Origin of the sequence: Lysinibacillus sp. FSL K6-0102, from assembly GCF_038003545.1 — a bacterium.
GTDB lineage: Bacteria > Bacillota > Bacilli > Bacillales_A > Planococcaceae > Lysinibacillus > Lysinibacillus capsici.
The window spans coordinates 115,344-173,014 of record NZ_JBBOPH010000001.1; the positions used below are offsets into that span (position 1 = coordinate 115,344).

General features: G+C 39.5%; 47 protein-coding genes, 11 tRNA genes and 6 rRNA genes (1 of these 64 only partly in view). 46 read left to right on the forward strand and 18 right to left on the reverse strand.

Going from position 1 to position 57,671, the window contains the following annotated elements; genetic code table 11:
• The 17 genes from NYE73_RS00565 to rrf (NYE73_RS00645) all read left to right on the forward strand — a co-directional run.
• Positions 1-343, forward strand: a 16S ribosomal RNA gene (locus tag NYE73_RS00565) (it extends 1,209 nt beyond the left edge of the window).
• A gap of 182 nt (positions 344-525) precedes the next feature.
• Positions 526-3,453 (forward strand): 23S ribosomal RNA (locus NYE73_RS00570).
• Between the two features lie 116 nt (positions 3,454-3,569).
• Positions 3,570-3,685: ribosomal RNA gene (gene rrf, locus NYE73_RS00575) — 5S ribosomal RNA — on the forward strand.
• Positions 3,686-3,695: 10 nt separating this feature from the next.
• A tRNA-Val gene (locus NYE73_RS00580) sits at positions 3,696-3,771 on the forward strand.
• A gap of 3 nt (positions 3,772-3,774) precedes the next feature.
• A tRNA-Thr gene (locus tag NYE73_RS00585) sits at positions 3,775-3,850 on the forward strand.
• A 7-nt stretch (positions 3,851-3,857) separates the two neighbouring features.
• A tRNA-Lys gene (locus NYE73_RS00590) sits at positions 3,858-3,933 on the forward strand.
• Positions 3,934-3,950: 17 nt separating this feature from the next.
• A tRNA-Leu gene (locus NYE73_RS00595) sits at positions 3,951-4,035 on the forward strand.
• 37 nt (positions 4,036-4,072) lie between these two features.
• A tRNA-Gly gene (locus NYE73_RS00600) sits at positions 4,073-4,147 on the forward strand.
• 5 nt (positions 4,148-4,152) lie between these two features.
• Positions 4,153-4,241, forward strand: a tRNA-Leu gene (locus tag NYE73_RS00605).
• An 8-nt stretch (positions 4,242-4,249) separates the two neighbouring features.
• Positions 4,250-4,326: transfer RNA gene (locus NYE73_RS00610), tRNA-Arg, on the forward strand.
• Between the two features lie 9 nt (positions 4,327-4,335).
• Positions 4,336-4,412 (forward strand) — tRNA-Pro (locus tag NYE73_RS00615).
• Positions 4,413-4,432: 20 nt separating this feature from the next.
• Positions 4,433-4,508: transfer RNA gene (locus NYE73_RS00620), tRNA-Ala, on the forward strand.
• Positions 4,509-4,650: 142 nt separating this feature from the next.
• Positions 4,651-6,202, forward strand: a 16S ribosomal RNA gene (locus tag NYE73_RS00625).
• A gap of 94 nt (positions 6,203-6,296) precedes the next feature.
• Positions 6,297-6,373: transfer RNA gene (locus tag NYE73_RS00630), tRNA-Ile, on the forward strand.
• A 12-nt stretch (positions 6,374-6,385) separates the two neighbouring features.
• A tRNA-Ala gene (locus NYE73_RS00635) sits at positions 6,386-6,461 on the forward strand.
• A 90-nt stretch (positions 6,462-6,551) separates the two neighbouring features.
• Positions 6,552-9,479: ribosomal RNA gene (locus NYE73_RS00640) — 23S ribosomal RNA — on the forward strand.
• A gap of 70 nt (positions 9,480-9,549) precedes the next feature.
• Positions 9,550-9,665 (forward strand): 5S ribosomal RNA (gene rrf, locus NYE73_RS00645).
• The 16S, 23S and 5S rRNA genes sit together here with 11 tRNA genes alongside, the layout of an rRNA operon.
• 109 nt (positions 9,666-9,774) lie before the next feature.
• Here rrf (NYE73_RS00645) and NYE73_RS00650 read toward each other — a convergent pair.
• On the reverse strand, positions 9,775-10,446 hold the full coding sequence (locus NYE73_RS00650; protein WP_054548492.1) for a LytTR family DNA-binding domain-containing protein: 672 nt from the start codon (positions 10,444-10,446) through the stop codon (positions 9,775-9,777).
• Positions 10,447-10,660: 214 nt separating this feature from the next.
• On the opposite strand from NYE73_RS00650, the gene aceA reads away from it, so the two are divergent.
• Both aceA and aceB read left to right on the forward strand, forming a co-directional pair.
• Positions 10,661-11,944: an isocitrate lyase gene (aceA, locus tag NYE73_RS00655; RefSeq protein ID WP_004233046.1), complete on the forward strand. Its 1,284-nt coding sequence runs from the start codon at positions 10,661-10,663 to the stop codon at positions 11,942-11,944.
• Between the two features lie 112 nt (positions 11,945-12,056).
• The gene (gene aceB, locus NYE73_RS00660) at positions 12,057-13,655 is read left to right on the forward strand and encodes a malate synthase A (RefSeq protein WP_048395937.1); all 1,599 of its coding nucleotides are present in this window, start codon (positions 12,057-12,059) and stop codon (positions 13,653-13,655) included.
• Positions 13,656-13,929: 274 nt separating this feature from the next.
• On the opposite strand, the gene NYE73_RS00665 is transcribed toward aceB, so the two are convergent.
• Positions 13,930-14,595, reverse strand: coding sequence for an O-methyltransferase (locus NYE73_RS00665; protein WP_259951212.1), 666 nt, complete (start codon positions 14,593-14,595; stop codon positions 13,930-13,932).
• Positions 14,596-14,724: 129 nt separating this feature from the next.
• Here NYE73_RS00665 and NYE73_RS00670 point away from each other — a divergent pair, with 129 nt between their 5' ends.
• From NYE73_RS00670 to NYE73_RS00695, 6 genes are all read left to right on the forward strand, one after another.
• A complete protein-coding gene (locus NYE73_RS00670) occupies positions 14,725-15,618 on the forward strand; it encodes a LysR family transcriptional regulator (RefSeq protein WP_257962186.1) in 894 nt (297 codons plus the stop codon).
• Positions 15,619-15,690: 72 nt separating this feature from the next.
• Entirely contained in the window at positions 15,691-16,086 is a 396-nt protein-coding gene (locus tag NYE73_RS00675) for a GntR family transcriptional regulator (RefSeq protein WP_048395924.1), read from the forward strand.
• 4 nt (positions 16,087-16,090) lie between these two features.
• Positions 16,091-17,188 carry a DUF1648 domain-containing protein gene (locus tag NYE73_RS00680; protein WP_259951213.1) on the forward strand — a complete coding sequence of 366 codons (1,098 nt, stop codon included), beginning with the start codon at positions 16,091-16,093 and terminating at the stop codon, positions 17,186-17,188.
• A gap of 73 nt (positions 17,189-17,261) precedes the next feature.
• Positions 17,262-17,933 (forward strand): response regulator transcription factor, encoded by a 672-nt coding sequence (locus tag NYE73_RS00685; RefSeq protein WP_048395929.1) that lies wholly within the window; start codon positions 17,262-17,264, stop codon positions 17,931-17,933.
• Positions 17,930-19,303 (forward strand): HAMP domain-containing sensor histidine kinase, encoded by a 1,374-nt coding sequence (locus tag NYE73_RS00690; RefSeq protein ID WP_259951214.1) that lies wholly within the window; start codon positions 17,930-17,932, stop codon positions 19,301-19,303. Before NYE73_RS00685 ends, NYE73_RS00690 begins: the two co-directional genes overlap by 4 nt.
• Positions 19,304-19,376: 73 nt before the next feature.
• Complete coding sequence (locus NYE73_RS00695) at positions 19,377-19,784, forward strand: hypothetical protein (RefSeq protein ID WP_048395933.1); 408 nt, start codon at positions 19,377-19,379, stop codon at positions 19,782-19,784.
• A gap of 44 nt (positions 19,785-19,828) precedes the next feature.
• Here NYE73_RS00695 and NYE73_RS00700 read toward each other — a convergent pair whose 3' ends face one another.
• The gene (locus tag NYE73_RS00700) at positions 19,829-21,745 is read right to left on the reverse strand and encodes an SEL1-like repeat protein (protein WP_054548487.1); all 1,917 of its coding nucleotides are present in this window, start codon (positions 21,743-21,745) and stop codon (positions 19,829-19,831) included.
• Positions 21,746-21,983: 238 nt separating this feature from the next.
• On the opposite strand from NYE73_RS00700, the gene NYE73_RS00705 reads away from it, so the two are divergent.
• The 4 genes from NYE73_RS00705 (at position 21,984) to NYE73_RS00720 (ending at position 25,827) form a co-directional block, all read left to right on the forward strand.
• Entirely contained in the window at positions 21,984-22,697 is a 714-nt protein-coding gene (locus NYE73_RS00705) for a glycosyltransferase family 2 protein (RefSeq protein WP_048395935.1), read from the forward strand.
• 84 nt (positions 22,698-22,781) lie between these two features.
• Positions 22,782-23,042, forward strand: coding sequence for a metal-sensitive transcriptional regulator (locus NYE73_RS00710; protein WP_004233098.1), 261 nt, complete (start codon positions 22,782-22,784; stop codon positions 23,040-23,042).
• Positions 23,043-23,295: 253 nt separating this feature from the next.
• Positions 23,296-24,432, forward strand: coding sequence for a transglutaminase domain-containing protein (locus NYE73_RS00715; RefSeq protein ID WP_259951215.1), 1,137 nt, complete (start codon positions 23,296-23,298; stop codon positions 24,430-24,432).
• A 90-nt stretch (positions 24,433-24,522) separates the two neighbouring features.
• Positions 24,523-25,827 carry a transglutaminase domain-containing protein gene (locus NYE73_RS00720; protein WP_254660076.1) on the forward strand — a complete coding sequence of 435 codons (1,305 nt, stop codon included), beginning with the start codon at positions 24,523-24,525 and terminating at the stop codon, positions 25,825-25,827.
• Positions 25,828-25,848: 21 nt separating this feature from the next.
• Here the strand turns inward: NYE73_RS00720 and NYE73_RS00725 are convergent, their stop codons facing one another.
• The 7 genes from NYE73_RS00725 to NYE73_RS00755 all read right to left on the reverse strand — a co-directional run bounded on the left by NYE73_RS00725 (position 25,849) and on the right by NYE73_RS00755 (position 34,010).
• On the reverse strand, positions 25,849-26,796 hold the full coding sequence (locus NYE73_RS00725) for an N-acetylglucosamine kinase (protein WP_112117036.1): 948 nt from the start codon (positions 26,794-26,796) through the stop codon (positions 25,849-25,851).
• Positions 26,793-28,307: an argininosuccinate lyase gene (argH, locus tag NYE73_RS00730; protein WP_340814978.1), complete on the reverse strand. Its 1,515-nt coding sequence runs from the start codon at positions 28,305-28,307 to the stop codon at positions 26,793-26,795. Before argH ends, NYE73_RS00725 begins: the two co-directional genes overlap by 4 nt.
• Before the next feature lie 27 nt (positions 28,308-28,334).
• A complete protein-coding gene (locus NYE73_RS00735) occupies positions 28,335-30,041 on the reverse strand; it encodes an ABC transporter permease (protein ID WP_259951216.1) in 1,707 nt (568 codons plus the stop codon).
• 12 nt (positions 30,042-30,053) lie between these two features.
• Entirely contained in the window at positions 30,054-31,124 is a 1,071-nt protein-coding gene (locus NYE73_RS00740; RefSeq protein WP_259951217.1) for an ABC transporter ATP-binding protein, read from the reverse strand.
• An 83-nt stretch (positions 31,125-31,207) separates the two neighbouring features.
• A complete protein-coding gene (locus tag NYE73_RS00745; protein ID WP_112117038.1) occupies positions 31,208-32,314 on the reverse strand; it encodes an extracellular solute-binding protein in 1,107 nt (368 codons plus the stop codon).
• Between the two features lie 199 nt (positions 32,315-32,513).
• On the reverse strand, positions 32,514-33,428 hold the full coding sequence (locus NYE73_RS00750; RefSeq protein ID WP_259951219.1) for an EamA family transporter: 915 nt from the start codon (positions 33,426-33,428) through the stop codon (positions 32,514-32,516).
• 18 nt (positions 33,429-33,446) lie between these two features.
• On the reverse strand, positions 33,447-34,010 hold the full coding sequence (locus NYE73_RS00755; protein ID WP_066038452.1) for a GNAT family N-acetyltransferase: 564 nt from the start codon (positions 34,008-34,010) through the stop codon (positions 33,447-33,449).
• Positions 34,011-34,166: 156 nt separating this feature from the next.
• Here NYE73_RS00755 and NYE73_RS00760 point away from each other — a divergent pair, with 156 nt between their 5' ends.
• From NYE73_RS00760 to NYE73_RS00780, 5 genes are all read left to right on the forward strand, one after another.
• On the forward strand, positions 34,167-35,114 hold the full coding sequence (locus NYE73_RS00760) for a carbohydrate kinase family protein (protein WP_054548551.1): 948 nt from the start codon (positions 34,167-34,169) through the stop codon (positions 35,112-35,114).
• 21 nt (positions 35,115-35,135) lie between these two features.
• Entirely contained in the window at positions 35,136-35,567 is a 432-nt protein-coding gene (locus tag NYE73_RS00765) for a protein-tyrosine phosphatase family protein (RefSeq protein ID WP_066038453.1), read from the forward strand.
• 118 nt (positions 35,568-35,685) lie between these two features.
• Positions 35,686-35,889 carry a PLDc N-terminal domain-containing protein gene (locus tag NYE73_RS00770; protein WP_081010918.1) on the forward strand — a complete coding sequence of 68 codons (204 nt, stop codon included), beginning with the start codon at positions 35,686-35,688 and terminating at the stop codon, positions 35,887-35,889.
• Positions 35,886-36,770 carry an ABC transporter ATP-binding protein gene (locus tag NYE73_RS00775; RefSeq protein ID WP_048395781.1) on the forward strand — a complete coding sequence of 295 codons (885 nt, stop codon included), beginning with the start codon at positions 35,886-35,888 and terminating at the stop codon, positions 36,768-36,770. The genes NYE73_RS00770 and NYE73_RS00775 overlap by 4 nt, the downstream gene beginning before the upstream one ends.
• Positions 36,767-37,549 (forward strand): ABC transporter permease, encoded by a 783-nt coding sequence (locus NYE73_RS00780; RefSeq protein ID WP_103117267.1) that lies wholly within the window; start codon positions 36,767-36,769, stop codon positions 37,547-37,549. Before NYE73_RS00775 ends, NYE73_RS00780 begins: the two co-directional genes overlap by 4 nt.
• Before the next feature lie 39 nt (positions 37,550-37,588).
• Here NYE73_RS00780 and NYE73_RS00785 read toward each other — a convergent pair whose 3' ends face one another.
• A complete protein-coding gene (locus NYE73_RS00785; RefSeq protein WP_259951220.1) occupies positions 37,589-38,242 on the reverse strand; it encodes a GAP family protein in 654 nt (217 codons plus the stop codon).
• Positions 38,239-39,009, reverse strand: coding sequence for a MerR family transcriptional regulator (locus tag NYE73_RS00790; RefSeq protein ID WP_319839806.1), 771 nt, complete (start codon positions 39,007-39,009; stop codon positions 38,239-38,241). The genes NYE73_RS00785 and NYE73_RS00790 overlap by 4 nt, the downstream gene beginning before the upstream one ends.
• Before the next feature lie 175 nt (positions 39,010-39,184).
• On the opposite strand from NYE73_RS00790, the gene NYE73_RS00795 reads away from it, so the two are divergent.
• Positions 39,185-39,889 (forward strand): CBS domain-containing protein, encoded by a 705-nt coding sequence (locus tag NYE73_RS00795; RefSeq protein WP_048395772.1) that lies wholly within the window; start codon positions 39,185-39,187, stop codon positions 39,887-39,889.
• A gap of 24 nt (positions 39,890-39,913) precedes the next feature.
• Here NYE73_RS00795 and NYE73_RS00800 read toward each other — a convergent pair whose 3' ends face one another.
• Entirely contained in the window at positions 39,914-40,633 is a 720-nt protein-coding gene (locus tag NYE73_RS00800; protein ID WP_082148191.1) for a DUF421 domain-containing protein, read from the reverse strand.
• 102 nt (positions 40,634-40,735) lie between these two features.
• Between NYE73_RS00800 and NYE73_RS00805 the strand changes: the two genes are divergently transcribed.
• Positions 40,736-41,941 (forward strand): MFS transporter, encoded by a 1,206-nt coding sequence (locus tag NYE73_RS00805; RefSeq protein ID WP_048395769.1) that lies wholly within the window; start codon positions 40,736-40,738, stop codon positions 41,939-41,941.
• Positions 41,942-41,969: 28 nt separating this feature from the next.
• Here NYE73_RS00805 and NYE73_RS00810 read toward each other — a convergent pair whose 3' ends face one another.
• Positions 41,970-42,656, reverse strand: coding sequence for a histidine kinase (locus tag NYE73_RS00810; protein WP_036075307.1), 687 nt, complete (start codon positions 42,654-42,656; stop codon positions 41,970-41,972).
• A gap of 564 nt (positions 42,657-43,220) precedes the next feature.
• Between NYE73_RS00810 and NYE73_RS00815 the strand changes: the two genes are divergently transcribed.
• Genes NYE73_RS00815 through NYE73_RS00845 form a run of 7 tightly spaced genes read left to right on the forward strand, consistent with a single transcriptional unit; the run spans position 43,221 to position 48,996 of the window.
• Positions 43,221-45,632, forward strand: coding sequence for a Na+/H+ antiporter subunit A (locus NYE73_RS00815; RefSeq protein WP_048395768.1), 2,412 nt, complete (start codon positions 43,221-43,223; stop codon positions 45,630-45,632).
• A complete protein-coding gene (locus tag NYE73_RS00820) occupies positions 45,622-46,044 on the forward strand; it encodes a Na(+)/H(+) antiporter subunit B (RefSeq protein ID WP_004233141.1) in 423 nt (140 codons plus the stop codon). The genes NYE73_RS00815 and NYE73_RS00820 overlap by 11 nt, the downstream gene beginning before the upstream one ends.
• Positions 46,045-46,047: 3 nt before the next feature.
• Complete coding sequence (locus NYE73_RS00825) at positions 46,048-46,386, forward strand: Na(+)/H(+) antiporter subunit C (RefSeq protein WP_004233143.1); 339 nt, start codon at positions 46,048-46,050, stop codon at positions 46,384-46,386.
• Complete coding sequence (locus NYE73_RS00830; RefSeq protein WP_259951223.1) at positions 46,379-47,884, forward strand: Na+/H+ antiporter subunit D; 1,506 nt, start codon at positions 46,379-46,381, stop codon at positions 47,882-47,884. The genes NYE73_RS00825 and NYE73_RS00830 overlap by 8 nt, the downstream gene beginning before the upstream one ends.
• The gene (locus NYE73_RS00835; RefSeq protein ID WP_048395764.1) at positions 47,884-48,366 is read left to right on the forward strand and encodes a Na+/H+ antiporter subunit E; all 483 of its coding nucleotides are present in this window, start codon (positions 47,884-47,886) and stop codon (positions 48,364-48,366) included. Before NYE73_RS00830 ends, NYE73_RS00835 begins: the two co-directional genes overlap by 1 nt.
• The gene (locus NYE73_RS00840) at positions 48,366-48,650 is read left to right on the forward strand and encodes a Na(+)/H(+) antiporter subunit F1 (RefSeq protein WP_004233151.1); all 285 of its coding nucleotides are present in this window, start codon (positions 48,366-48,368) and stop codon (positions 48,648-48,650) included. The genes NYE73_RS00835 and NYE73_RS00840 overlap by 1 nt, the downstream gene beginning before the upstream one ends.
• Positions 48,628-48,996: a Na+/H+ antiporter subunit G gene (locus NYE73_RS00845; protein WP_048395761.1), complete on the forward strand. Its 369-nt coding sequence runs from the start codon at positions 48,628-48,630 to the stop codon at positions 48,994-48,996. The genes NYE73_RS00840 and NYE73_RS00845 overlap by 23 nt, the downstream gene beginning before the upstream one ends.
• Positions 48,997-49,225: 229 nt before the next feature.
• On the opposite strand, the gene NYE73_RS00850 is transcribed toward NYE73_RS00845, so the two are convergent.
• Together NYE73_RS00850 and NYE73_RS00855 are read right to left on the reverse strand one after the other, a co-directional pair.
• On the reverse strand, positions 49,226-49,939 hold the full coding sequence (locus NYE73_RS00850) for a DNA-binding response regulator (RefSeq protein WP_048395759.1): 714 nt from the start codon (positions 49,937-49,939) through the stop codon (positions 49,226-49,228).
• Positions 49,940-49,953: 14 nt separating this feature from the next.
• On the reverse strand, positions 49,954-52,962 hold the full coding sequence (locus tag NYE73_RS00855) for an ATP-binding protein (protein ID WP_259951224.1): 3,009 nt from the start codon (positions 52,960-52,962) through the stop codon (positions 49,954-49,956).
• 423 nt (positions 52,963-53,385) lie between these two features.
• Between NYE73_RS00855 and NYE73_RS00860 the strand changes: the two genes are divergently transcribed.
• The 3 genes from NYE73_RS00860 (at position 53,386) to NYE73_RS00870 (ending at position 55,688) form a co-directional block, all read left to right on the forward strand.
• A complete protein-coding gene (locus tag NYE73_RS00860) occupies positions 53,386-54,180 on the forward strand; it encodes a transporter substrate-binding domain-containing protein (protein WP_004233155.1) in 795 nt (264 codons plus the stop codon).
• Positions 54,181-54,313: 133 nt separating this feature from the next.
• On the forward strand, positions 54,314-54,973 hold the full coding sequence (locus NYE73_RS00865) for an amino acid ABC transporter permease (RefSeq protein ID WP_036075291.1): 660 nt from the start codon (positions 54,314-54,316) through the stop codon (positions 54,971-54,973).
• On the forward strand, positions 54,966-55,688 hold the full coding sequence (locus tag NYE73_RS00870) for an amino acid ABC transporter ATP-binding protein (RefSeq protein ID WP_054548544.1): 723 nt from the start codon (positions 54,966-54,968) through the stop codon (positions 55,686-55,688). Before NYE73_RS00865 ends, NYE73_RS00870 begins: the two co-directional genes overlap by 8 nt.
• A 51-nt stretch (positions 55,689-55,739) precedes the next feature.
• Here NYE73_RS00870 and NYE73_RS00875 read toward each other — a convergent pair whose 3' ends face one another.
• The gene (locus NYE73_RS00875) at positions 55,740-56,783 is read right to left on the reverse strand and encodes a saccharopine dehydrogenase family protein (protein ID WP_259951225.1); all 1,044 of its coding nucleotides are present in this window, start codon (positions 56,781-56,783) and stop codon (positions 55,740-55,742) included.
• On the reverse strand, positions 56,780-57,484 hold the full coding sequence (locus NYE73_RS00880; protein WP_259951226.1) for a class I SAM-dependent methyltransferase: 705 nt from the start codon (positions 57,482-57,484) through the stop codon (positions 56,780-56,782). The genes NYE73_RS00875 and NYE73_RS00880 overlap by 4 nt, the downstream gene beginning before the upstream one ends.
• Positions 57,485-57,671 lie beyond the last annotated feature (187 nt).

The following is a 57,671-nucleotide window of genomic DNA, read 5'->3' on the forward strand; positions in this document are numbered from 1 at the left end:
CATCATGCCCCTTATGACCTGGGCTACACACGTGCTACAATGGACGATACAAACGGTTGCCAACTCGCGAGAGGGAGCTAATCCGATAAAGTCGTTCTCAGTTCGGATTGTAGGCTGCAACTCGCCTACATGAAGCCGGAATCGCTAGTAATCGCGGATCAGCATGCCGCGGTGAATACGTTCCCGGGCCTTGTACACACCGCCCGTCACACCACGAGAGTTTGTAACACCCGAAGTCGGTGAGGTAACCTTTTGGAGCCAGCCGCCGAAGGTGGGATAGATGATTGGGGTGAAGTCGTAACAAGGTAGCCGTATCGGAAGGTGCGGCTGGATCACCTCCTTTCTAAGGATTATTTCGGAATACAAACCTTGGGTTTGTAAGATTACGTTTTGCGTTCAGTTTTGAAGGTTCATTCTATCTGAATGAAACACTTCAAAACTTGTTCTTTGAAAACTGGATAAAACGACATTGAAATTGTAACAAACACATTTATTTTTTAAGTTTTTTTATAGGCTTAATAACTTGGTTAAGTTATTAAGGGCGCACGGCGAATGCCTTGGCACTAGGAGCCGAAGAAGGACGGCACTAACACCGATATGCTTCGGGGAGCTGTAAGTGAGCTTTGATCCGGAGATTTCCGAATGGGGGAACCCACTACGTTTAATCGCGTAGTATCTTGACGTGAATACATAGCGTCTTGAAGGCAGACCCAGGGAACTGAAACATCTAAGTACCTGGAGGAAGAGAAAGAAAAATCGATTCCCTGAGTAGCGGCGAGCGAAACGGGAAGAGCCCAAACCAAGAGGCTTGCCTCTTGGGGTTGTAGGACACTCTATACGGAGTTACAAAAGAGCGAGTTAGATGAAGCGACTTGGAAAGGTCCGCCAGAGCAGGTAAAAGCCCTGTAGTCGAAAGTTCGTTCTCTCCTGAGTGGATCCTGAGTACGGCGGAACACGTGAAATTCCGTCGGAATCCGGGAGGACCATCTCCCAAGGCTAAATACTACCTAGTGACCGATAGTGAACCAGTACCGTGAGGGAAAGGTGAAAAGCACCCCGGAAGGGGAGTGAAAGAGATCCTGAAACCGTGTGCCTACAAGTAGTTAGAGCCCGTTAATGGGTGATAGCGTGCCTTTTGTAGAATGAACCGGCGAGTTACGATTACGTGCAAGGTTAAGCTTTAGAAGGCGGAGCCGCAGCGAAAGCGAGTCTGAATAGGGCGAAATAGTACGTGGTCGTAGACCCGAAACCAGGTGATCTACCCATGTCCAGGGTGAAGGTGAGGTAACACTTACTGGAGGCCCGAACCCACGCACGTTGAAAAGTGCGGGGATGAGGTGTGGGTAGCGGAGAAATTCCAATCGAACTTGGAGATAGCTGGTTCTCTCCGAAATAGCTTTAGGGCTAGCCTCGTGATGAGAATACTGGAGGTAGAGCACTGTTTGGACTAGGGGGCCATCCCGGTTTACCGAATTCAGACAAACTCCGAATGCCAGATATTTATACACGGGAGTCAGACTGCGAGTGATAAGATCCGTAGTCAAAAGGGAAACAGCCCAGACCACCAGCTAAGGTCCCAAAGTAATCGTTAAGTGGAAAAGGATGTGGCGTTGCACAGACAACCAGGATGTTGGCTTAGAAGCAGCCATCATTTAAAGAGTGCGTAATAGCTCACTGGTCGAGTGACGCTGCGCCGAAAATGTATCGGGGCTAAACGATTCACCGAAGCTGTGGATTGACATCTACGATGTCAGTGGTAGGAGAGCGTTCTAAGTGCGTTGAAGTCAGATCGGAAGGACTGGTGGAGCGCTTAGAAGTGAGAATGCCGGTATGAGTAGCGAAAGACGGGTGAGAATCCCGTCCACCGTATGACTAAGGTTTCCTGAGGAAGGCTCGTCCGCTCAGGGTTAGTCGGGACCTAAGCCGAGGCCGATAGGCGTAGGCGATGGACAACAGGTTGATATTCCTGTACCACCTCCTCACCGTTTGAGAAATGGGGGGACGCAGTAGGATAGGGTAAGCGCGCCGTTGGTTGTGCGCGTCCAAGCAGTAAGGCGTGTGTGTAGGCAAATCCGCACACTGTAACGTTGAGCTGTGATGGCGAGTCCGTATGGACGAAGTTCCTGATTTCACACTGCCAAGAAAAGCCTCTATCGAGGTGAGAGGTGCCCGTACCGCAAACCGACACAGGTAGTCGAGGAGAGAATCCTAAGGTGTGCGAGAGAACTCTCGTTAAGGAACTCGGCAAAATGACCCCGTAACTTCGGGAGAAGGGGTGCTCTTGAGCGTGCAAGCGCATGAGAGCCGCAGTGAATAGGCCCAGGCGACTGTTTAGCAAAAACACAGGTCTCTGCAAAACCGTAAGGTGACGTATAGGGGCTGACGCCTGCCCGGTGCTGGAAGGTTAAGAGGAGTGGTTAGCGCAAGCGAAGCTGCGAATTGAAGCCCCAGTAAACGGCGGCCGTAACTATAACGGTCCTAAGGTAGCGAAATTCCTTGTCGGGTAAGTTCCGACCCGCACGAAAGGCGTAACGATCTGGGCACTGTCTCAACGAGAGACTCGGTGAAATTATAGTACCTGTGAAGATGCAGGTTACCCGCGACAGGACGGAAAGACCCCGTGGAGCTTTACTGTAGCCTGATATTGAATTTTGGTACAACTTGTACAGGATAGGTAGGAGCCAGAGATCTCGGAGCGCCAGCTTCGAAGGAGGCGTCGGTGGGATACTACCCTGGTTGTATTGAAATTCTAACCCATGCCCCTTAGCGGGGCAGGAGACAGTGTCAGGCGGACAGTTTGACTGGGGCGGTCGCCTCCTAAAAGGTAACGGAGGCGCCCAAAGGTTCCCTCAGAATGGTTGGAAATCATTCGTAGAGTGTAAAGGCACAAGGGAGCTTGACTGCGAGACCTACAAGTCGAGCAGGGTCGAAAGACGGGCTTAGTGATCCGGTGGTTCCGCATGGAAGGGCCATCGCTCAACGGATAAAAGCTACCCCGGGGATAACAGGCTTATCTCCCCCAAGAGTCCACATCGACGGGGAGGTTTGGCACCTCGATGTCGGCTCATCGCATCCTGGGGCTGTAGTCGGTCCCAAGGGTTGGGCTGTTCGCCCATTAAAGCGGTACGCGAGCTGGGTTCAGAACGTCGTGAGACAGTTCGGTCCCTATCCGTCGTGGGCGTAGGAAATTTGAGAGGAGCTGTCCTTAGTACGAGAGGACCGGGATGGACACACCGCTGGTGTACCAGTTGTCTTGCCAAAGGCATCGCTGGGTAGCTATGTGTGGACGGGATAAGTGCTGAAAGCATCTAAGCATGAAGCCCCCCTCAAGATGAGATTTCCCATTACGCAAGTAAGTAAGATCCCTCAAAGACGATGAGGTAGATAGGTTCGAGGTGGAAGTGTGGTGACACATGGAGCTGACGAATACTAATCGATCGAGGACTTAACCAAAAAAGTTTGAAACATTCAATGCGCCGTTTATCCAGTTTTGAAAGAACAAGTAAGCTTTTAAAAAAAGCTTGCATTTATACTGAAATATGGTATAATAAATCTTGTCTTTTAATAAGTCTAGTGATGATGGCAAAGAGGTCACACCCGTTCCCATACCGAACACGGAAGTTAAGCTCTTTAGCGCCGATGGTAGTTGGGGGCTTCCCCCTGTGAGAGTAGGACGTCGCTAGGCATAATACCCAGGAGGATTAGCTCAGCTGGGAGAGCATCTGCCTTACAAGCAGAGGGTCGGCGGTTCGAGCCCGTCATCCTCCACCATATGCCGGTTTAGCTCAGCAGGTAGAGCAACTGACTTGTAATCAGTAGGTCGTGGGTTCGATTCCTATAGCCGGCACCATTTTTTCGAGCCATTAGCTCAGTTGGTAGAGCATCTGACTTTTAATCAGAGGGTCGAAGGTTCGAGTCCTTCATGGCTCACCATTTATAAATAATAATAAGCGGGTGTGGCGGAATTGGCAGACGCACTAGACTTAGGATCTAGCGCCGCAAGGCGTGGGGGTTCGACTCCCTTCACCCGCACCATTATTTTCATTGCCAGATAAAAAAAGCTTATGCACATGCGGAAGTAGTTCAGTGGTAGAACACCACCTTGCCAAGGTGGGGGTCGCGAGTTCGAACCTCGTCTTCCGCTCCAAATGTGCCGGGGTGGCGGAACTGGCAGACGCACAGGACTTAAAATCCTGCGGTAGGTGACTACCGTACCGGTTCGATTCCGGTCCTCGGCACCATTTTAAATGCGCCCGTAGCTCAATTGGATAGAGCGTCTGACTACGGATCAGAAGGTTATGGGTTCGACTCCTGTCGGGCGCGCCATAAGAACAACGGGAAGTAGCTCAGCTTGGTAGAGCACTTGGTTTGGGACCAAGGGGTCGCAGGTTCGAATCCTGTCTTCCCGACCATTTCCTAAAAATAAAAATATGGGGCCTTAGCTCAGCTGGGAGAGCGCCTGCCTTGCACGCAGGAGGTCAGCGGTTCGATCCCGCTAGGCTCCACCAATTCAATTACATGAACCTTGAAAACTGAACAAGCAAAACGTAATCAATAAAGTTTTAAGTAGCTAGTTTTGCTAGTGAACGAAACATAATTTTGGACATCAAACATGATGCCAGCAAAACAATTTGAGCTAATCAAATTTCTTTTATGGAGAGTTTGATCCTGGCTCAGGACGAACGCTGGCGGCGTGCCTAATACATGCAAGTCGAGCGAACAGAAAAGGAGCTTGCTCCTTTGACGTTAGCGGCGGACGGGTGAGTAACACGTGGGCAACCTACCCTATAGTTTGGGATAACTCCGGGAAACCGGGGCTAATACCGAATAATCTCTTTTGCTTCATGGTGAAAGACTGAAAGACGGTTTCGGCTGTCGCTATAGGATGGGCCCGCGGCGCATTAGCTAGTTGGTGAGGTAACGGCTCACCAAGGCGACGATGCGTAGCCGACCTGAGAGGGTGATCGGCCACACTGGGACTGAGACACGGCCCAGACTCCTACGGGAGGCAGCAGTAGGGAATCTTCCACAATGGGCGAAAGCCTGATGGAGCAACGCCGCGTGAGTGAAGAAGGTTTTCGGATCGTAAAACTCTGTTGTAAGGGAAGAACAAGTACAGTAGTAACTGGCTGTACCTTGACGGTACCTTATTAGAAAGCCACGGCTAACTACGTGCCAGCAGCCGCGGTAATACGTAGGTGGCAAGCGTTGTCCGGAATTATTGGGCGTAAAGCGCGCGCAGGCGGTCCTTTAAGTCTGATGTGAAAGCCCACGGCTCAACCGTGGAGGGTCATTGGAAACTGGGGGACTTGAGTGCAGAAGAGGAAAGTGGAATTCCAAGTGTAGCGGTGAAATGCGTAGAGATTTGGAGGAACACCAGTGGCGAAGGCGACTTTCTGGTCTGTAACTGACGCTGAGGCGCGAAAGCGTGGGGAGCAAACAGGATTAGATACCCTGGTAGTCCACGCCGTAAACGATGAGTGCTAAGTGTTAGGGGGTTTCCGCCCCTTAGTGCTGCAGCTAACGCATTAAGCACTCCGCCTGGGGAGTACGGTCGCAAGACTGAAACTCAAAGGAATTGACGGGGGCCCGCACAAGCGGTGGAGCATGTGGTTTAATTCGAAGCAACGCGAAGAACCTTACCAGGTCTTGACATCCCGTTGACCACTGTAGAGATATAGTTTCCCCTTCGGGGGCAACGGTGACAGGTGGTGCATGGTTGTCGTCAGCTCGTGTCGTGAGATGTTGGGTTAAGTCCCGCAACGAGCGCAACCCTTGATCTTAGTTGCCATCATTTAGTTGGGCACTCTAAGGTGACTGCCGGTGACAAACCGGAGGAAGGTGGGGATGACGTCAAATCATCATGCCCCTTATGACCTGGGCTACACACGTGCTACAATGGACGATACAAACGGTTGCCAACTCGCGAGAGGGAGCTAATCCGATAAAGTCGTTCTCAGTTCGGATTGTAGGCTGCAACTCGCCTACATGAAGCCGGAATCGCTAGTAATCGCGGATCAGCATGCCGCGGTGAATACGTTCCCGGGCCTTGTACACACCGCCCGTCACACCACGAGAGTTTGTAACACCCGAAGTCGGTGAGGTAACCTTTTGGAGCCAGCCGCCGAAGGTGGGATAGATGATTGGGGTGAAGTCGTAACAAGGTAGCCGTATCGGAAGGTGCGGCTGGATCACCTCCTTTCTAAGGATTATTTCGGAATACAAACCTTGGGTTTGTAAGATTACGTTTTGCGTTCAGTTTTGAAGGTTTATGAAATTTAATAAAACTTCCAAGAGGGCCTATAGCTCAGCTGGTTAGAGCGCACGCCTGATAAGCGTGAGGTCGATGGTTCGAGTCCATTTAGGCCCACCATATATACCTCTTGGGGCCTTAGCTCAGCTGGGAGAGCGCCTGCCTTGCACGCAGGAGGTCAGCGGTTCGATCCCGCTAGGCTCCACCATTTTTTTGTTCTTTGAAAACTGGATAAAACGACATTGAAATTGTAACAAACACATTTATTTTTTTAAGTTTTTTATAGGCTTAATAACTTGGTTAAGTTATTAAGGGCGCACGGCGAATGCCTTGGCACTAGGAGCCGAAGAAGGACGGCACTAACACCGATATGCTTCGGGGAGCTGTAAGTGAGCTTTGATCCGGAGATTTCCGAATGGGGGAACCCACTACGTTTAATCGCGTAGTATCTTGACGTGAATACATAGCGTCTTGAAGGCAGACCCAGGGAACTGAAACATCTAAGTACCTGGAGGAAGAGAAAGAAAAATCGATTCCCTGAGTAGCGGCGAGCGAAACGGGAAGAGCCCAAACCAAGAGGCTTGCCTCTTGGGGTTGTAGGACACTCTATACGGAGTTACAAAAGAGCGAGTTAGATGAAGCGACTTGGAAAGGTCCGCCAGAGCAGGTAAAAGCCCTGTAGTCGAAAGTTCGTTCTCTCCTGAGTGGATCCTGAGTACGGCGGAACACGTGAAATTCCGTCGGAATCCGGGAGGACCATCTCCCAAGGCTAAATACTACCTAGTGACCGATAGTGAACCAGTACCGTGAGGGAAAGGTGAAAAGCACCCCGGAAGGGGAGTGAAAGAGATCCTGAAACCGTGTGCCTACAAGTAGTTAGAGCCCGTTAATGGGTGATAGCGTGCCTTTTGTAGAATGAACCGGCGAGTTACGATTACGTGCAAGGTTAAGCTTTAGAAGGCGGAGCCGCAGCGAAAGCGAGTCTGAATAGGGCGAAATAGTACGTGGTCGTAGACCCGAAACCAGGTGATCTACCCATGTCCAGGGTGAAGGTGAGGTAACACTTACTGGAGGCCCGAACCCACGCACGTTGAAAAGTGCGGGGATGAGGTGTGGGTAGCGGAGAAATTCCAATCGAACTTGGAGATAGCTGGTTCTCTCCGAAATAGCTTTAGGGCTAGCCTCGTGATGAGAATACTGGAGGTAGAGCACTGTTTGGACTAGGGGGCCATCCCGGTTTACCGAATTCAGACAAACTCCGAATGCCAGATATTTATACACGGGAGTCAGACTGCGAGTGATAAGATCCGTAGTCAAAAGGGAAACAGCCCAGACCACCAGCTAAGGTCCCAAAGTAATCGTTAAGTGGAAAAGGATGTGGCGTTGCACAGACAACCAGGATGTTGGCTTAGAAGCAGCCATCATTTAAAGAGTGCGTAATAGCTCACTGGTCGAGTGACGCTGCGCCGAAAATGTATCGGGGCTAAACGATTCACCGAAGCTGTGGATTGACATCTACGATGTCAGTGGTAGGAGAGCGTTCTAAGTGCGTTGAAGTCAGATCGGAAGGACTGGTGGAGCGCTTAGAAGTGAGAATGCCGGTATGAGTAGCGAAAGACGGGTGAGAATCCCGTCCACCGTATGACTAAGGTTTCCTGAGGAAGGCTCGTCCGCTCAGGGTTAGTCGGGACCTAAGCCGAGGCCGATAGGCGTAGGCGATGGACAACAGGTTGATATTCCTGTACCACCTCCTCACCGTTTGAGAAATGGGGGGACGCAGTAGGATAGGGTAAGCGCGCCGTTGGTTGTGCGCGTCCAAGCAGTAAGGCGTGTGTGTAGGCAAATCCGCACACTGTAACGTTGAGCTGTGATGGCGAGTCCGTATGGACGAAGTTCCTGATTTCACACTGCCAAGAAAAGCCTCTATCGAGGTGAGAGGTGCCCGTACCGCAAACCGACACAGGTAGTCGAGGAGAGAATCCTAAGGTGTGCGAGAGAACTCTCGTTAAGGAACTCGGCAAAATGACCCCGTAACTTCGGGAGAAGGGGTGCTCTTGAGCGTGCAAGCGCATGAGAGCCGCAGTGAATAGGCCCAGGCGACTGTTTAGCAAAAACACAGGTCTCTGCAAAACCGTAAGGTGACGTATAGGGGCTGACGCCTGCCCGGTGCTGGAAGGTTAAGAGGAGTGGTTAGCGCAAGCGAAGCTGCGAATTGAAGCCCCAGTAAACGGCGGCCGTAACTATAACGGTCCTAAGGTAGCGAAATTCCTTGTCGGGTAAGTTCCGACCCGCACGAAAGGCGTAACGATCTGGGCACTGTCTCAACGAGAGACTCGGTGAAATTATAGTACCTGTGAAGATGCAGGTTACCCGCGACAGGACGGAAAGACCCCGTGGAGCTTTACTGTAGCCTGATATTGAATTTTGGTACAACTTGTACAGGATAGGTAGGAGCCAGAGATCTCGGAGCGCCAGCTTCGAAGGAGGCGTCGGTGGGATACTACCCTGGTTGTATTGAAATTCTAACCCATGCCCCTTAGCGGGGCAGGAGACAGTGTCAGGCGGACAGTTTGACTGGGGCGGTCGCCTCCTAAAAGGTAACGGAGGCGCCCAAAGGTTCCCTCAGAATGGTTGGAAATCATTCGTAGAGTGTAAAGGCACAAGGGAGCTTGACTGCGAGACCTACAAGTCGAGCAGGGTCGAAAGACGGGCTTAGTGATCCGGTGGTTCCGCATGGAAGGGCCATCGCTCAACGGATAAAAGCTACCCCGGGGATAACAGGCTTATCTCCCCCAAGAGTCCACATCGACGGGGAGGTTTGGCACCTCGATGTCGGCTCATCGCATCCTGGGGCTGTAGTCGGTCCCAAGGGTTGGGCTGTTCGCCCATTAAAGCGGTACGCGAGCTGGGTTCAGAACGTCGTGAGACAGTTCGGTCCCTATCCGTCGTGGGCGTAGGAAATTTGAGAGGAGCTGTCCTTAGTACGAGAGGACCGGGATGGACACACCGCTGGTGTACCAGTTGTCTTGCCAAAGGCATCGCTGGGTAGCTATGTGTGGACGGGATAAGTGCTGAAAGCATCTAAGCATGAAGCCCCCCTCAAGATGAGATTTCCCATTACGCAAGTAAGTAAGATCCCTCAAAGACGATGAGGTAGATAGGTTCGAGGTGGAAGTGTGGTGACACATGGAGCTGACGAATACTAATCGATCGAGGACTTAACCAAAAAAGTTTAAAACATTCAATGCACCGTTTATCCAGTTTTGAAAGAACAAATCTTTCAATTAAATACAAAGTCTAGTGATGATGGCAAAGAGGTCACACCCGTTCCCATACCGAACACGGAAGTTAAGCTCTTTAGCGCCGATGGTAGTTGGGGGCTTCCCCCTGTGAGAGTAGGACGTCGCTAGGCAAAAGAAAGATCAGAGAATAAATTCTCTGATCTTTTTTGCTTTTTTGTTGTCTCAAATTAAGAAGATAGTTTAAAGTAGGCTGTCCCCGGAAAAAGACAGCCGTATATACTAAAACTCAAGAGCACTCCGAAGATCATTTAAATAAGATTGACTTACTGGTAACTCACTTCCATCAATTAAAGTGACAATAAAATTTGACGTTAAATCACGTGCCATTTTTTTTATGAAATGTATATTTACGATGTAAGATCTATGGATACGAATAAAATATGATGGTAATCGTAATTGAAGTTCTTTAAGTGTAATACTTGTTTTATACTGATCCCCCTCTACATAAAACCATGTTTTTTTCTGTAGGCTTTCAATATGAGATATTTTATTAATTGCTACAGGATTCCATTCCTCCTCTTGCTTTCCAGTTAAAAATTGAAATGGTTCTGCTCTTTTTGCTGTAAATGATGACGGTAGGATAATGACGAGAGCAGCAGGCTTATTTTGAATGTATATGGGATAACCAATGCCATAATATGGCGTATCGAAAAGAGAATTATCTAAAATAGCATCTGTTTTTTTTTGAGTCTGTAACACTTGGTCGGCAATACTCCCAGGTAATACTTGTTGACCTATCTCTAAATGAATACTTTGGTGACCAGAGTGAAAATAAACATAAGCATTTTCAACAGCAATAGCAATGGATGAATCAGCAGGTATCCAGTCTTTCAACATAAAAATATATTGTTGTGAAATATCTTTTACGAAAGAATTTAACTCATTGTTCATTGTGAATATCCCCCTTGTTTGTAAACAGTCTTCCAAATTTCATCGTCAAAAAAGGTAGTTTTATCCTTAAAATTTGATCTTTTATCGAAAAATAATGAAAATTCAAATAGTCTGTTATATATTAATTTACAACAAATAAACCTGTTATGGAACAGATAATTAAAAGTTTTTTAACAGAGTATATTGTACACAAAGGGGAAGGTGGAATTTCAATATGTCAACTCGTCAAGAAAGAATCGAAGCTTTAGAAAAACAATGGGCTGAAAACCCACGTTGGGCTGGTATTGAACGCACATATTCAGCTGAAGAAGTTGTTAAATTACAGGGGACAGTAGTAATTGAACAAACACTAGCACAAAAAGGTGCTACTCGACTTTGGAATTCATTACATGAGGAACCGTTTATCAATGCATTGGGGGCATTAACGGGGAATCAGGCAGTACAACAAGTAAAAGCTGGATTAAAGGCTATCTATCTATCAGGCTGGCAAGTAGCTGCTGATGCAAACCTGTCTGGTCAAATGTATCCTGACCAATCATTATATCCAGCTAACTCTGTACCAGCAGTAGTAAAACGAATTAATCAAGCGCTTCAACGTGCAGATCAAATTGATCATGCTGAAGGACGTGTTGATCAATTTGATTGGTTCGCGCCAATCGTAGCAGACGCAGAAGCAGGTTTTGGTGGGCCTCTAAACGTATTCGAGCTTGTAAAAGGTATGATTGAAGCAGGAGCAGCGGGTGTTCACTTAGAAGATCAATTAGCATCTGAAAAGAAATGTGGACACCTTGGAGGTAAAGTATTACTTCCAACACAAAATGCTGTTCGTAACTTAGTAGCTGCACGTTTAGCAACAGATGTAATGGGTGTAGATACAATTTTAATTGCACGTACAGATGCTGATGCTGCTGATATGGTTACATCAGATATTGATCCACGTGATGCAGAGTTCATCACTGGTGAACGCACACCTGAAGGCTTCTTCCGTACAAAAGCTGGAATCAAACAAGCAATTGCTCGTGGTTTAGCTTACGCTCCATATGCAGATTTAATTTGGTGTGAAACTTCTAAACCATCACTTGAAGAAGCTAGAGAATTTGCTGAAGCTATTCATGCTGAGTTCCCAGGTAAAATGCTTGCATACAACTGCTCACCTTCATTCAACTGGAAGGCAAATCTTTCAGAAGAAGAAATTGCAGAGTATCAACGTGAACTTGGTAAGTTGGGTTACAAATTCCAATTCGTTACTTTAGCAGGTTTCCATGCACTTAACCACTCTATGTTTGAGCTTGCTCATGACTATAAAGATAATGGTATGGCTGCATATTCTAAGCTACAACAAGCAGAATTTGCTTCTGAGTCTAAAGGCTATACAGCTACACGTCACCAACGCGAAGTAGGTACTGGATACTTTGATGAAATCTCTCAAGTTATCTCTGGTGGTACTTCTTCTACAACAGCAATGGCAGGTTCTACTGAAACGGAACAGTTTGTATAAGTCGTAATTTAAATACGTGTTTTCCTAAATTCATAATCATAGAATAGTCTCCTCCGCTCCTCCTAAAGCGGGGGATGACGAAACTAAAATGGCAAAGGTGGGTAAACAGCTAATGGAACAAGCAACGACAGGTAAGCTTAAAATTGTTGGAGAACAAAATGAGCAAACTAATGAAATTTTGACACCTGAAGCTCTTGAATTTGTTCTTGCTCTGCACGAAAAATTTGATGCTCGTCGCAAGGAGCTGTTGGAGGCTCGACAAGAACGCCAAAAACGACTTGATGCGGGAGAGAAGCTGGATTTCCTACCAGAGACAAAGCATATTCGGGAAGGTGATTGGGTAATCGCACCACTTCCAAACGACTTACAAGATCGCCGTGTTGAAATTACAGGGCCAGTTGATCGGAAAATGGTTATTAATGCGTTAAATTCTGGAGCAAAAATGTTCATGGCATGCTTTGAAGACGCATCTTCTCCGACATGGGAAAATATGATTGGCGGTCAAATTAATATGCGTGATGCTATTAATAAGACGATTGAGTTTACACAAGAATCCAATGGTAAAACATATAAATTAAATGATGAGACAGCAGTGCTGTTAGTTCGTCCACGAGGTCTACACTTGCTTGAGAAGCATGTCCTGGTGGATGGAGAGCCGATTTCTGGCAGTTTCTTTGATTTCGGTTTATATCTATTCCACAATGCCAAAAACGCACTTGCACAAGGTACAGGGCCATATTTCTATCTACCAAAACTTGAAAGTCATTTAGAGGCTCGACTATGGAATGATGTCTTTGTGTTTGCTCAAGATTATATTGGTATTCCACAGGGGACAATAAAAGCTACTGTATTAATCGAAACGATTTTAGCTGCGTTTGAGATGGATGAAATTTTATATGAGCTACGTGAACATTCAGCTGGTTTGAATTGCGGTCGTTGGGATTATATTTTCAGCTATATTAAGCGTCTACGCAATCAAGCTGATGTTATTTTGCCAGACCGTGGGCAAGTAACGATGACAGTACCTTTTATGAAAGCCTATACATCTTTATGTATTCAAACATGTCACAAGCGAAATGCACCAGCAATGGGCGGAATGGCAGCTCAAATTCCAGTTAAAAATGACGATGAGGCGAATGCAGTGGCATTTGCAAAGGTGGCAGAAGATAAACGTCGTGAGGCAACAGAGGGGCACGACGGTACATGGGTAGCACATCCTGGTATGGTTGCAACAGCGATGGAGCAATTTGATGCAATTATGACAACGCCTAACCAAATTCATAAAAAGCGTGAGGATGTACAAGTATCTGCCGAAGATTTAGTAGCTGTACCAGAAGGAACAATAACAATTGAAGGTCTACGTATTAACTGTAGTGTTGGTGTACAATATATTGCTTCATGGCTTCGAGGTAACGGAGCTGCACCAATTAATAACTTGATGGAGGATGCTGCAACAGCAGAAATCTCTCGTACACAAGTATGGCAATGGATCCGTCATCCGAAAGGAATCTTAGATGATGGACGTGGTATTACACTAGCATTTGTTTTAGAAATATTGGAAGAAGAACTTGTGAAAATTAAAGAGGCTGTTGGGGAACAAGCTTATAACAGTGGTCGCTATGAAGAAGCTGCTGAACTGTTTAAATCCTTAATTGAACAAGATGAATTTGCGGAATTCTTGACACTTCCAGGGTATGAAAAATTAGCGTAAAATACAAGTCTACTATCCAACATATCAAACTTTCCTAATAACTATCTAAGGATTGCACTCGAGTACAATCCAGCCTATTCCACTAACATAACGTGACGGGGTCTGTTCCCCCGTTTAAAGAGATGAGCACGATTGAATTAAAAGGGGTCTATAAATAAAAGTTAAGAGATTTTAAGGGATAAAGATGTCTTACTAGCTTAGATGGGGAGCAGTAAGGCATCTTTTATATAGTACATCCGCGTAACTGCTTTTTTAGTTACGCGGTTTTTCTATGCTAATTTACTACGGCTAGTACAAAGCCATCATACCCTTTGACACCCACTGTTTGTATAGCCGTTGCTTCAATTCTTGGGTTTGCTTTTACTAAATCTATAAATTCTTGTACGCCTCTAACACGTTCATCCTCACTATTTTCATTAGTTACCTCACCATTACGTACAACATTATCTGCAATGATAAGAGCGCCAGATTTTGCTAATTTTAAAGCCCACTTCAAGTAAGCGGGGTTATTAGGTTTATCAGCATCAATAAAGATAAAGTCAAATAATAGTCCAGCGTTTTTTAAGTTTGGTAATGTATCTAGGGCATTTCCTACAATGACCTCGACCTTTGGTCCATACCCTGCATTCGCTATATTTTGCTTGGCAACTTTGGCGTACTCTTCATTAATTTCTAATGTCACAATTTTTCCTGCCTGAGGAAGAGCTTGGGCTAAACAAATACTGCTATAGCCTCCAAGTGTGCCGATCTCTAAAATATTTACCGCACTTTTCATTTTTGCGAGTAAATATAACAGTCTCCCTTGAGTAGGAGATACATCAATCTCTGGAATACCTGCAGCTTTATTAGCCTGTAGTGCAGTATTAAGATGTTCGTTTTCTGGAAGGAGCTTAGTCATGAAATAGTCATCTACGTATTGCCAAACATTTAATTCTGTCATTATACAGTCCTCATTTCATTATGCTTTAAAGTGCAAGCTTGCCAATAAAGTGTATGATAGAATGAATCATAATAAAAATATATTATTATTATTAATACATAACTAAAGATTATGAATTGAGGTTAAATCATGAATAGTCATGGCTTAAAATTGTTTTATCAAGTTGCGATTACAGGCAGTTTTACAAAAGCTGCAGAAATGCTATGCATAAGTCAACCTGCAGTTTCAAGTCAAATCAAACGTTTTGAACATGAAATTGGAGTCCAGCTATTTCAACAACAGGGACGTGGTGTAGTACTTACTGAATTCGGTGTGACACTAGCAGAAAAAGCTCAAAATCTTATTGCTCTTGAGCAACATATTGAAACATTTATAGAAGATTATCGACTTGCAAGAACTGGGAATTTACACATTGTTGCAACTTTCTTACCTGCTAATTTTTTAATTCCTAAATGGGCGGCTACTTTCAAGGCTGCTAATGAACAGGCGAATTTAATGATTACAACAACCAACACAAAGGATGCCTTTGAACAGTTAATAAACTATAAAGCGGATATGGCTATTTACGGTGGGGGAATGTCTGAAAGACCTAAGGAAATAGAGTGGGAGGAATTATATGAGGATGAATTATGGTTTGTTGTATCGCCAAATCATCGCTATGCACATCAGTCTATTACATTAGTTGAAATGTTTCAGGAGCCTTTTATTATGAGAGAAGTAGGTAGTTCGATGAGGGAGCATCTTTTCTCATTATGTCAAACATACCAAGTGAGACCACCAAATATCGCACTCCAATTTAATGGTATTCATGAAACCATTCGCTCAGTCATGGCGGGCTATGGTGCAAATTTTATTTCTTCTCTTGCGGTTAGAGAGTATGTAGAGAGTGGGCAATTGGCGAGAGTTTATGTGAAGGATATACATGCCATTAAACATAAAATTGCAATTTGTACAAGGAATAATGAGAAGCAGAATTTACTTGTGCAAAGATTTATTGAAACCATAAAAAATTCCCCCATTTAAACATTTGAATCTCATGCAAGGTGGAGAGAAATTTGTTATATTAGTTGTATAACAAATGTGGAGCTGATAAACATGTTTATTCAAATAGAATTTCAATCAGACGTACCTATTTATGAGCAGGTAACACGTCAAATTATTGAAGGAATTGCTAGAGGAGAAATGAAGCCAGGTGATACTTTGCCATCTGTGCGGAGTTTAGCTGCCGATTTAGGTGTTAATATGCATACTGTTAATAAGAGTTATCATGAATTAGAGGCGAAAGGGATTATTACCATTCGGCCAAAATCTGGAGCTATTATAAGTTCAGCAGAGGAGAGAGCTTTATCACCTGAGCAACTACGACAAATCGAAAAGAATTTAAAACCTGTTGTGGCAGAAGGAATGGTGCTCGGTGCAACAGCTGAACAAATTGAGCACATGATGAAAAAAGTATTTGCTGATTTGCAAATTCCAGCAGAGGGAGTGTAGCAAAATGCTACTTGGCGTTTTTATAACCATTTACATCATGACATTAGCTTTGCAAATAGTCGTTCCCTATATTGTAAGAGAGACTATCGTTTTTGGAGTCACAGTGCCTGATCAAATTATTAAGCATCCCATCTTAGCTCAGTTGAAAAAACAGTATGTGCGGTTCGTAGGGGGAACAGGGATAGTTTTTCTAATCATCATGATTATAAGTTACAATCAATTTGCTCCTTCTGAAGCTATTCAAAGTATTGTTTTATTAAGCTGTTTGTTTAGTATGCTTACAGTAAGTATGGCGTTGTATTGGATAAATCATCAAAAGGTATCGAAGTTGAAAAAACAAGAGCAGTGGGGTGCAAATATTAAACAAGTACGGGCAGTGGATTTAACTGCAAGAAGTCGTGATGAAATGCTTCCTTGGTCTTTTTTTGCTGTACCATTAGGAATATCCGTATTTTTGATCATTTACACATACCTTCATTACGATCGCATGCCAAATGATATAGCAGTACATTGGGGGCCGAGTGGTGAAGCGGATGCATGGAGAAACAAGACCTATTTTACGGCTATTTCACTGCCACTGGTAATGCTAATGATGCAATGTATGATGTGGGGAATTACCGACTCCATTAAACGTTCTGCAATTAAATTAGCTGTAAATCGCAAAGAGGAATCGTTGGAGGATCAGCTAAAAACACGAAAATACATGAGTTGGCAAATACTACTGATAAGTTCTGCATTAACAGCTTTATTAACAATTTTACAATTAAGCAACATCTATCCTTCTATGACAGTAGGCTATAAGCTATTACCAGTATTTATTTTGTTCTTAGTTGTTTTGCTGGGTTCATTACTGATATATGTGGTGAAAAAGTATAAACATAAAGTACGCTATGAAGCAAATATAGATTCCAAGGTAATGGACGTGGATGAGGATCGTTATTGGAAGGGCGGCTTAATTTATATGAATCGACAAGACCCATCCGTTTTTGTGGAGAAACGCTTCGGGGTAGGATGGACCATGAACCTTGCCAATCCTAGAGGCTATATTGTGATTGGTTTACCTTTTCTCTTATTGCTGTTGATTTCTATATTTTCGTTATAAAATTATAGTAATTTGTGATGAAAAAATTCGTTCTATATGATCGGATTTTTTCTTATTAACTGGAGGTGGGCAGATGAAGATCCTTGTTGTCGATGATGACGTTCATATTTTACAGCTAGTCAATATTTATCTTACAAAGGAAGGCTACCAAGTGCTACTTGCTGAAAATGCAAAGCAGGCACTAGCCTTACTCGAAGGGAATCTGCCTGATTTAGCTGTTGTCGATGTGATGATGCCAGGAATGGATGGTTTTACACTAACAGAGTATTTAACTCAAGATTATGATATTCCTGTTTTATTATTAACAGCAAAAGGTGAGCTAGAGGATAAAGAACGTGGCTTTTTAGCAGGATCTGACGATTATGTTGTAAAGCCCTTTGAACCAAAGGAATTATTATTTCGTATAGCTGCAATTTTGAGGAGATTTGATAAAAAAAATCAAGTAACCATTCAAGTAGGTAAACTAGTAATTGACCGACGAAGCTTTGAGGTTGTAATAGGGGAAAATACACTTATATTACCTTTAAAGGAATTTGAATTACTGGCTTTGTTAGCATCACGCCCCCATCAAGTATTTACTCGCAGCTATATTATGGAACAAGTATGGGGCTATGACTATGATGGAGATGAGCAAACGTTAAATACGCATGTGAAGCGGATTCGTGAAAGATTAAACCGATATGACACGGCTGTTGAAATTACAACAGTAAGAGGTGTTGGCTATAAGCTAGAGGAAACAACATGAAAACGTTATATAGTAAATTTGTTGTAACAACAATGCTAGTAATGATCGGAAGCTTATGTATGGGCTTTTTGGTAACGAATACCTATTACCATCAAGTTGTAAAAGAAAAAAATGATGCGAAAAACGTTAGCATAGCACAGGATATTGTGCATTATATTGAGACAGACGAACCAGAAGATTTAAATAGCTATCTGACAACCTTGGGTGAAATCGGCTATCAAATATATGTGACAACTGGTGAGGAGGGGCATTTTTTTGGCGGTCCATATCGTGATAAAACATTGTCAACATCTGTTGTGGAGCATGTTTTAAATGGGGAAACCTATCATGGTATGCGAGATTTTCCTAAAGAAACCTTTGTAACAGGATTTTTTGCTAACGAACTGAATAATACAATTGGTGTGCCATTTACCTATGAAAGCAAGTCCTATGCACTATTCATAAGACCAGATATTCGTTTATTGTTTTCTGAGGTGCATACAATACTCGCAGGATTAATGTTGGTTATGACAGTACTGAGTCTTCTTGCCATGCTACTATTTGCTAAAGCATTAATTCGCCCCATTACGAAGTTAACAGCAGCCACTCAACAGCTAGCACATGAAAAATTTGATACAGTTCTAGATATTGATCGTGCAGATGAAATTGGTCAATTAGCATCAAGCTTTAATAGGATGACCGAGAGATTACAGGAAAATGATCGTACACGGAAGGAATTTATTAGTAATGTATCACATGATTTTCAGTCGCCTTTATTAAATATTCAAGGGTATGTAGATTTACTGAAAAATCCTTCCCTTACTGAACAGGAAAGACAGGAATATGCAGCAATCATAGAGCTAGAAACAAAACGCCTATCTACATTAACGAAACAGTTATTATTATTAACTTCCCTTGATCAATCGACAAGAATTGTAAAACGTGAGTCTTATCGTTTAGATGAGCAGTTGAAGGAAACCGTACGAAAGTATCGCTGGCAAATGGAAGAGTCACAGCTTCAAATATCATATAAGCTTGAGCAAATTATTTTTGATGGCGATGCAGGGCTTTTACAAAATGTATGGGATAATTTACTGACAAATGCCATTAAATATAATGTAGAGGGTGGGCAAATACATCTACATTTACAAAAAAAATCTGCCTCACTTGAAATTCTTGTTGAGGACAGTGGGATAGGAATGACTGAGGATCAATTAGCCAAAGCATATGACCGTTTTTATCGCGCCGATGCGTCTAGAACCAAGCAAGGGACAGGGCTAGGTTTAGCGATTGTCAAACAAATTGTTGAGCTACATGGAGGGACCGTACAGATGCAAAGTACGATGCATGCGGGCACAAAGGTTTATATCCATCTACCAATTTTGTCATAAGGAGTTCATATAAAGTTCATGTTCACACGATAAACTGCTACTTAGTTGAAACACAACTAGGGGGAGTTATCGTATGGAACAAAAGTGGAGCATACGTCTTATTCGATTAGCGGCAATCTTTGCTTTAATCGGCACATATTTAGGTTCACATATGTCGGGATCAGGTAGCTATGAATATAGACCGATACATGCACATATTTTACTGGTCGGCTGGCTTAGTATGTTTGCCTGGGGTATTTTTTATAGAGCCTTCAAAGTGAAATCACAAAAATTAGTAACCATTCATGGTTGGACAGCTATTGTGGGTGTTCTGGGCTTAACGTTAGGCATGTGGTTTTACAATATAAATCCATTTAATTTTGGTAGCACTTTTACATTAGTCTTCTTTATTGTAGGAGGAACTACACTATTAATTAGCTTTGCTTTATTTATTGTTGTAACATTTATGATTCAACAACAAAAGGATAATAGCAGTCTTTAATAAAACCTACCGTGTCATTCGTGATGCGGTAGGTTTTAAAATATTTATTTAATTTCTTCAAGTGACTTTTTCAGCCATCTTGTCGCCTCTTGATAGTCTTGTGCAACACCATGCCCTTTTTTGTATAGCATACCAAGCTGGAATTGGGCTTTTTGATGTCCTTGATTAGCAGATAGTCGATAAAGCTGGGCTGCCTTTGCAAAGTCCTTTGGTACGCCCTGTCCATGAATGTGCATTTGGGCTAATTGGTATTGTGCTTTCATATGTCCTTGTGACGCAGCCTGTTCAATCCATTTAGCTGCCTCTGTGTAATCCTGCTCTACCCCTTTACCTTTATCAAATATATTGCCTAGTTGATACTGCGCACCTGCATGGCCTTGAATGGCTGCTAGGCGATAACATCTGCGCGCCTCTTCAAGATTTAAGGCTACCCCTAATCCCTGTTCATATAGTAGACCTAATTGATATTCAGCTTGAATATGTGATTGATCAGTTGCTGCTCGCCACCATATCACGGCCTCCTTATAATTTATAGGAACACCATTTCCAGATGTCAGTAATAGGCCAAGCTCATACTGAGCATCTGCATAGCCTTTTTCTGCCGCTGACCTAAAATATGACATTGCTTTGGCTGGATCTTGAAGCTGATATACATATAGACGTCCTAGCTCGAAGCCAGCGCTGATATGGCCATTGTCAGCAGCTAGCAGTAGCCACTTTTCTGCTGACACAAGATTCTGTTCTTTTTCATACAGCAGGCCAAGACAGTATTGAGCATTTAAATGTCCTTTATGTGCCGCTAGCTTGAACCATTTTAAAGCTTCTATATGATCTTCTATCATTCCTTGCCCAGTATTATAGAGCATGGCCAGTTGAAACTCTGCGTTCACATGGTCCTGTAAAGCAGCCATATGAAACCATTTTGCCGCTTCTTCTTGGTTTTGGGGAATACCACGCCCTTTTAGATGCATATAGCCGAGATTGTATTGAGCACTTGCATCTCCAGTTAAGGCAGCCATTTTGAAATAAGCAACGGCTTTATCATAGCTTTGCTCCACACCCGTGCCATTATGATAAAGGAAGCCTAGATTGTTTTGGGCACTTGTATTACCTTGATTGGCTGCTAAGGTATACCACTTGGCAGCTTCGTTAAAATTTTGAGATAGGCCTAAGCCTTGATTATAGAGTACACCTAAATTGTATTGAGCGTCAGCATTCTCTAAATCAGCAGCTATTTGGTAATGTCGTGCAGCCTCTAGATAATCCTGTATAACACCTTGGCCTAGATGATAAAGTACACCGAGGCTATAGTGAGCATTTGCGTCATTTTGTGCGGCAGCTCGTTCATACCACATTTTTGCAAGCCGATAGTCCCTTTCTACCCCTCGACCATGATTGTAAAGAGCACCTAAGTTATATTGAGCACTTGCATCTCCGTTCTGGGCAGCTACTTCAAACCATTTGACAGCATGTTCGTAAGCCTCTTGAGACTGCTCATGCTGAAGTATATTTTTATCAAATATTGAAGGAAGTTCTGTGACATGAGAAGACATGTGGTTCGATTTGAAACTACGATCATAGCGCTTCATAAACCATTCAACAATATCGCTAAGATAATCTAAAACAATTTTAGCTGCTTTGGCTTCTACAATGTCATTACTAGTATGGCTTGTCATTTTATGAATTAGATTCATCAATAAATAAATCCGACGAGGATGAATTTGCGCCACAAAACTTCGATTATTTAATAGCATTCGGACATTTTTGAGTTTAGGTTCGGTATGCATTTCCAATCGGTAAATCTCATATAAAATTTCCTCTAATACAAGAAGTGACTTCTGTAAGGATTCTGCTGGGGTTGAAATGGCGAGCAAACTAGCATCCTGTAAATTTTTAGCTAATATTGTGAAGGACAGCTGTCTTAATTTTTGACATTGTTCTTCAAGATTTTCATAATGCATGACGAAAGTACTCACCTCTTTCAGTTAATTACCTCGGCGTCGTTGCAAGCAATTTCTTATTCAACCTTTTTACAAAGCGCCTCTTCATCTCTTTGTTCATATATCGGAGAAAAATCGATATTATTGATATGTTTTAATGGGATTCATCAGTTGAATTGTTGCTGTTACATGATACTATTTGATATAAGGGAGATTCGTAGCTACGGAGAACCTGTCAGCCTTTAGGTGGGGGATCGAAATGAAAAATATTGCAGCTATTATACCAGCATATAATCCACAACAATCACTCATTACCTATGTACATCAATTGTTAGCAACGACTATTACACAAATCATCATTGTCAATGATGGGAGTGATCAAAAATATAAAGATATTTTTGAAAACCTAGATAAAATTGAACGCTGCCAAGTACTACAGCATGATTGCAATATTGGTAAGGGTGGCGCACTTAAGACCGCCTTTGCATATATACGAGAACAACAAGCGAGGTGCCATGGTATCCTTACAGTTGGGGCCCATGGGCAACATACTTTACAAGATGTGAAGCTTGTTTTAACGATGACAAAGGTGTTTTCTGAAGGGATTGTGCTAGGTGTACGTAACTTTCGTTCAACTGATAGTACATTTCTTTCTTACTGGGGAAATCGTGCAACAAGCTTATTTTTCGAGATACTATATCATAAGAAATTAATGGATACACAAACAGGTTTACGTTATATTTCCATCAATGAGTTGCCTTGGTTAATGAAAGTAAAAGGTGAACGCTATGATTATGATACAAACATGTTAGTTGCTGCACTTAAAAGAAAGTGTCCAGTTTTCGAAGTTGAAATTGGGCAATTACGTATAAAGAAGAATTCAATAATTCAGTACGATGAAATAACAAACGCTGGTACCATTATTACGAGAATGCTCATAAATTATCTAAAGCCAAGGAATAGTAATGGCTAGGTTTAAATTTAAAACAATGAGCTAGGATAAAGAATAACGATCACTCATTAGAGCGTAGCGAGTATAAGAGAAGGAGCAATGTATATGGAATATTCAGATCAAGTGAAAAATCGTGTGAAACGGATGGAAGGACAGCTACGTGGCATTTTGAAAATGATGGAGGAGGAAAAAGACTGTAAGGCAGTCATTACACAATTATCAGCAGTACGCTCTGCTGTAGACCGTACAGTTGGGGTTATTGTTAGTACAAACCTATTGGAATGTGTACAGAATGCTGAAGGGGATGGCGAAAAAATGAACGAAGCCATTCAGGAAGCAGTTAATTTAGTGGTGAAAAGTAGATAATTTTCTAAACTCCTGAACAATTACAGAATCTAAATCGAAATAAAACTCACTATTAATTAGGTGAGTTTTATTATTTTGCAAAAAAATAGTTATATTCGCTAATTATATTTTATTATTAGGTATTTTATATTATATAAAATTTAATATATTTTTAGTTAAAAGTCTTAGTTAGTGAACTTGTATGATAGCTTAGTAGGTACATTCTTTGCTATGCTAAATAGTGAAGAAAGAATCAAAGGGAAGGTGATGAGTGATGAAAAAATTATTGTTATGTGGTGCGGCTTTATTGATATTAGGTCCAACTGCAGTCTATGCAAAACAAACAGAAAATACCTCCCAAATTTATCCAATGGTAGCTAACTCAACAGTAGCAAATTGGGATCAATTAACAGAAGAACTTGCAAAGCAAATACAAAACTTTGAGACCGATATAAAAATTACGTATACAGGCAAAATAGGCGACCTCAAAAAAGAAATGATGGACGCACTTGAAAAAGCTAAGCAACAAGCCGTTTATGCAAGTGGACATATAGAAAGTACCATGGTTTCCGCAGATTCTCTAGGGAATGTAACGTATAAAATGAAGTACCTGACAAGTCAAACTCAAGAAGTAGCTGTACAAAAAAAGATTAATCTAATATTGAAAAATATTATCAAACCTTCTATGACAGATTTCCAAAAAGTAAAAGCTATTAACGATTATATTGTATCCAATACTATGTACGGGACTAAAACTAAGGCAAGTCCACATAGTGCTTATGCTTTGTTTTTTGAAGGACAAGCTGTATGTCAGGGTTATGCATTGGCAGCACATGCTATGTTAGAGCAGTCTGGGATAGAGACAAAATATGTTGTAGGTTTTGTAAATGGGAATGAGGCACATGCTTGGAATTTAGTAAAGGTTGATGGGAAATGGTATCATTTGGATACAACATGGAACGATCCTTTGCCAAATCGCGTTGGTGCGGCGTCCTATGACTATTTTTTAGTGTCGGACAATCAAATTAGCAAAGATCACACTTGGATTAAAGGAAATTATCCTACTGCTACAAGCACTAAATACAGTTATATGCTTAATGTTCATTTCGCACATCAGTTAAATAATATTGTTTATTTTAGTAATACTGCAGATAACGATAAACTGTATAAGCTTGATATGACTAGTGGTAGCAAGTCAAAGGTATTAGATAAACGTGCGTTGTATATTACAGGGACTAATCAAAACCTATATTATAGTGATTACAGTAACGGTGGGTATTTGACAAAGCTAGATTTAAAAACGTTAAAAGCTGAGGTGCTAGTGAAGCAGCCAGTAACAAATTTAAAGGTTAGTGACAATTATTTACTGTATAATGTCCAGACAAAAGAACATAAACTTAAAATTAATTAAGTCAACAAACAAATATTAACAGGCACAAATGGACCCTTAAGTGAGTTCTTTGTGCTTTTTTTGTATATAATGTAAAGAAGACGGTTGGAGGTGAGGAGTTTGTGGAAGAAATTAGCTATAATTGCCATTATTATTATTTTTATTGATCCTATTTATACGGCTGGTAAGGCTGTTGTTCAGCAGGTGGTCGATTGGACAAATAATGATGAAATAGAAACTATGCTACTTTCAACTAAAGAGAAGATTGTAGATGTTACTGCAAGACTTTCAGATAATGCCTTAATTGAAACAGCCCTACCTATAGAAGATGTCCATGAAGCGGAGGTAGCCCCTACAGCTCCACCTATTCAGAAACCTGAAACAAAGTTAGTCGTGACAAATGCCAAGGAACTGGCTGATGCGATGTATGCGTATTATAATAGCTTTTCACCAAAGTTTGAAATTCAATATAAAGGGAATACACAGCGAATTGAACAAATTGTAGAAGAGGCCTATAACAATGCTATCAAACGCGATGACTATGTTTACGGCCATGTAAGTAAACATTCAATTCGATATGAATATGGGCGAAATAAAGCAACTATTTTTGGAGAACAGAGCTATTTAATGACGCCAGAGCAGGCGGCATATGTAGAGATGAATGTTCAAGAAATTATTGCTAAGATTACTAAAAAATCTATGACGGATGTAGAAAAGGTACGAGCTGTCAATGACTATATTGTTGCCAATACTTCCTATACAGAACAAACGAATTCTAGCCCACACAGTGCTTATACCGTTCTTGCCGAGCACGGGGGAGTATGTCAGGGCTATGCTTTACTTGCCCACTCTATGCTTCAAAAATTGGGTATTGAAACAAAATATATCGTAGGCTATGTAGGTCAAGAGGGACATGCGTGGAATCTAGTCAAGCTGGATGGACAATGGTATCATCTCGATACGACATGGAATGATCCAGTACCAGATCGTAAGGGCGCAATACGCTACCAATACTTTTTAGTAGATGACCGTACAATGGCGAAGGATCACACGTGGATTGCTGAAGACTATCCAAAAGCAACAAGCACACTGTATAGTTATTATCATGATATAGACTTCCCAGCGCAGGTTGGAGACCAATTGTTTTATAGTAATATTGCAGATGACAATAAGTTATATGTACTAGATATGAAAACTGGTAAAACGAAGCGTGTCACAAATTCACGGGCACAATATATCGTTTATTCGGATGGTTGGCTCTACTTTAGTAATTATTCCCGAGGGGCGTATTTAACAAAGATTCGTCCAGATGGTAGTGGAGAAGAGGTACTAAATAGGGAGGATTCGAAGGATTTATTTATAAAGGATGGGTATCTCTATTTTACGACGAATGAATTGAAGAGACTGGCACTTTAAAAGCAAGAAAAGGGCAATGACTTATAAACAGTCATATGCCCTTTTTGTTCGTTCAATTAAATAGGTAATAGGCTGATGCTGACAAAGGATAATGTCCACTTGAGGATACATGAAGGTTATTTCCTCTGTAAAGATCTTTAAAATGAGTGGATTATGCTTAATGGCACCACCATTGCAATATAGATTAAATGGTGTATTCTGATAGTTAATTTTTTTCAATACAGCGTTTGCTAGAATAGCTAGTTCGTGGGCTGCTTGTTGAGATATTTCGATGGCACAAGCATCTTTTTGCTCGACTGCCTTTGCCACAAAGGAACCCATCTTGGCCAGTTGTGCATTGGTATAGGAAGGGCGGAAGAGCCATTCAGCGAGCTCTGTAACATCTTGTATACCTAAAGATTGATAGACGGCTTCCTTTAAGATTGTTGGTTTCCCTCGACCATCCTCCATTTTAAATATAGCTCTTACGACTTCCTGCCCTAACCAATACCCACTTCCCTCATCGCCAGCCCGATGTCCCCAACCCCCTACACGTACAATTCGTTGCCCATCAAAGGCATAGGCAATAGCTCCTGTTCCAGCGATGAGTAGTGCACCTGCCTGTCCAGCAGTCACACCTAATAGTGTGGCCTCCGCATCATTTTCAATAATCAGTGTATCGATTTGTAGCTGTGTAGTCTGAAGAGCATTTTGAACAATGGCCACGACGATTGCATGATCCTTCGGAGAATCAATGCCAGCTAAAGCAAAGGTAGCTACAGCAATTTGAGAATTAGGATACTTTTGCAAAAATGTTTCAACATTTGCTAAAAGCTCTTGTAAGATTGCTGTAGCTGATTCAACACCAATGGCTTGATAATTAGAGCCTTTAGCGGATATAGAATATTCAATGTCACCAGATTCAGCATGAACAACAGCACATGCTGTTTTTGTCGCCCCACCATCAATAATTAATAACCATTGCTTCATTGATTCCATTCCTCTAGAAAGGCTGTTAGTTCTTTTTCTGCTTCAATAATGGAACTTTCCTTTAAGCGAATCCATTCATAAAAATCATGGGCATTCAGTTTGGAGCGTTCAAGGGCAGCTTTCATAGTGGCTGGAGCGGGTCCACCTAGTAATGTTCGTACACCAACAAAAGATTCTGGTTTTAATGTCTTATAGAAATCCTCTTCTGAAATAGTTAATTCCTTGCCCGTGATCAATTTCGATTGTGTATTTGCAAGTCCCCATGTAAGACTAGCTAATGATTCCTCTCCATGAGCAAGTAGAACCTTAATACATTTACTAACAATACTATGTGCTTGACGGAAGGAAATGCCCTCTGAACGGACTAATGTATCAGCGAGCTCAGTGACATTCGCAAAGCTATTTTCAGCACGATTTTTTAACTTCTTCTTATTGACATCCATTGTAACAACAAGCGAACCAAACAACTTATAAATACCAATTAAGCGGTCAATGGCACGCCATAAATAAGGCTGCATATCATCCTCAGTGTCTACGATATCGCCAAAAGGTGTATTATGTACCATCTGTAATACTGTACTTGCATCTCCTACAACCGCAGATAGTAATGAGCGTGTATGTTCTATAGAAACAGGATTACGCTTTTGAGGCATAATAGAGCTTATTTGCACATATGGACTTGCGAGTGTAAACGCATTAAACTCCTGAGTAGCCCATAATAAAAAATCTTGAGAAGTACGGCCAAGATTGAGTGCTGCAAGCTGTACAATACTTGCAGCCTCAGCTATATAATCTGCTCCTGCAACCGCATCCCATGCATTTTCGATAATATCATCAAAGGCTAGTAGATCACGCATACGTTCTCTACTAATATTAAAGCCTGTCGTTGTTAAGGCAGCGGCTCCCATACTGCTACGATTGACGGTTTTATAGACATGCTGCATTCGTTCAAAATCACGCTCTAGCTGATCGATCACGGCCTTTAAATAATGGGCGAAGGTTGTAGGCTGGGCCTGCTGTGTATGTGTGTAGCCAATCATAATGGTATCGATATGTTCCTCTGCAGCAGCGATAAAATCATCACGTAATGTTAGTAACTCGCGCATTAATAGTAATAATTTTTTTCTTAATGTCATTCGATAGATGGCAATACCCATATCATTTCGGCTTCTGCCAATGTGAAGATTTCCAGCAACATCTCCAGCAAGCTCTATTAATTTATTTTCAATGCGGAAAAATAAATCCTCATATTGGGGACTGTAATCCTCTAAACGATAATAATTTAAGTCAATTTTTTTTAGAGCTATCCCAATTTGCTTTGCTTCATCTTTTTTTACAAGTCCTTGTTCTTCTAACATTTTTAAATGAGCAATATTGATTTGTAGCATAATTGTTAAAAAATTTTTCTTTGCCTCATCATAAGCTGGCTGTAAAACGATTTTTCGATAGATGTTAGAAGGGAATATCATCCCATCTTCCAGCTGTGTTTTATTGCGAAAATCTTCAAACATTGTCATGGCCCCCTAATAGATTGGCAGCTAAATGGCTGTACCAGCACTGCCTTTTGATAGTTTTTCAGAAATAATAAGGACAACTAAAATTAAACAAATTTGTAAGACACCATAAGCACAGGCGGTCCCAAATTTAAATGCATATAATTTTTGGAATATCGCTACAGACAATGGAATAGTGGATGTACTGTAAATTAGAATGGATGCAACAAATTCACCAAAGCTTTGCACGAGGGCTAAGAGTGTCCCTGCTAAAATCCCGGTGAATGTTAAAGGCACGACAATACGTCTAAATGTATACCACCAGTTGGCTCCTAAGCCACGTGATGCCTCTTCAATCGATTGATCTAGCTGTACAAGAGAGGCGGATGTTGATCGAAAAACAAGTGGTAAATGTCGAATAAAGTAGGCTAATGGCAAAATCCAAAATGTCCCGATCAATACTTGATTAAAACTAAAGATACTTTCTGTACTAAAAGCAGCAATTAAATTAACAGCAACAACTGTTCCTGGCAAAGCCCAAGGTACCATTATCAAAATATCGAGCAAGGTTTTCCCTTTAAAATTTAAGCGCACCATAGCATAAGCAGCCGCGACACCAAAGATGATATTGCCCAGTGTTGCAATGACACCCATTTGAATGGAGTTCCAAATAGGCCGCCATGTGCGCTCATCGGTAAAAAGGGCAATATAATGATCAATTGTATAGTCGGTCGGGAGAATTTGCGTTTTCCAAGCGCCATCCACAGAAAAAGAGATCAATATCAGCACTAAAATAGGCAGTATCAATATTAATGTGCCAACAAAAGAAGCAATTGTTGCTATAATTTTTACCTTTTTTGAGGATACCTCTGAACGATGAACACTAATTCCCTTACTTAGATTTTGATAATTTCTGCGATTTTGATACCAGCGCATAATGATTAAAAAAGTGATAGATACAAAAGATAATATCATCGACTGTGTTGCAGCCATCTCAAGATTCCCATTTGTACGTGATAAATAAATTTGCATCGTCATAGTACGCTCTACACCAAACATCAAAGGTGCAGTATAAGAAGCCATAGAAATCATAAACACCAATAAGGATGAGGCAACAATAGAAGGTGTGAGCATTGGTAAAATAACCTTTGTCCATACGCGAATACGCCCTGCACCCAGACTAGTAGCTGCCTCTTCAAGAGCAGGATCAAGCCCCTTAATGGCAGCAGAGGCAGTCAAATAGAAGTACGTATACATTGTGAATGTATGAACAACGATGACACCCCATATTCCCTTCAAGGCAAAAGGAACGTGATCCAACCCAAATAGATGCTGAAAAATTCGTGGGAAAATCCCGCTATCACCATATAAAAATGAAAAGGACAAAACACCTACTAGAGGAGGAAGTGCCATTGGAACCAAAACTAAAACAGACAATATCCGTCTCCCAGGGAAATTATAGCGTTCTAGTAAAAAGGCCACTGTTACCCCAACAAGTGCACAGCAAATAACACTGATAAATGAAATATAAATACTGGTCCACAAGGCCTCTAAATTTGCCGGACTAGCTATATCAAAAAATTTCTTATAGTGCAAGAATGCTTCATCGCCAGCAAAGCTTTGGATGAAAGTTTGATAGAAGGGGTAAACCACATAGGCGAATAACACTAAAAATAATGGCGATATTAAAACATAGACAAACCAATTAGCATGAAAAATTCGCGTCCACGTACTTTCAGACTGTTTCTCCATATTGGCTTCCTCCTATTCCCCTAAAAAGTATAGTGAATCTTGTGCTATATGGATTGTAATATCTTCACCGATCTTTTTGATTTGGTCATAAGAATTAATAAGCATTACTTTAAGTGAGAACGCAGTAAAATCTACAATGTAATTAACGCTAATGCCTGTGAATTCAACAAATGTAATTTTTCCTGTTAATGTGTTTTCACCAGTACCAAGTTGAATCGATTCTGGACGAATAGAAATAAATACTTTGTCTCCAATCATATGCGTTAAGGAGGGAGAGCTTTGTTGCTTTCGCCCAGTTAAATTATGTCCATTCACTGTTCGTACTTGTACATTTTCCCCATCAATAGCTTGGATTGAGCATTCAATTAAATTAGTTTCACCAATAAAATTTGCCACAAAACGATCCTTGGGTTGATGATAAATTTCCTGAGGAGTACCAATTTGTTTGATATAGCCATTTTCCATGACCATAATTCGATCCGACATAGACATGGCCTCCATTTGATCGTGAGTAACGTATATCGTTGTGACTCCAAGCTCAGATTGGATTCGTTTGATTTCAATACGTGTTTCCTCACGCAATTTTGCATCTAGATTGGATAGAGGTTCATCAAGCAATAAAATATCTGGCTCTATCACGAGTGCTCTAGCTAAAGCAACACGTTGCTGCTGTCCACCAGATAGCTCATTTATTTTTCTGTTGCCGTAAGCAGCAAGATGCACTTGGCCTCTAATTCGATCAACCTTGTGCTGAATCTCAGCTTTTGAAAATTTTCGAACTTGTAAACCAAATGCAATATTCTCATCAACTGTCATATGGGGGAAAAGGGCATAATTTTGAAATACCATGCCGATATTGCGCTTATTGGGCTGAAGTCGAGTGACATCTCGCTCATCAAAAAGAATTTTGCCTTTAGTAGGGTAATAAAAGCCTGCAAGCATCCTTAAAGTGGTTGTTTTGCCACAGCCGCTAGGACCGAGAAAGGTAAAAAATTCACCAGCTTTTATTTCAAGATTTAAGTCTTTCACGCCATACACTTGACCAAATTGCTTCGAGACATTTTCAATTCTGACACTTCTCAATCATTAGCTCCTCTCTAACAAAGAATCTAGATGATACAGGAAGGTAAAAATTCGCTGTATAAGCCGAATTTTTACCCGTTCTACTATTTACCGCGCCCTTTAATATTGTTATCCCAGTATTCCATCCATTCTGCTTCTTTGTCAGACATTAGCTGCCAATCAATATCAAATGTTTTTAAATCTAATTCCTGATACCATTCTGGCATGGAGGCTTTGTCGATATCAGAACGTGTAGGAATTTGATAGTAATCATTAGCTAATTGTGTTACCATCTCTTTTTCAAATAAAAACTCTACAAATAGTTTCGCATTTTCTAGGTTTTTCGCATTGTTTACAACTGCTACACCGTCTACTAAAATAGGTGCTCCACTTTTAGGATAAATATAATCAAAAGGATAATCTGTCGTATATTTTTTTAACAAAATATCTTGTAGATTCCATAGGGAGACACTGCCTTCTTGACGTGTTAGCTTTAAATACAAGGCATTAGGGTCTTGTGTGTACTCCTTTGTATTGGCATCTAATTGTAGTAACCATTCATAGCCTTTATCTGGTGAATCTGCATCTTGCCGTACAATCATGGAAGAATAAATCGTACGCATTGTGCCTGACGCCAGTACACCTCTGATTAAAATTTGATCCTTCCATTTAGGATCTAATAAGTCATCCCAGTCCTGTGGACCAGTTTCTTTTGTTAGTAAATCACTATTAATCATAATTACTTCTGGTAACAGCATCTCGCCGAACCATCGTCCTTCAACATCTTTGTGTGTGGTATCAATAGCGTCAATAAAGCTCGGCTGCCAAGCATGTAGTAAGTCTTCATTGGCGCCAACAATGAGCGCTGATTGGGTTCCGCCCCACCAAAAATCTGCTTGAGGATTGGCTTTCTCTCCACGAAGACGTTCTAAAATTTGTTGAGCACCCATCGTTAGAAATTCTACTTCAATGTCTGGATATTTTTCATTAAACTGATCGATCACATTTTGCACCATTTCTTCGTCACGTCCAGTGTAAATTACTAGCTTGCCTGAAGGCGACGTTGCTGCTACTTCTGTTTTTTTACCATCCGATGCCTCGTCATTATTTGCTGCATCATTTGTAGAATTTTGCTGATCTTTGCCATTACAAGCAGCTAAAACGAAAAGCATTAACATAAGGAAAAAACCAAGAATATAGGCTTTTTTCATCAACTTCCCCTTTCTTAAAGTAAGTTACTTGCATATTGCAGTATAATACCGAAGGGGGACATTAATGTTAGAATTATTAAAAAATTACATTTGCATTCATCATAACGAAGTGCATAATGGTAAGCAATGGCATTTCATTAAAGTTCAAAAAAACTCCTTAAAAAGGAATCATTCCATTTTTAAGGAGTTTTTTGTCGTTTTATGAATGTGCTTCTAATAAGCTATCCTTTTGTTGACGTTGTGCAACAATGGTTGGCAGCATCATACCAGCAATCACCAGTACAATCCCGATAATTTGTACAGCAGTTAAAGGTTCATGCAAAACAATAACGGAAACAGTAACAGCCACTGGTAATTCAATGGCACTTAAAATAGAAGCAAGCGCGCCACCGATTTTAGGGATAGCAATTGAAAATAGATAAATCGGTAAAATGATACCGAAAAGACCTAGTGCTAGTCCGTATTTCCACAGGCCTTGCATGAATAGTTTACCGTTCCAAATAACCTCTGGGCTTAGGAAAATACTGATCAAAATAAGGGCTACAGAGGAAACGATTAATACCCTTGATGTGGTAGTCACGCCCTCGACGGGTCGAGAATTAAATTGAATAAAACATGCAAAAGAAACGGCTGCTGTAAAACCGAATAGCCATCCTTGAATAGGAATGTCACTTAAATCTACATTTAATACACCTGCAGCTAGAATCGTTCCTATAAATAAGATAACGATTGAAATTACTTCAGGTCTACTTGGTAATCTTTTATGGAGGGTACAATCAATCAGTAGACCAATCCATGTAAATTGGAATAACATGACTACTGCAAGAGAAGCAGGAAGATACTTTAAAGATTCTCCGTACACGATACCTGTTGTCCCTGTAAAAATTCCCGCGCATATTAAAATAAGTAAGCCCTTCTTGGACGGTCTTGGTAATTTTCTGTCAGTAAAAATAAAGATGGATATTACGAGTAAAAAGCCAATAATATATTGGCTTGATACAGCCTCCGCTGATGTAAAGCCATGCTGCATAGCTACTTTGACAATAGTCGACAAGATCCCGTAACTACTAGATGCAATAACAATCAAAAGAGGGTAAATCAAATTGTTTTTCATATATTAGTTATTCACTTCCTAAAACTGTTTAACCATATGGTGAAAAGGCTCATCAATAATTGACCAAGGCTCCGTAATAACAAAGCCTAGTCGTTCATAAAGACGGCGAGCTTCTTCTTTTTGGGTTTCAACATTTAAAGATAATTTTGTATAGCCACGCTGCTTTGTCAGCTCTTCAGCAAATTGTAATAGCAATGTTCCGATTCCTTTACCACGTGCAGCTGGTGCAACACAAACTGTATCAATGTAAGCCTCATCTTCATGGGCTTCTTGGTCAATAACAATGGATGGCGCATTTTTTGCTTCAAGCCATTTAACAAGGTTAGCGTCCATGTGAACGGCTTGTTCGCCGTGATAATAAACGAGAATCCCCAAAATCTGTTCATTTTCAGTAGCGACAAAAGTATTTAAATAAGAATGTCGATTGTCTTCTTGGTGAAAAAGAACAGTCAGCTCTTGTATAACAGCCTCCGTTGATTGCTCACCAGTTAAGCGATTAGCAATATCGCCAATGGCGTCGATAATTAAAGGCACAACGGCATGGGCATCTTGTGGTTGCGCTTGTCGAATTGTAATACTCATTTTGATAATCCCTACCTTTCTATAGGCAAGTATAACAAAGATAGGGGATGACTCAAGTTATCCATCCGCTCATAAAGAAATCCCAAAAGTAAAAACCTTTATAGAATGACAATTTTCGTGTTAATCTATAATGACTAGACTTTCAGGAGGACTATCATGACAAAGCAAGAGAAGGATTTTATATTAGTCTATGGAGATGCTTTTATTGACTATATTGCTGATGATGTAACAAACACATCATTTACTAAATATATGGGTGGCGCAACGGTCAATGTTGCAGCGGGTATTAGCCGCATTGGTGCGCCTTCCGCATTAATTACAATTACGGGGGATGACGAGGGCTCGCAATTTGTGCGAGATGGGCTTGCCCAAGAGGGTGTGAAACTGGATTATGCCGTATTTGATCCAGCAAAACGAGTAAGTGGTGTATATGTGCATCTAACAGAAGCATGTGAGCGAATTTTTAAGGATTATGTTGATGAAACACCTGATTTACAAGTTGAACCATCACAGCTAAATGAAGCAGCTTTTAAGCATGCCTCTGCTTTAACGGTGTGTTCAGGCACAATGTTCCATCCAACAGCTCTTGCTACAACACGAGCAGCAGTAGAAATGGCTAAGGACAAGGGTGCGATTATTGCAATGGATGCAAATATTCGTCCTTTACGTTGGAGCAGTGAAGAAATTTGTCGAGATACGATTACATCATTTTTCGAGGATGTCGATATTTTAAAGGTGACGGATGATGAGCTATTCTTCCTGACAGAGACAAGTAGCTTAGAAGAAGGTATCGAGCAATTAAATAGCTATTTAGTGCCTATTATTTTAATTACCGTAGGAGAAAACGGGACTTATGCAGTCCTTAATGGTGAAGTTATCCATGTACCTACTGAGAAAGTAGTGCCTGTGGATACAACAGGTGCGGGAGATGCATTTATGGCAGGTGTCCTACGTGATGTCCATTACAATGGTTTACCTACAACAAAAGAAGAACTAGTGCGTTGTACAAGCTTTGGCAACAAATTAGGAGCTTTTGCCGCAACAAAAGCAGGTGCTTTAACGGCTCTACCATATTATGAGGATATTAAGCATTTACTAAAATAAAACATGTGAGGCGTGGAGAATATGGGGAAAGACTACGATGTTTTAGTAAAGGATCAACTGTTCTTTGGCGGTGCAAAAGATGCAGAGGCTGCATTTACACAAGAATCCGTTGATGTTGTGATAGATGTTCGTGTTCAAGGGCTATCCCCTCAAGACCAGGAGACAGTTCCTTATTCTTATAAACATATGCCTATAGCAGATGAAGATAGTGAGGTAGCATCATCCATCCAACAAGTCGCGCAAGAAGTTGCTATAGCCTTTGAGACAGGGCAGAAAGTATATGTCCACTGTGGAAGTGGTGGTGGACGTGCAGGTGTTGCAGCTACTGCTATATTAATGGAGTTGGGTATGGCTGATTCATTAGAAGCAGCACAGGCAGCTGTCAAAAAAGCTCGTCCAGTGGTGACGATACGCCCTAAAATGGAAGACGCGCTGCAAAAACTTTATAAATAATTGAGAAGATGTACTAATTAAGGTACATCTTTTTTTATGATGTAAGAGATACTTTGTTCTATACATATTAGAACAAAGTTGTTATAGTTAATGTATAACAACTAATGAGGTGATCTGTATGATGGAGGAATTAGCAAAAGTTCCATGGGCAGTAATAGCACCGCTCATCATCGTTCAAATTATTTTGATGATTGTAGCACTTATTGATTTACGAAAAATTCATGCAACAAACGGCCCTAAAATTCTTTGGGTGTTTATTATTCTTTTTGCTAATCTATTTGGATCAATTGCGTACTTTATAGTGGGGAGAAAGCAGTCATGACAACTTTACTTCAAGTTATAGGTTTGACCAAGCAATTTGCAGAGCACAAAGTTGTAGATGCTATTCATTTTAACTTAGAGGAAAAAACTTCTACGGCTTTAATTGGTCCAAATGGAGCTGGCAAGACAACCACTTTATCTATGTTAACGGGGCTTTTAAGACCGACTGCTGGAAATGTAAAGATGCTAGGTAATGATTTACGTGCGAATATAGGTTTTTTACCCCAATATCCACAATTTCATCCTTGGTTAACTGCGTTAGAGTTTACAGAAATGGCTGCAAAATTGAATGGTGTAGCAGCCAAAAAGGCTAAATTAGAAGCACAAAAAACCTTAGAATTTGTAGGGTTAGGGGACGTCCAACATAAAAAAATAGCCTCTTTTTCAGGTGGAATGAAGCAGCGACTGGGTATTTCCCAAGCAATAGTGCATAAGCCTAAATTACTGCTATTAGACGAACCTGTTTCAGCTTTAGATCCAGTCGGCCGTAGAGAAGTACTTGATTTATTAAAAGGACTACAGCAAGAGACGACTATTTTATACTCAACGCATATTTTAAATGATGCTGAAGAAATGACAGATCAACTATTATTCTTGCAAAATGGAAAACTAGTAGAGCAGGGAACATTACGTGAAGTACGGCAACGTTTTGATGAGCAAAATTATGTCATTGAATTTGGCAGTGAAGAAGAGGCTAAGCTTTTTGCAAATTCCTCTAATCATGTAATAGGTTGTAATGTGTATATTGAGATCGTGAATGAAGAGCCGACGATGAAAATGTTGCTTCAACGGTTAAGTGAATGTCCTTATACAATTAGAAAGGTAGAGCGACAGACAGCATCTTTGGAAGAAATTTTCATGAAGGTGGCGAAAAAGGCATGAGAGGATTCAATGTACTTCTGCAAAAGGAATTTAGAGAAGCATGGCGGAGTTGGAAGTTTCTATGGATTCCTCTAGTGTTTGCTTTGCTTGGAATGAGTGATCCACTAACAAACTATTATATGATGGATATTTTAAATGCTGTTGGAAATGTTCCAGAGGGCTTTGAAATGTTGATGCCAGAATTAATGCCACTGGATTTAATTCAAGCTTCTATCGGGCAATTTCAAACAATTGGCTTGTTGGTGATGATGGCTTCGTTTGTAGGAGCTATAAGTAAGGAACGTGCTAATGGTATGGCAACACTACTATATGCTCGGCCTATTTCATTTGGCGCATATTTTTTGAGTAAATTTGTTGTTATGAGCACCATTTGTTTTGTTAGTATTTTAGCTGGGTTTGGTGCAAGTGTCTATTATACAACTATTCTATATGGAACGTTGGACGTGGGTGCACTGTTAGTAAGCTTTTCTACGTACTATATTTGGTTGCTATTTGTGATAGCTGTTACGTTAATGATGAGTGCCAGCTTTAAAACAGTTATTGCTACAACATGTGCATTTACAGTGATCTTTGTTGGGCAAATTATCGATATGATTATAGGAATCTTTTGGACAATATCTCCGTGGAAACTAGCAAGCTACGGAATTGCAAAATTTCGAGGAACAATAGAGATGTCAGATTACTGGTGGAGCTTAGTCATTACGCTAGCATTGACAATTATCTGCATCGGCATTGGTATCGTGATGATGAAAAGAAATGCGTCTATGACAAAAATCTGAAGAGAAAACGGTAAAAATGGATTTTTACCGTTTTTTATTTTAAATCATCCTACCATTTATAAGCAAAATCAATCCTACAAAGAACATAATCCAAGAAAGGGTCGAGCTTGTTCTTTGATCAAAAAGCGTTTGAATTTTTCTTAAAGGTTTATTCATAAATCGGCGGAATAATAGATGTAAGCATAGTAGGATGATCCCTGGTGCAATCATTACTAAATTGTATCCTGCCAATAAAGGTAACCATTCATAAAACACTATTTCATTACTCGTTAAAATACCTATTGCCGCGAAATAAGGAAGAGCGGTTGCAACTTCTAAAATAGAAGTTGTGAAACCTAAAGCTACCATAGAGCTGACATGTAAAGATTTTGGTTTAGGGGATCCATTTGCCTTTCTTTTTGGAACTAACCAACTGCCAATAAATAAAATTCCCCCTACCATGGTCATGATTAATCGAGCTGAGTAACTATCTAGCAAATTAGAAATAGGGTTGAATATGACACCTAGACCTAACATTAAAAAAATCCCAGTACTAAAGTAAAACAACCCAACAGTCATTAAATAGGTTAATAAAAGGCGGATCTGCTGTTTTTTAGCCACAAGCAATACATAGACGGATACACCAATTATAGAAGGACTAAACATGTCTAACAAAGCTAAGGTACCAATCAGTAGCAACATTTCTATGTTCATGATTGTGACTTTCCTAACGCCTGTTTTTTTGTTTCATAAACATGAAAAGCCTGCTCTATAAAATGTAGAAATTCTTCCTCTAAAGGATATAATCCTATTTGTTCAGATTTATAAGTAGATTTTCTTATCGTCCACATCTTCTCTAAAAATTCATCATTTCCGTTATATTCTACCTCGGCTTTTTCCATCATTCGTTTAATAATAAACTGCACGGAATCGGCTTCAGGGCTTTCCTTATGAAGCTGCTTTAATTGACCTAATAAACCAATCCACTCTAAAGAATTAGGATCATCTTTATTTAAATTGGGTAATTTTCTAAATAGTTCCATTTCTGTAGCTGCAAAAATCTGCTGGCGGAAGGCTTGCTTATTATCTCGTTCTTGATTTGAAAGCTTAATGTACTTTTGGATAAGGGACTCTGTCAACCCACCTTCGATAGACGAAGCATTCTTTAATCCAAGAATAGTGTTCTTCATTTGCTGTAGTTTCTTTTGCTCTTCTGCTACAAAAGCTAACTGATGGTCTAAACTTGCTTCCCAGTTCCATGAATTATTGATAAGCGTCTGAATTTCTTTCAACTTGAAGCCCAATGCCTTTAAAAATACAATCTGTTGTAACGTTTTGAGTTCGTTCTCTCCGTATATCCTATGTCCCCCCTCAGTCTTTGCTATAGGAAGTAACAAGCCGATCTCCTCATAGTAACGTAACGTTCGAACAGAAATGCCAGTTTGTTTTGATACATTGTGAATCGTAAGCAAGGTAATCACTCCTCCTCTCTGTTAATGACATTATATAAAATGACGTAACGTCACTTTCAAGAGGGATTGTAAAACTCCTTTCTTGGAATCTCTATAACTTAGGAATATAATGGGTGTGTAACTCGAAATTTGTCAAATAACTCGGAAAATATATAGACTACTATAGAAAGAAGGGACATGAAAAGTGGGAACTGAAAATTCCGATCGTTTCCTGACAGCGTTTAATCGAATAGATCATAGACTGAGAGATATTGTAGGTGCGAAGGATTTTATGCCTTTTTATCGGCTGATTGATCAAGCAAAGAAAAAGGATGTCTTGGTGAAGAAATATGAAGATGATCTCCGCTCATATGCGGACTTACGAAATGCGATTGTTCATCATCGTACATCATTACATTATGTGATTGCAGAGCCACATACTGATGTTGTAGAACGAATTGAATACATAGATGCTACCCTTGCTAAGCCAACGCTTGTGGGGCAAATGTTCCGTAAAAGAGTATTGATTTTTCAAGAAAATGATTCTTTAAAACATGTTTTAAAAGTGATACGTCAGCGCAAATATACACAATTTCCTGTTTATTATAATAAGCAGTTTAAGGGGCTCATCACAACAGTAGGAATCACAAATTGGCTTGCGTCAAAGATGGGTGGTGATCATTTACCGAAAAGAATACCAACACTGCATGATATCTTATTGCATGAGAAAAATAGAGTGAATTACAAATTTGTCAGTAGAACGATATCCATCTATGAGGCTGAGGAAATATTTAAACAAGGAGTCGAAAGAGGGAGACGCTTTGAGGCATTATTAATAACGGAGCATGGTCAACCACATCAAAGATTACTCGGTATTATTACGCCCTTAGATATTGTCAAAATTGATTAACAAAAAACGAGACTAGACAAGCAATTAAGGGCTTGAATGTCTCGCTTTATCTTTTAAGCTGATGTACAAGGAACCATTTGTTTGGACTTGAGCAAAATAAACTTCTTCTACAGAATGCACATTTTGCTTTTTCAATTTCTTTATTACCCAGTCTTCTGTCAGCTCAAGTTCAACAATATTCTCGGTAATAAGTTGACCATCAGAAATAACTTCAGTAGGAAGGTAGGTAGGTGGTGATACATCGGCTTTAACATCCTGCTTTGTAGCCACTTGTTCAGAGGTTTTTTGTAGCACACTGAGCTTTCCATTTGTTTCTAGTAAAGCATACTCAACGTCCTGTACGGAGAAAATGGCTTGTTCACGTAACATCATTGTAAGCTCATCTAGATGAAGACGGTTTTTTTGTAGTGCTGATTCTAATATAAGACCCTTTTGAATAACAATTGTTGGTTTATCATCAATGAGAACGCGAGCTTTTTTAGATTTAATCGTAATAACGGTCATCAAATACGTTAAAGCACTCCACCAAACGAGAGAAATCAAACCATCTAAAAAAGGTGTTTCTTCCTGAGAGGCAATTTCTGAAGCGATCGACCCAAATGTAATACCTGTAATGTAATGGAAAAACGTTAACTGGCCTAATTGTTTTTTACCAAGTAGACGTGCCAGAATTAGTAAGGCAAAAAACGAAAGTGTTGTTCGTAGAATCATTTCCCAAAAGTGAGCATGAATAAAGCTTTCCATGCATATATCAACTCCTTTTACAGCTGTCGAACTATAGCTTGTGCAAAATGGTCGATAGTATGCGACAATCATGTTTAAACAAAATAAGAGTGAGGTGGCAACATGAATAAACAATTAAATGTAACCAATCCAATCTATCCAATAATGATTGCAATCGGTGTTGCTCACCTAATAAATGATACGATGCAAGCTGTTATCCCAGCGATGTTTCCGATATTTAAGAGTGAATTAGGATTGACCTTTACACAAATTGGAATGATTTCTTTTGTATTAAACATATTTGCTTCTGCATTGCAGCCTGCGGTAGGCTTTATCAGTGATAAAAAACCAATGCCTTATGCTTTACCTATCGGTATGATTAGTTCATTTATAGGGATTGCTATTATAGCGTTCACAACGCAGTATTGGATTATTATTATTGCGGTATTATTTATAGGCTTCGGGTCAGCTATTTTTCACCCTGAGGGATCGAGAGTTTCCTTTATGGCAGCTGGATCTAAACGAGGACTTGCGCAGTCAATTTATCAAGTGGGGGGAAATTCAGGGCAAGCACTAGCACCATTAATTAGTGCTTATATCTTTGATATTTTAGGGCAACGTGGGGCTGCGATCATATTAGTAATTGCAACGTTTGGTATCATTTTATTAAGTAAAATTGCTACATGGTATAAAAAACAATTGGAGCAGGAGCGTGCAACTAAGAAAAAGCGTGTACTCGTCTCAACATTGCCTCCATTAACAAAGAAACAAGTAGGAATCGCATTAACATTATTATTTACAATTATTTTTGCACGATCATTTTATACAACAAATATAACAAGTTTTTATGTGTTTTATCTAATGGATCACTATGAGGTCAGCCTTCGACTAGGGCAAATATTAATATTCACCTTCATGGCATTTGGTGTAGTAGGTACCTTTTTCGGAGGTTCTTTATCAGACCGTATTGGTAGGAAAAATGTCATTATCCTTTCTGTAGTTGGCCCTATGCCATTTTGTTTAGCATTGCCATATGTACCATTATGGGCGGCTATGATATTTTTAGTTATTATTGGTACGTTGATTATGATTAGCTTCTCCGTAACGGTGGTCTATGCGCAAGAGTTAGTCCCAACAAAAATTGGCACCATGGCAGGTTTAACAACAGGATTTGCTTTTGGAATGGGCGCAATAGGGGCAATGGTTATCGGCGTTTTAATGGATCATAAAGGCATTGATTTTACAATGATTGTTGTTTCATTATTACCTTTATTATTACTAGTTGCCTTCTTCTTACCGAAAGATAAACCTGCTTCAGCTGCTGTCTAATAAAAAAAACGCGTATCTACGCGTTTTTTTATTGTCTTAATGGAGCTAAAAATTCTGCTGGCAATTTTTCCTGATCAATTACATAGCCCTCTGAAATATGAACTTCATGCATTTTATCGTTGTAAGTAAATTTAAAGATGCCATTGTCAAAATCTGTGCCAATTTCTTTGAAGAATATACCTTCAATCGATACATACTTAGGACATGTAAATGCTACTTTAAAGTTCTCCTGTTCTTTAATTAAGTAAGCACGTACTCCTTTTTCATATGTTTCATTTGCATCATCATCGGTTGGGCGTTGAACAGCTACGATATGAAAATCAACAAAAGGGACTTCCTTTAACAGTACGTTTAAGAACGAACCTTTAGTGATTTCCTCCCAACGGCTTTGTGCGCTTTGCCCTACGATAATTTGTGAAATACTATAATTCTTCGCGACCTCTGCAATAACCTTTTGTATGGGGCGTTTTTCATTATCTTGCAAAATAAATTTTTCAACCTCAAGTTCATCTGATAACTTTTTCCATTGCTCTATATAACTAGATTTCTCTGCGTCAAATGCATCAAGGGGTTGCGAATCGACTGAAAGAATATAGAGTGGGCAATCAAGCATTGTGGCCATCTTATGACCACGACGAATCAAACGTTCGCCATTTAAGCCGTAATAAACACAAACTAATATACTTTCATCCAAACGCCCTTTTACATGCTTCATAAAAAATGTACACCTCTTATCTGTTGGTATTTTGTTAATTTCACTGTTGATTTTGAAAAAATTATCCTAAAACAGCTAAAATCGATGCTGTTACAGTGCATTATGCTCATTTATATTGTATACTTAAAAATGTATAAAAGTTAACGAAAATGTATTGGAAAACCCTTGAAGGATTAAGCTTAAATCGATAATTAGAGATTATTTAATTTATGCATTCTGTGCATCTATGCTAATTTGCTTTCATATGCCACACTATTATGCAGTGAGTTAAATAGATAGTCAAGTGTCTTCATTATGCTGATATTAACTGAGTTGTAACTGTATAAATTATCTGATTTTCCACAAGTTATTTAGGCTTGCATCGGGTTAGAAGTGACTAAATAACTAAAATAACCGTTTTTATAAACAATTAGGCACTTTAATACCCCACCACATTCCATTAATAAATTTCAAGAATACATCTAATATGTTCCTTAGCTTGAACAAATTTCTAAAGTCTTAGCACTTTACATGCCCATCACCACAAAAATTTGCTAGATGATTTAGATAGTAGGAGGTTTTCATTTGGTCACAGTTCTCATTGCGATACTTTTGCCATTTGTTTGTGCTGCTCTAATTCCATTGCTTTACAGGCGACTAAGGCGTGTCACACATCTTGGCTGGTTTGTTTTATCTGTTCCATTCATCTTGTTTCTTTTACTCGCTCGCTATATTCCTCAATTAGCCGAGGGTAAAACCTTTATTCATACATATGAGTGGATTCCCTCTTTTAATATAAATTTCACAACTTACCTAGATGGACTCAGTATGATTTTTGGTCTGCTGATTACAGGTGTAGGTAGTTTAGTCATTTTATATTCTATTTTTTATTTATCAACGAAAGAATCTCTTCATCATTTTTACTGCTATTTATTACTATTCATGGGCGCTATGCTTGGCGTTGTTTTTTCAGATAACCTAATGGTATTATACACATTTTGGGAATTAACGAGTGTGTCATCATTCCTATTAATCGCATTTTGGCATCATAGAAAGGCTTCTCGGGCAGGTGCTAAAAAAGCGATGATGATTACCGTCTTTGGCGGACTCTCAATGCTTGCGGGTTTCTTAATGCTCTATGTAGCTTCTCATACATTTAGTATTCGTGAAATTGTAGCTAATGTAGAGGTTATACGAGATCATACCTTATTTACGCCAGCGCTTATTCTAATTTTACTAGGGGCTTTTACAAAATCTGCACAATTTCCATTCCACATTTGGTTGCCTGATGCTATGGAGGCCCCAACACCTGTTAGTGCTTACTTACATTCCGCAACAATGGTGAAGGCAGGCATTTATTTAGTTGCTCGTTTTTCACCGGTTTTTGGAGGAGAGGCAGTATGGTTCTGGCTAGTTAGTGTTATCGGCCTAGTTACATTATTCTGGGGCTCCTTTAATGCTGTCCGTCAGACGGATTTAAAAGCATTATTAGCCTTTTCAACAGTGAGTCAGCTTGGTTTAATTATGAGTCTCTTTGGTCTTGGGTCTGTTGGTCATTATTATGGCTATGAGGAAAACTCGATTCTTTACACCCAAGCAAGCTTTGCAGCGCTATTTCACCTTGTGAATCATTCGACCTTTAAAGGAGCTTTATTCATGATGGTTGGAATTGTCGATCATGAAGTAGGTACCCGTGATATTCGTCGTTTAGGTGGCTTAATGTCTTTCATGCCTATCACTTTTACAATTGCTGTGATTGGTAGCTTCTCAATGGCAGGACTGCCACCATTTAATGGCTTTTTAAGTAAGGAAATGTTTTTTGCAGCAGTATTGGCTATTCGTGATGTAGAAGCATTCTCTATTGCTGATATAGGGCTGTTTTTCCCTATAGTAGCATGGGTGGCAAGTATCTTTACCTTTGTCTATAGTTTAATTTTAATTAGTCGTACATTTTTGGGTAAACTACAGCCAGAGAAGATTGATAAAAAACCACACGAAGCTCCACTTGGCATGTTAATATCGCCAATTATTTTATGCTTGTTGGTAGTTGGTATCTTTTTCTTCCCTAATATATTAGGTCATTATATTTTAGAGCCTGCTATGGCTAGTATTTATCCAACATTCCCAACTACAAGTGAGTTAACACCACATATTCATGCATGGCATGGCATCAATGCAGAGTTATTGATGACAGTAGGTGTCATTATTATTGGAATTATCTTATTTAAAACATTAAAAAGCTGGAAGCCACTTTATCGTCTATTTTCACAAAAGTATACGTTTAATACGTATTACAATCGAATGATAGAGATGAGTGAAAATGGCTCACAGAAGCTTACCAATAAATATATGACAGGTAATTTAACACATTATTTTGTCTATATATATGTATTTTTTGTTGCACTTATCGCTGGTTATTTTGTTTGGTCAGATGCCATGACCTTTAATTTTGACAAAGATTCCGCTATAGAATCCTACGAGTTAATCCTTGTGTTTGTCATGATTTTTGCTGCTGTTTGGATGATTTTCGCAAAGGGTCGGGTGACAGCCATGTTGCTAAATGGTGTACTAGGCTATTCTATTGCTTTCTTCTTTGTTATTTTCCGTGCACCAGACCTAGCTTTAACACAATTAGTTGTTGAATCAGTCACAACAGCTTTATTCCTTTTATGTTTTAAATATTTGCCAGATTTAATGCCAGAGCTACCACGTAAAAGGGTTCAATGGTCAAAAGCATTGATTTCTATTTTTGTTGGTGCAACTGTAACTATTGTTGGTTTAGCCGTCGTACACTATGATCGCTTTGAACCAGTGGCTACTTACTTCAATGATGCCTATGAATTGGCTGGCGGTTCCAACATCGTTAATACAATACTAGGGGATTTCCGTGCTTTTGATACGATGCTAGAGGTTGTTGTTCTTCTAATTGCTGGCTTAGGGGTCTATGCTCTGACAAAGCTTAAGCCACGAAAGGAGGAAGCAGATCATGAAAATTAATGATGTGATTTTAAGGACCGTCACCAAAGCGGTCGTGTTCATTATTTTAACACTCGGCGTGTATTTATTCTTTGCTGGGCATCATGCTCCTGGTGGTGGCTTTATAGGTGGTCTGGTGTTAGCCTCAGGCATTGTTTTGTTATATCTAGCCTATGATATTGAAACTGTTCATAAGGGGATGCCTTTCGACTTTAAAAAGGTTGCAGCTCTTGGTGTATTGCTTGCAACTGGAACAGCAATAGGTTCGTTGTTTTTCGATGTCCCATTTTTAACACAAGCACATACGTATATAGATGTTCCTATCTTTGGGAAAATGGGCTTTTCAACTGTCACTATTTTTGAAGCAGGTGTGGCTTTAACAGTGGTGGGGGTTGTTGTAACAATTATTTTAAGTATAAGTGAGGATGAGTAGCCAATGGAGTCTTTAATACTTGTTTTAGTAGGTATATTAGTAGCTGTTGCGACGTACTTAATCCTCTCGAAGCAGTTATTGCGTGTTATTTTAGGCACCGCTGTTTTATCTCATGCTGCCCACTTACTGATTTTGACTATGGGAGGTTTAAAAAAAGGGGATGTCCCGTTATTAGGAGAATCAGAGGGACCATATACAGATGCATTACCTCAAGCATTAATATTAACAGCGATTGTGATTAGCTTTGCTGTCACTGCTTTTGTTCTCGTTTTAGGGTATCGCGCGTACAAAACAAATGGTTCAGGGAATTTTGATGAATTGAGAGGTACGCCTGATGAGTAATATGATTGTTTTACCATTAATTGTACCAGTAATTACGGCTATTTTACTGGTGTTTTTAAAAGAGCATGTGACGCTACAACGTATCATCAGTTTATTGACATTGAGCTTTATTATTATCATTAGCGTCATTTTATTAGTAGAGATTCAAGAACAGGGTGTGATGCGCATTGATTTTAGTGGATGGGCACCACCATTTGGAATCTCATTTGTAGCCGATTCATTTGCGACACTATTAGTGTTAGTTGCAAATATTGTAGCCCTCATTTGTATGCTATATGCAATTTTTACAATGGAGCTAAGATATGAAAAAATGTATTTTTATCCATTTACCTTGCTGATGATAGCAGGTGTCAACGGCTCATTTTTGACGGGCGATATTTTTAACTTATTTGTGTGTTTTGAAGTAATGTTGCTCGCTTCCTATGCATTGATTAGCTTAGGTGGCGAAAAAATTCAGCTACGTGAAGCATTGAAATATGTGCTCATCAACATTGTTGCCTCTTGGATTTTCTTAGTGGCACTAGCTTTTCTGTATGGAACGGTAGGCACATTAAATATGGCACATATTTCAGTTCGTGTAATAGAGGCAGGAGCTAATCCTCTTATTACAACAGTAGCGCTTATTTTCTTAATCGTCTTTAGCTTGAAGGCTGGACTTTTATTATTCTTCTGGTTGCCAGGATCTTATAGTGTACCACCAACTGCCATTGCTGCTTTATTTGCTGCTTTATTAACAAAGGTAGGGATGTATGCACTTGTACGTTCCTTTACATTGCTGTTCCCTAACAATCCTGAAGTCACACACACAGCTCTGGGCATCATGGCTGGACTCACAATTATAGCAGGCTGTATCGGTGCACTTTCAGGTCGTGATGTTAGAACAATAGCCTCTTACAATGTACTAATTGGCGTTGGTTTTATAATAATTGGGCTAGCTGTAGGCACAGAGTCAGCCTTACAAGGTGTTATCTACTATTTAATGCACGATATGATAGCTAAGGCTATGTTGTTCTTAGCTGTTGGCATGATGATATATCTCACTGGGGAAACAGTAATTGATAAGATGAGTGGACTTATTCGTAACTACCCCTTTTTTGGATGGTTGTTCTTTATAGCAATGTGTTCACTAGCTGGTATACCCCCACTGAGTGGTTTTTTAGGAAAGGTTTTAATTGGACAAGGTGCGATAGAAGGTGGCCATTTCGTTCTATTAGGTCTAGGGTTTTTCTCTAGTTTAATTGTTTTATATTCATTGTTAAGGATATTTCTTTCTTCCTTTTTCGGCGAAACCATTATTAGCTTAGAGGATGAAAAACCTTTACCTAAACGTATATTGTTGCCATTAACATTACTAGCTGTTTGCACATTTGGGTTAGGTATTGGGGCAGAAAAACTGGCACCATTTGTCACAGATGCGGCTGAAACACTTTATACACCATCTATCTATATCGATGCAGTTTTAGATGGCGAACAATGGCAAGGTGAGGTGAATAAATAATGGCGATGCAGTTTATTTTAAATTTATTTATCGCAACACTTTGGTTACTTCTACAGGATGAAGTGACACCACAATTTTCAACATTTTTAATGGGTTTTGTTGTAGGTATGGGTATTCTATATGCGATGCATCGCTTTTATGGTACTCAATTTTACATGAGGAGAGTCTTTTCCATTATCAAGTTATTATGGCTGTTTAACTGGGAGCTATTTTTATCAAGCTATAGTGTATTAAGACAAATCACTACACCTAAGCTAAATATTACACCGGGTATTTTCACATATAAAACTGTATTAGAGGGTGATTGGGAGATTACAGCTCTTGCCTTACTGTTAACGTTAACACCTGGCTCTGTCGTCATGGAGGTATCGGAAGAGGGAGATGTCTTTTATATTCATGCTATGGACATCGAACAGTCAAAGGATGCTGTTATACGATCAATTGGAAAATTCGAACAAGCGATAATGGAGGTGACACGCTAATGATTAACAATATATTACTTCTTGCACTTGCTTTCTTCAGTATTTCCATTGCGCTGTCGTTATATCGTGTTATCCGTGGTCCGTCAATGCCTGATCGAGCGATAGCTCTCGATACAATTGGTGTTAATTTATTATCGGCTATTGCCATTGTCTCTATTATATTGAAGACTAAAGCATATTTAGAAGCTATTCTTATTTTGGGCATTTTAGCGTTTATCGGAACGATTGCATTTACAAAATATATAGAAAGAGGTGTGATTGTTGAACGTAAATCAAATGATTGAATGGGCAGCAGTTATCCTTATTCTTATAGGTTCCATTGTGAGTGTTATTAGCGCATTTGGGATGATTCGCCTACCAGATGTCTATACACGATCACATGCTGCTACGAAAAGCTCTACATTATCGGTTTTAACCTGTTTGTTAGGAGCGTTTATCTATTTCTGGGTGCATGACGGTTTTGTTAGTGTACGGCTCATTTTAGGTATTCTTTTCGTCTTTGTGACAGCACCCGTTGCAGGGCATTTAATTTGTCGTGCTGCCTATCGTTCTCGCGTTCCATTAGCAAAGGACTCTGGTGAAGATGAATTAAAGTCAAAATTGTTCCCTGAAGAGCATACGATAAAATAGAAGGAGGACTGTTTGCCCTAAAGCAAACAGTCTTTTTAGTGCAAAATAATGAAAATAGTAGAACTGCAAAATTGATGAATAGATTGTTCAAAGAGAGTGGCGAAATCCCTGCACAAAAGATGAGAGAGCACTGGCTTAAGATAGCAAACATTGGACATTTCTTAACATTCAAGTGGATTCTAAATAAGTGAAAGGGAAGTTGATTGGTTAAATCAACTTCCCTTTCAAATTATTCTTGAAAAACCAATTGATACCCAGAGCCTCTTACCATAACGATTTTAGCTGTATGACCTGGAATCGTTTCAAGTTTTTTTCTTAAATTGCTGATATGAACTCGTAAGGCTTGTGTTTGTCCAAAGCTATCCTCGTCCCAAATAAGTCGGTACAGCTCAGCAGCTGGAAAAGCTTGATTGCAATGCTGTGCTAAAAAGAATAAAATTTGGAATTCCTTTGTTGATAAAGTTAATACAGTATCACCAATTGAAACTTTTCCTGAGTGTATATGGAAGTGTAATGTATGAATAATTTTGATTCCCTCATTTACGGAAGTATGTTCAATTGGTTGCATCAACTTTTTATGTTGCCTTCGTTCAAGTAGCCGCTCAATTGTTTTTAAGAGTCGGTTGTGGTCAATGGGCTTTAAAATATAATCTATAGCCTGTACATTAAAGGCCTCTAAAGCATAATTTTCGTAAGCTGTAACAAAGACAATATCTATATAGCTTGAGACATCTTCTATTTTAGAAGCAAATTCAAGTCCAGTCATTTCAGTCATTTCAATGTCTAAAAACAATATATCAGGTTTTAACATATCAATATTTACTAAACCATCTTTTGGATTCTGGAAGGTTCCAATAATCTCAATAGAGCCACTTGCCTTTAGCATGGATTCTAATAAACGAATGGCTAAAATTTCATCATCTATAATAACTGCTTTTAACAAGCTGCTCACATCCTCTATAAAGTAATTATTGGAAATCTAATTTCAACAGTCGTTCCTTTGTTTTCGTGGCTATCAAAATGGATAGTAGCGTTGTCGAATTTTTTTAATCTTTTGGAAATATTTAAAATACCAATGCCTTGACTAGCTGTTTTCTCACCATTTTGAATTTGCCTTAAAAGCTCTGAAGATATCCCAATGCCGTTGTCAATCAGTTGGAAAATCACCATATGCTCTTCCTGCCTTATAACTAATAGTAGCTCGCTAACCTCTTTTCTGACTTTCAAACCATGAAGAAGGGCATTCTCTACTAAAGGCTGAAGCAGTAAAGGAGGAATAAGACATTGGATAGGCTCATCCATGCAAATATTAAATTCTAATTGCTCAGGATATCTAGTACGATGAATATTTACATATGCCTCAATAAGACTAAGCTCCTTTTCCAAAGGGACAAGACTGTTGGCATTTTCAAAGGCAAAACTGTTACGTAAAAATGTAGCAAAATCTGTAATCATTGCCCGTGATTTATCTAAGTCTAAATAGCTTAGGGACAGAATGGAATTTAAGACATTATAAATAAAATGCGGTTTTATTTGTGCTTGTAAAAACGCAGTTTCCATTTTCACAGCTGTTTCTGCAGACTCCTTCAATAAAAGAAGATTGCGAACCCTTGTCATTAGCTCGGTAGCATCTAAAGGTTTATGTAAAAAATCATTTGCTCCAGATTGAAAGGCTGCAATCATATCCTCTGGGCGAACCGCCGCAGTCAACATTAGAATAGGTAGCTCTGTAGACGTGTAATGTTGCCTAACCTGTTGACAAATCTCATAGCCAGAAATTGTGGGCATCATTATATCTAAAATTAATAAATCAATACTAGGTTGTTGTGTAAGGTACTCAAAAACATGGTGTCCATTATCAATTGCTATAATGGAATAGTTTTCTTGTGTCAATATATCTATTAGTACCTTTAAATTAACAGCATCGTCATCTACAATAAGAATTTTTTTCTTTCCTATTTTCTCAACAATATGTGGGAATGTTAGGAAAGGATGCTGGTATGTTTGGATTGGCATTGATGGTAATTCCTCATTTGTCGGCTGACCTTTTCGTAATTTGAATGAAAAGGTAGCGCCTTGTCCGACAATAGAATCAACAAATATTTTCCCACCCTGCCGCTCGACAAGCTCCTTTGTAATATGTAAACCTAATCCACTGCCACCAATTGAATAATTGAATTGTTGGAACGGGTTAAAAATGGTTTTTAAATTTTCTGGTGCTATCCCACACCCAGTATCCTTAACTTCAATCACAAGGAATGACTGTTTCTCATAACAAGTTATATCAATTTTTCCTTCATTTGTATACTTCACTGCGTTATGAATTAAATTATATAAAATTTGGCGAAGACGGTTTTCATCAGCTAGGACAAAGGTTCCCCGTTCTATATGATTATAAATTTTGACATTCTTGCTAATCGTGTAGGAAAGCACTTCTACAGTCATATGTGTAATGGCATATAAATCAACAGATGCCATCCGCAATGTTAATTCATTCTCCTTCAGCTTTGAAAAATCAAGTAAATCATTGACTAAATAGGATAGCCGTTCTGCAATATTGAAAATAAGTGATACTTTTTCTTTTTGTTCGTCCGCTGAGATAGGTAAACTATTATCCTTCAGCATAGATTGTGAAATGCCTATAATGCCATGTAAGGGCGTTTGGAATTCATGAGATGTTTTAGCGAGAAACTCATCCTTTAATTTATCTACACGTATCAGTGCCTCCGTTAGCTTGCCTTTTTCTAAATAAGAATCTGCAAAACGATGAGAAATATATAGGGAAAGCATTGTCAGGCAAATAAATGGCAACAATGGTGGTAGAGCACTCAGTTCAAGATTAATATTTGTATTTAAAGTAGCAACGATAAAATAAAGCAAAATGGCTAGAGAGCTTAATGTTAAATACATTACTCCAGTAGCACGTTTGTAAATTGCTATAATTTGTACATAGAAGATATAAACAATATTTGCGAATACATACAATGAGTTGATATTCTGAAATAGTGAATTAATGGATGTTGGAAGCAATGCAACCAGCATTAGAAGGGTACCTATTGCGCAAAACACTTTCACAACTAAACGATTCATATGTTTTATTAGAGCACGGTAAAAATACAACAATATAAAAAGGCCTACAGCTATACTAGAGATCATTTGCATTTTCTGAAATGGAGCATAGGAAATATTTATAAAGTCTAGTAATAGCTTTTCGCCATGAGTAAGGGTGTAAACCCCACTTGCGAAACAAAATATAGAGAAGTAAAGCTGTTCTATACCAAATTTTGAATAAAGATATGAGCCAAAAAAGTAGATAAACATTGTTAAAAAACCTGCTAAGGTAATTAAATCGTAGAATATGGCACCCTCTCGAAGCTTTGCAATACTAGATTGATCCCCCAAAAAAATGGAGCTAATAATTCCTCCTCCTGGTGCATAATCAAAATTGGCTACATGAACAATCAATTCAAGTTCTTTTTTATCAGGCGAAAAATAAGCGGTATATGGGGTATTGTGGGGTATATAGCTGCTATCCTCAGCTGGCTCTCCACTATGTCCAATTCGCTTTCCGTTAATATACAATGCGTTCGACATTCGAATGTTACTCGTTTTAATTCCTAAAATATCTTCGGTATCATCGATTAAAACCTTGAGACGATAAGTCCCACTTTCAAATACAGGTATTTGTTGCCCATCAATTGTATATTTTGTCCAAGCTGAAGGGACATTAACAAGATAGCTTTGATAGGAATCAAAGGCTTTACCGTCCACTAAATGATTCGGGATAAATTCCCACTCCCCATCTAATTTGATAGGCGTATTATCGTGAAATGAATGATGACGTAAATCCATCACACCTTCAATCGCTTGCGGCCCATGCGACTTAGGTTGAGTTAAGAAAAAGGTAATGCCTGCTATCAGCACTGAGCCAATAATAATTGCGAACAATAACGATAATTTTTTCATCGTAAAAATCCCTTTCAAATGATTTATTTGGATTATACAAGATAACTTACGGCATTAATACAAAATTCCTACTAGCGATGAAATCTAAATATTGCGAGCTTAAAGGATGGCGATAATCTCTATCTCTGAACTGTTGAAATTAAGTTGTTTTTATGATGGAGGAATAAATAATGCTAAAACGGAAAATAGTAAAGTTACTTTGTAAAATGAATGAAAAACAAAAATAAATTGACTTATCAGAAAATTATGCATATAATATTTAGCTAAAATTTTTTTAGTTTATCTTGATTATTATTTCAAAAGAGTATATCTTAATTAGCAGATAGATTTTTTATTCTTCAACATGAATAAATATCCAATCAACTATATTCGAGAAATGTATTCTCATACACAATAAATTATAAATAAAAGGAGTTACAATTTATGAAGAACAAGTTATTCATCATGATGCTGGTACTAGTAATAGGTGTACTTGCAGCATGTGGCACTAAAGACAATAATGCAAGCGATACAGGTTCTACTACGGATACAGAGGGTAAGCAAGTATTAAAAGTTGGTACATCAGCTGACTATGCGCCATTTGAATATGTGGATGCAGCAAAAGGCGAAGAAATTATTGGATTTGATATTGATCTAATCAAATTAGTTGGAGAAAAAATAGGCGTTGATATGCAAGTGCAAGATATGGACTTTAACAGTTTAGTGCCAGCACTTCAAGCAGGGAAAATTGATGTCGTTATTTCTGGTATGACACCGAATCCAGAGCGTGAAAAAGTGGTAGATTTCTCAGATAAATATAATGAAACAGAGCAAGTAATCCTTGTTAAAAAGGATAGCGGTATTAAAAAAGAAGCTGACTTAGCTGGTAAAAAAATAGGTGTACAAACTGCATCTATTCAGGAAAACTTAGGTAATGAAATTGCGAAAAAGGTTGATGTAACAGTAGAAGGACGTACGCGAATCCCTGAGATTGTGCAAGATATGATGTCTAAACGTTTAGACGCAGGTATTTTAGAGGGTGGCGTTGCGAAAGGCTATTTAAAAACGAATGATCAATTAGAGGCTTTCCCAGTGGAAGAACAGCCTGAAGATTTCAAAGCAATCGCTGTTCCAAAAGGAAGCGATTTAAAAGATAAAATTAATAAAGCTTTAAAAGAGCTAGCTGAAGAAGGCAAAATCAAAGAGTTAGAAGAAAAATGGTTAGAAAAAGTTGAATAATAATTGCGTGCGATAGCTCTACTTTTGGGCTATCGCTTGTGCTTTTCATTATTATCCTTTAAGCCTCTTCTAAATTTGTGTTTGGTACAAAAAACAAAGCTACATCATGATGAAAAAGAAAGGAGGGAGCGCTGTGAATTTAGATTTTACAGCTATCGTTCCCTCTATTCCTTATATTTTAAAAGGGATAGGTGTTACACTTCAAATTGCAATCGGTGCATCCATCATTGGTTTTATCGTAGGTATACTTTTAGCATTATGTAAAATTGGTAAAGTGAATTTTTTACGTTGGTTTGCTGATTTCTATACGTCGATTTTCCGCGGTACACCTCTTGTATTACAATTACTAATTATTTATTATGCAGTACCGCAATTACTAGATATCCAAATTGAGCCTATTCCAACAGCTATTATTGCTTTTGGTTTAAATTCAGGTGCATATATTTCGGAGATTATCCGTGCTGGTATCAATGCAGTTGATAAAGGACAAATGGAAGCTGCACAAGCATTGGGTATTCCATATGCAAAAATGATGAAGGATATTATTATTCCGCAAGCAGTAAAAAATATTTTACCATCCTTAGTAAATGAATTTATTACATTAAATAAAGAAACAGCAGTTGTGACAGTAATCAGTGCATTAGATATTATGCGTCGTGCCTACATTGTAGGAGGTTCGACATACCGTTATCTTGAGCCACTACTTTTTGCAGGGGTAATCTATTACATCATGACACTTGTTTTAACGTTCCTTGGCAAACGAATCGAGAAAGGAATGAGAAAAAGTGATTAAAATTGAAGATTTACACAAATCTTATGGGCAGAATGAAGTATTAAAGGGTATATCAACTGAAGTTAAAGAAAAAGAAGTAATTGCTATTATTGGACCTTCAGGATCAGGTAAATCGACATTTCTTCGTTGCTTAAATTTATTAGAAACTCCGACAAGTGGGAAGGTAACGATTGCAGGGGATGTCCTGACAGATAAAGGGACAAATATAATGAAAATACGTGAAGAAGTAGGTATGGTATTTCAGCATTTTCATCTTTTCCCTCATAAAACTGTGCTTGAAAATTTAACATATGCGCCAATCAATGTGAAGGGTTTGGATAAGGCTACAGCTATCAACAAAGCAGAAGAGTTACTAAAGAAAGTAGGTCTGTTTGAGAAGCGTCTAGAATATCCAAATCGTTTATCGGGAGGACAAAAGCAACGTGTTGCTATTGCGCGAGCACTTGCCATGGACCCTAAAGTTATATTATTTGATGAGCCTACATCGGCACTTGACCCTGAAATGGTTAAAGAGGTATTGGCTGTTATGAAAAACCTCGCAGATTCTGGGATGACAATGTTGATTGTGACACATGAGATGGGCTTTGCTCGTGAGGTTGCTGATCGTATTCTTTTCCTTGATGGCGGCAAGCTCATTGAGGATGCTCCTCCAGAACAGTTTTTTTCAGCGCCATCAACACAGCGTGCAAAGGATTTTTTAGAGAAGGTTTTATAATAAAACAACAGGCATTTAGCTTCTCCGTTAGATGAGAGCTAAATGCCATTTTTATTGAAGGGACATATCAAATTGAGTCTGTAAGGTGTCTAATGTAAATAATTCCTCAATATGATAGGCTCCTGCTGGATGTTTATTGTTAAGAAACTCGTTAGCTATAAATGCTGCAACTTTCGCTGTTACAAGTGATTCATCGCGATCAAGAAAGTCTAATGTGAAGCTTACTTCTTTGTGATGTTTTGTCCCAATGGCTTCTATTTGTATGCCACACACATCAGAACCAATTTTAATTTTTTGAATAAGTGAAGCGAGCAAGATTTGTATTCCGTTAAATTTTAATAGGCAAGCAATTCTACTCTTTTGTAAAAAGGATACAAATTTATTGAGTGGCTCAACATCAAAGCCTAATCTTGTGACGATAGGAATAGAAGGGAAATGCTTTGTTAATGTATGCTGGTCAGAGAAATTAAATTGATACACACTTCGTTTCCCAATCTTTTTAAATTTCACGGTTCTCTTATTAGTAAAATTAGCAACCTTATGATTGTTGTAGCTACTAAAGGGTTTATTTAATTGTTGCAATATCCAAAGAATTGCCGCGGTGCCATGTGTATCGCCTGCCCCAAGTAAGATGGAAATATGCATCTTCTCGAGGGAGGATAATTGCCTTGCAGCATGCATGGCCATTAAGTTGGTCAATCCTGGAGCCATACCAACACTAAAAATGGCTGTAGAATGTTTTTGTATAGCTAGTGAGTGAAGTGCCTCTAACTTTTTAAGGAAGGTATAGCTTGCAGTAATATCGATATAGATAATCCCTTCATTTAAGCAGAGCTGTGCAAATGCAGTATCTTTTTGCTCTAGACACATAATAACCAGTGCTACATTTTCTAATTGCTCTGGATGCACTTTTTCTGACACATCCAATTGAAGAGGTCTTACTAAGTTTTTGTGCTCGACACAGAAATCCTTAGCCTTTTCTATATTTCTTCCGGCAATCCATATTCTGTTGGGATAGCTTTGCAACAATAATTTTGCAATTTTCCCTCCCACTTCACCATAGCCTCCGATGATTAAGATATTCCCATTTTTCATATAGTAGTTTCTCCTTTAATAGCGACTAAAGCGTCAATCATATGTGTTTTAAAATAGGGAAGGATTGTTGTAAAGCCAGCCTCTTTCAGTAAATTAATAAGCAATTCAAGATTAATCGGATGGGTTGTGACGCTAAAGGATTGCTCAAAGCGTTGCCAATGATCCTCACCTATTCCGTTATGAAGCATGGAGCTTCGCCAATAACAAAGCTCATGTTTGAACGTTTGTGAAGTTAAATCAGCATTTATCGATGAAATAAATAACACTCCATTTTCTTTTAAGCTATCCGCAATCTTTTGAAGCATTGTTCTCTTTTGATCAAGGCTTTTTATGAAATGCAAAACCAAATGACAACTAACTACATCGAAAACCTCATTTACTCTTAAGGATAGTAGATCCTTCTCAACCCACATAATAGTAGGTCGATGTGGTAGCGATTCAATTTGTTTAGCAGCCAGCTCCAGCATTTCCTTTGAGGAATCGACTGCTGTGAAATGGGCAGAAGGAAAGGATTTGCCTAAAGTGAGTAATTCCTGTCCGCCACCAGCACCTACTACTAAAAATTTATTTGCAGCAGTAAAATTGTGAAGTATACTGGCCATCATGTCATAGATAAGATCATAGCCTATGATTTTTTGTCGAATGGACTGTTGATATGTGTTGACAGAAGGACTGTCCCAGCTATATATAGATCTATACATTAAAATACCTCCAAAGCAATTTATTTTTATACGTTAAAATTTCGAGAGCAATTCCTTCATCTTTAAGCAATCATTCTGATGAAAGGCTGATGATTGTTTAGTGAAGTCACCTAGTATCTGTGTAGGACTATTCCCTAAAAATATCTGGTGGACCACCTTAACTAGGTATGAAAATAGTTTGATGTGC

Excerpts from the sequence above, each read along its gene's own strand:
- NYE73_RS00650 (WP_054548492.1), bottom strand. The coding sequence starts at position 10,446 with ATGAACAATGAGTTAAATTCTTTCGTAAAAGATATTTCACAACAATAT.
- aceA (WP_004233046.1), top strand. The coding sequence starts at position 10,661 with ATGTCAACTCGTCAAGAAAGAATCGAAGCTTTAGAAAAACAATGGGCT.
- aceB (WP_048395937.1), top strand. The coding sequence starts at position 12,057 with ATGGAACAAGCAACGACAGGTAAGCTTAAAATTGTTGGAGAACAAAAT.
- NYE73_RS00665 (WP_259951212.1), bottom strand. The coding sequence starts at position 14,595 with ATGACAGAATTAAATGTTTGGCAATACGTAGATGACTATTTCATGACT.
- NYE73_RS00670 (WP_257962186.1), top strand. The coding sequence starts at position 14,725 with ATGAATAGTCATGGCTTAAAATTGTTTTATCAAGTTGCGATTACAGGC.
- NYE73_RS00675 (WP_048395924.1), top strand. The coding sequence starts at position 15,691 with ATGTTTATTCAAATAGAATTTCAATCAGACGTACCTATTTATGAGCAG.
- NYE73_RS00680 (WP_259951213.1), top strand. The coding sequence starts at position 16,091 with ATGCTACTTGGCGTTTTTATAACCATTTACATCATGACATTAGCTTTG.
- NYE73_RS00685 (WP_048395929.1), top strand. The coding sequence starts at position 17,262 with ATGAAGATCCTTGTTGTCGATGATGACGTTCATATTTTACAGCTAGTC.
- NYE73_RS00690 (WP_259951214.1), top strand. The coding sequence starts at position 17,930 with ATGAAAACGTTATATAGTAAATTTGTTGTAACAACAATGCTAGTAATG.
- NYE73_RS00695 (WP_048395933.1), top strand. The coding sequence starts at position 19,377 with ATGGAACAAAAGTGGAGCATACGTCTTATTCGATTAGCGGCAATCTTT.
- NYE73_RS00700 (WP_054548487.1), bottom strand. The coding sequence starts at position 21,745 with ATGCATTATGAAAATCTTGAAGAACAATGTCAAAAATTAAGACAGCTG.
- NYE73_RS00705 (WP_048395935.1), top strand. The coding sequence starts at position 21,984 with ATGAAAAATATTGCAGCTATTATACCAGCATATAATCCACAACAATCA.
- NYE73_RS00710 (WP_004233098.1), top strand. The coding sequence starts at position 22,782 with ATGGAATATTCAGATCAAGTGAAAAATCGTGTGAAACGGATGGAAGGA.
- NYE73_RS00715 (WP_259951215.1), top strand. The coding sequence starts at position 23,296 with ATGAAAAAATTATTGTTATGTGGTGCGGCTTTATTGATATTAGGTCCA.
- NYE73_RS00725 (WP_112117036.1), bottom strand. The coding sequence starts at position 26,796 with ATGAAGCAATGGTTATTAATTATTGATGGTGGGGCGACAAAAACAGCA.
- argH (WP_340814978.1), bottom strand. The coding sequence starts at position 28,307 with ATGTTTGAAGATTTTCGCAATAAAACACAGCTGGAAGATGGGATGATA.
- NYE73_RS00735 (WP_259951216.1), bottom strand. The coding sequence starts at position 30,041 with ATGGAGAAACAGTCTGAAAGTACGTGGACGCGAATTTTTCATGCTAAT.
- NYE73_RS00745 (WP_112117038.1), bottom strand. The coding sequence starts at position 32,314 with ATGAAAAAAGCCTATATTCTTGGTTTTTTCCTTATGTTAATGCTTTTC.
- NYE73_RS00750 (WP_259951219.1), bottom strand. The coding sequence starts at position 33,428 with ATGAAAAACAATTTGATTTACCCTCTTTTGATTGTTATTGCATCTAGT.
- NYE73_RS00755 (WP_066038452.1), bottom strand. The coding sequence starts at position 34,010 with ATGAGTATTACAATTCGACAAGCGCAACCACAAGATGCCCATGCCGTT.
- NYE73_RS00760 (WP_054548551.1), top strand. The coding sequence starts at position 34,167 with ATGACAAAGCAAGAGAAGGATTTTATATTAGTCTATGGAGATGCTTTT.
- NYE73_RS00765 (WP_066038453.1), top strand. The coding sequence starts at position 35,136 with ATGGGGAAAGACTACGATGTTTTAGTAAAGGATCAACTGTTCTTTGGC.
- NYE73_RS00770 (WP_081010918.1), top strand. The coding sequence starts at position 35,686 with ATGATGGAGGAATTAGCAAAAGTTCCATGGGCAGTAATAGCACCGCTC.
- NYE73_RS00775 (WP_048395781.1), top strand. The coding sequence starts at position 35,886 with ATGACAACTTTACTTCAAGTTATAGGTTTGACCAAGCAATTTGCAGAG.
- NYE73_RS00780 (WP_103117267.1), top strand. The coding sequence starts at position 36,767 with ATGAGAGGATTCAATGTACTTCTGCAAAAGGAATTTAGAGAAGCATGG.
- NYE73_RS00785 (WP_259951220.1), bottom strand. The coding sequence starts at position 38,242 with ATGAACATAGAAATGTTGCTACTGATTGGTACCTTAGCTTTGTTAGAC.
- NYE73_RS00800 (WP_082148191.1), bottom strand. The coding sequence starts at position 40,633 with ATGGAAAGCTTTATTCATGCTCACTTTTGGGAAATGATTCTACGAACA.
- NYE73_RS00805 (WP_048395769.1), top strand. The coding sequence starts at position 40,736 with ATGAATAAACAATTAAATGTAACCAATCCAATCTATCCAATAATGATT.
- NYE73_RS00810 (WP_036075307.1), bottom strand. The coding sequence starts at position 42,656 with ATGAAGCATGTAAAAGGGCGTTTGGATGAAAGTATATTAGTTTGTGTT.
- NYE73_RS00820 (WP_004233141.1), top strand. The coding sequence starts at position 45,622 with ATGAAAATTAATGATGTGATTTTAAGGACCGTCACCAAAGCGGTCGTG.
- NYE73_RS00825 (WP_004233143.1), top strand. The coding sequence starts at position 46,048 with ATGGAGTCTTTAATACTTGTTTTAGTAGGTATATTAGTAGCTGTTGCG.
- NYE73_RS00830 (WP_259951223.1), top strand. The coding sequence starts at position 46,379 with ATGAGTAATATGATTGTTTTACCATTAATTGTACCAGTAATTACGGCT.
- NYE73_RS00835 (WP_048395764.1), top strand. The coding sequence starts at position 47,884 with ATGGCGATGCAGTTTATTTTAAATTTATTTATCGCAACACTTTGGTTA.
- NYE73_RS00840 (WP_004233151.1), top strand. The coding sequence starts at position 48,366 with ATGATTAACAATATATTACTTCTTGCACTTGCTTTCTTCAGTATTTCC.
- NYE73_RS00855 (WP_259951224.1), bottom strand. The coding sequence starts at position 52,962 with ATGAAAAAATTATCGTTATTGTTCGCAATTATTATTGGCTCAGTGCTG.
- NYE73_RS00860 (WP_004233155.1), top strand. The coding sequence starts at position 53,386 with ATGAAGAACAAGTTATTCATCATGATGCTGGTACTAGTAATAGGTGTA.
- NYE73_RS00875 (WP_259951225.1), bottom strand. The coding sequence starts at position 56,783 with ATGAAAAATGGGAATATCTTAATCATCGGAGGCTATGGTGAAGTGGGA.
- NYE73_RS00880 (WP_259951226.1), bottom strand. The coding sequence starts at position 57,484 with ATGTATAGATCTATATATAGCTGGGACAGTCCTTCTGTCAACACATAT.